General features: G+C 70.5%; 46 protein-coding genes (2 of these 46 cut by a window edge). 26 read left to right on the forward strand and 20 right to left on the reverse strand.

The window, feature by feature from the left end; all coding sequences use genetic code 11:
* Together AB0J90_RS25470 and AB0J90_RS25475 are read left to right on the forward strand one after the other, a co-directional pair.
* Positions 1-1,665, forward strand: partial view of a polysaccharide biosynthesis protein gene (locus tag AB0J90_RS25470; RefSeq protein WP_363599845.1) — the 3' portion only. The gene continues 240 nt to the left of window position 1, outside the view; the window shows 1,665 of its 1,905 coding nt (coding positions 241-1,905); its start codon lies beyond the left edge, outside the window; its stop codon occupies positions 1,663-1,665.
* A gap of 67 nt (positions 1,666-1,732) precedes the next feature.
* Positions 1,733-2,221 carry an NUDIX hydrolase gene (locus AB0J90_RS25475; protein ID WP_363599847.1) on the forward strand — a complete coding sequence of 163 codons (489 nt, stop codon included), beginning with the start codon at positions 1,733-1,735 and terminating at the stop codon, positions 2,219-2,221.
* An 8-nt stretch (positions 2,222-2,229) separates the two neighbouring features.
* Here the strand turns inward: AB0J90_RS25475 and AB0J90_RS25480 are convergent, their stop codons facing one another.
* The 5 genes from AB0J90_RS25480 to AB0J90_RS25500 all read right to left on the reverse strand — a co-directional run bounded on the left by AB0J90_RS25480 (position 2,230) and on the right by AB0J90_RS25500 (position 6,370).
* Positions 2,230-3,498, reverse strand: a complete 1,269-nt coding sequence (locus tag AB0J90_RS25480) for a cytochrome P450 (protein WP_363599849.1) — start codon at positions 3,496-3,498, stop codon at positions 2,230-2,232.
* 114 nt (positions 3,499-3,612) lie between these two features.
* Positions 3,613-4,338: a helix-turn-helix domain-containing protein gene (locus tag AB0J90_RS25485; RefSeq protein ID WP_363599851.1), complete on the reverse strand. Its 726-nt coding sequence runs from the start codon at positions 4,336-4,338 to the stop codon at positions 3,613-3,615.
* Positions 4,339-4,464: 126 nt separating this feature from the next.
* A complete protein-coding gene (locus AB0J90_RS25490) occupies positions 4,465-4,944 on the reverse strand; it encodes a hypothetical protein (RefSeq protein ID WP_363599853.1) in 480 nt (159 codons plus the stop codon).
* On the reverse strand, positions 4,941-6,164 hold the full coding sequence (locus AB0J90_RS25495; protein WP_363599855.1) for a helix-turn-helix domain-containing protein: 1,224 nt from the start codon (positions 6,162-6,164) through the stop codon (positions 4,941-4,943). The genes AB0J90_RS25490 and AB0J90_RS25495 overlap by 4 nt, the downstream gene beginning before the upstream one ends.
* Positions 6,164-6,370: a hypothetical protein gene (locus AB0J90_RS25500; RefSeq protein ID WP_363599857.1), complete on the reverse strand. Its 207-nt coding sequence runs from the start codon at positions 6,368-6,370 to the stop codon at positions 6,164-6,166. The genes AB0J90_RS25495 and AB0J90_RS25500 overlap by 1 nt, the downstream gene beginning before the upstream one ends.
* Before the next feature lie 200 nt (positions 6,371-6,570).
* Here AB0J90_RS25500 and AB0J90_RS25505 point away from each other — a divergent pair, with 200 nt between their 5' ends.
* Positions 6,571-6,702: a hypothetical protein gene (locus AB0J90_RS25505; RefSeq protein ID WP_363599859.1), complete on the forward strand. Its 132-nt coding sequence runs from the start codon at positions 6,571-6,573 to the stop codon at positions 6,700-6,702.
* Between the two features lie 42 nt (positions 6,703-6,744).
* Entirely contained in the window at positions 6,745-7,212 is a 468-nt protein-coding gene (locus AB0J90_RS25510) for a hypothetical protein (RefSeq protein ID WP_363599861.1), read from the forward strand.
* A 32-nt stretch (positions 7,213-7,244) separates the two neighbouring features.
* Here the strand turns inward: AB0J90_RS25510 and AB0J90_RS25515 are convergent, their stop codons facing one another.
* Positions 7,245-7,442: a hypothetical protein gene (locus tag AB0J90_RS25515; protein WP_363599863.1), complete on the reverse strand. Its 198-nt coding sequence runs from the start codon at positions 7,440-7,442 to the stop codon at positions 7,245-7,247.
* Positions 7,443-7,802: 360 nt separating this feature from the next.
* On the opposite strand from AB0J90_RS25515, the gene AB0J90_RS25520 reads away from it, so the two are divergent.
* The 3 genes from AB0J90_RS25520 to AB0J90_RS25530 all read left to right on the forward strand — a co-directional run bounded on the left by AB0J90_RS25520 (position 7,803) and on the right by AB0J90_RS25530 (position 12,751).
* Positions 7,803-11,036 carry an RHS repeat-associated core domain-containing protein gene (locus tag AB0J90_RS25520; protein ID WP_363599865.1) on the forward strand — a complete coding sequence of 1,078 codons (3,234 nt, stop codon included), beginning with the start codon at positions 7,803-7,805 and terminating at the stop codon, positions 11,034-11,036.
* A gap of 444 nt (positions 11,037-11,480) precedes the next feature.
* On the forward strand, positions 11,481-12,197 hold the full coding sequence (locus tag AB0J90_RS25525) for a GNAT family N-acetyltransferase (RefSeq protein ID WP_363599867.1): 717 nt from the start codon (positions 11,481-11,483) through the stop codon (positions 12,195-12,197).
* Between the two features lie 50 nt (positions 12,198-12,247).
* Positions 12,248-12,751, forward strand: a complete 504-nt coding sequence (locus tag AB0J90_RS25530; protein WP_363599869.1) for a GNAT family N-acetyltransferase — start codon at positions 12,248-12,250, stop codon at positions 12,749-12,751.
* Here AB0J90_RS25530 and AB0J90_RS25535 read toward each other — a convergent pair.
* The gene (locus AB0J90_RS25535) at positions 12,741-13,619 is read right to left on the reverse strand and encodes a LysR substrate-binding domain-containing protein (protein WP_363599871.1); all 879 of its coding nucleotides are present in this window, start codon (positions 13,617-13,619) and stop codon (positions 12,741-12,743) included. The genes AB0J90_RS25530 and AB0J90_RS25535 overlap by 11 nt on opposite strands.
* 99 nt (positions 13,620-13,718) lie before the next feature.
* Here AB0J90_RS25535 and AB0J90_RS25540 point away from each other — a divergent pair, with 99 nt between their 5' ends.
* Both AB0J90_RS25540 and AB0J90_RS25545 read left to right on the forward strand, forming a co-directional pair.
* On the forward strand, positions 13,719-14,084 hold the full coding sequence (locus tag AB0J90_RS25540; protein ID WP_363599873.1) for a nuclear transport factor 2 family protein: 366 nt from the start codon (positions 13,719-13,721) through the stop codon (positions 14,082-14,084).
* A gap of 41 nt (positions 14,085-14,125) precedes the next feature.
* Positions 14,126-15,655: an MFS transporter gene (locus AB0J90_RS25545; protein ID WP_363599875.1), complete on the forward strand. Its 1,530-nt coding sequence runs from the start codon at positions 14,126-14,128 to the stop codon at positions 15,653-15,655.
* A 67-nt stretch (positions 15,656-15,722) separates the two neighbouring features.
* On the opposite strand, the gene AB0J90_RS25550 is transcribed toward AB0J90_RS25545, so the two are convergent.
* A complete protein-coding gene (locus AB0J90_RS25550; protein ID WP_363599877.1) occupies positions 15,723-16,772 on the reverse strand; it encodes an aldo/keto reductase in 1,050 nt (349 codons plus the stop codon).
* Between the two features lie 56 nt (positions 16,773-16,828).
* Between AB0J90_RS25550 and AB0J90_RS25555 the strand changes: the two genes are divergently transcribed.
* The gene (locus AB0J90_RS25555) at positions 16,829-17,260 is read left to right on the forward strand and encodes a MerR family transcriptional regulator (protein WP_363599879.1); all 432 of its coding nucleotides are present in this window, start codon (positions 16,829-16,831) and stop codon (positions 17,258-17,260) included.
* Positions 17,261-17,280: 20 nt separating this feature from the next.
* Here the strand turns inward: AB0J90_RS25555 and AB0J90_RS25560 are convergent, their stop codons facing one another.
* Positions 17,281-19,749 carry a lantibiotic dehydratase gene (locus tag AB0J90_RS25560; RefSeq protein ID WP_363599881.1) on the reverse strand — a complete coding sequence of 823 codons (2,469 nt, stop codon included), beginning with the start codon at positions 19,747-19,749 and terminating at the stop codon, positions 17,281-17,283.
* Between the two features lie 188 nt (positions 19,750-19,937).
* Here AB0J90_RS25560 and AB0J90_RS25565 point away from each other — a divergent pair, with 188 nt between their 5' ends.
* Positions 19,938-23,060: a M14 family zinc carboxypeptidase gene (locus AB0J90_RS25565; RefSeq protein ID WP_363599883.1), complete on the forward strand. Its 3,123-nt coding sequence runs from the start codon at positions 19,938-19,940 to the stop codon at positions 23,058-23,060.
* A 100-nt stretch (positions 23,061-23,160) separates the two neighbouring features.
* Positions 23,161-24,000 carry an alpha/beta hydrolase gene (locus AB0J90_RS25570; protein ID WP_363599885.1) on the forward strand — a complete coding sequence of 280 codons (840 nt, stop codon included), beginning with the start codon at positions 23,161-23,163 and terminating at the stop codon, positions 23,998-24,000.
* 10 nt (positions 24,001-24,010) lie between these two features.
* On the opposite strand, the gene AB0J90_RS25575 is transcribed toward AB0J90_RS25570, so the two are convergent.
* The 5 genes from AB0J90_RS25575 to glgC all read right to left on the reverse strand — a co-directional run bounded on the left by AB0J90_RS25575 (position 24,011) and on the right by glgC (position 30,661).
* Entirely contained in the window at positions 24,011-24,859 is an 849-nt protein-coding gene (locus AB0J90_RS25575) for an ABC transporter permease (RefSeq protein ID WP_363599887.1), read from the reverse strand.
* A complete protein-coding gene (locus tag AB0J90_RS25580) occupies positions 24,856-25,842 on the reverse strand; it encodes an ATP-binding cassette domain-containing protein (protein WP_363599889.1) in 987 nt (328 codons plus the stop codon). Before AB0J90_RS25580 ends, AB0J90_RS25575 begins: the two co-directional genes overlap by 4 nt.
* Before the next feature lie 176 nt (positions 25,843-26,018).
* Positions 26,019-27,593, reverse strand: coding sequence for a GDSL-type esterase/lipase family protein (locus AB0J90_RS25585; protein ID WP_363599891.1), 1,575 nt, complete (start codon positions 27,591-27,593; stop codon positions 26,019-26,021).
* A 143-nt stretch (positions 27,594-27,736) separates the two neighbouring features.
* On the reverse strand, positions 27,737-29,383 hold the full coding sequence (gene pgm / locus AB0J90_RS25590) for a phosphoglucomutase (alpha-D-glucose-1,6-bisphosphate-dependent) (protein WP_363599893.1): 1,647 nt from the start codon (positions 29,381-29,383) through the stop codon (positions 27,737-27,739).
* 45 nt (positions 29,384-29,428) lie between these two features.
* Positions 29,429-30,661 (reverse strand): glucose-1-phosphate adenylyltransferase, encoded by a 1,233-nt coding sequence (glgC, locus tag AB0J90_RS25595; protein ID WP_363599895.1) that lies wholly within the window; start codon positions 30,659-30,661, stop codon positions 29,429-29,431.
* Positions 30,662-30,733: 72 nt separating this feature from the next.
* On the opposite strand from glgC, the gene glgA reads away from it, so the two are divergent.
* From glgA to glgB, 3 genes are all read left to right on the forward strand, one after another.
* A complete protein-coding gene (gene glgA, locus AB0J90_RS25600) occupies positions 30,734-31,966 on the forward strand; it encodes a glycogen synthase (protein ID WP_363599897.1) in 1,233 nt (410 codons plus the stop codon).
* Positions 31,967-32,052: 86 nt separating this feature from the next.
* Positions 32,053-34,068, forward strand: coding sequence for an alpha-1,4-glucan--maltose-1-phosphate maltosyltransferase (locus tag AB0J90_RS25605; protein ID WP_363599899.1), 2,016 nt, complete (start codon positions 32,053-32,055; stop codon positions 34,066-34,068).
* Positions 34,069-34,088: 20 nt separating this feature from the next.
* The gene (gene glgB, locus AB0J90_RS25610; protein ID WP_363600034.1) at positions 34,089-36,200 is read left to right on the forward strand and encodes a 1,4-alpha-glucan branching protein GlgB; all 2,112 of its coding nucleotides are present in this window, start codon (positions 34,089-34,091) and stop codon (positions 36,198-36,200) included.
* An 8-nt stretch (positions 36,201-36,208) separates the two neighbouring features.
* Here the strand turns inward: glgB and AB0J90_RS25615 are convergent, their stop codons facing one another.
* On the reverse strand, positions 36,209-37,087 hold the full coding sequence (locus AB0J90_RS25615) for an oxidoreductase (RefSeq protein WP_363599901.1): 879 nt from the start codon (positions 37,085-37,087) through the stop codon (positions 36,209-36,211).
* A gap of 187 nt (positions 37,088-37,274) precedes the next feature.
* Between AB0J90_RS25615 and AB0J90_RS25620 the strand changes: the two genes are divergently transcribed.
* The 7 genes from AB0J90_RS25620 (at position 37,275) to AB0J90_RS25650 (ending at position 47,351) form a co-directional block, all read left to right on the forward strand.
* Positions 37,275-37,856, forward strand: a complete 582-nt coding sequence (locus AB0J90_RS25620; protein WP_363599903.1) for a helix-turn-helix domain-containing protein — start codon at positions 37,275-37,277, stop codon at positions 37,854-37,856.
* A 9-nt stretch (positions 37,857-37,865) separates the two neighbouring features.
* On the forward strand, positions 37,866-38,537 hold the full coding sequence (locus AB0J90_RS25625) for an HAD family hydrolase (RefSeq protein WP_363599905.1): 672 nt from the start codon (positions 37,866-37,868) through the stop codon (positions 38,535-38,537).
* 125 nt (positions 38,538-38,662) lie between these two features.
* The gene (locus AB0J90_RS25630; protein WP_363599907.1) at positions 38,663-39,979 is read left to right on the forward strand and encodes a cation:proton antiporter; all 1,317 of its coding nucleotides are present in this window, start codon (positions 38,663-38,665) and stop codon (positions 39,977-39,979) included.
* A gap of 64 nt (positions 39,980-40,043) precedes the next feature.
* Positions 40,044-40,517 carry a ribonuclease HI gene (gene rnhA, locus AB0J90_RS25635; protein ID WP_363599909.1) on the forward strand — a complete coding sequence of 158 codons (474 nt, stop codon included), beginning with the start codon at positions 40,044-40,046 and terminating at the stop codon, positions 40,515-40,517.
* A 559-nt stretch (positions 40,518-41,076) separates the two neighbouring features.
* Positions 41,077-44,256: a BTAD domain-containing putative transcriptional regulator gene (locus AB0J90_RS25640; protein ID WP_363599911.1), complete on the forward strand. Its 3,180-nt coding sequence runs from the start codon at positions 41,077-41,079 to the stop codon at positions 44,254-44,256.
* A 112-nt stretch (positions 44,257-44,368) separates the two neighbouring features.
* Positions 44,369-46,993 (forward strand): FAD-dependent oxidoreductase, encoded by a 2,625-nt coding sequence (locus tag AB0J90_RS25645; protein WP_363599913.1) that lies wholly within the window; start codon positions 44,369-44,371, stop codon positions 46,991-46,993.
* 49 nt (positions 46,994-47,042) lie between these two features.
* Positions 47,043-47,351 carry a 2TM domain-containing protein gene (locus AB0J90_RS25650; RefSeq protein ID WP_363599915.1) on the forward strand — a complete coding sequence of 103 codons (309 nt, stop codon included), beginning with the start codon at positions 47,043-47,045 and terminating at the stop codon, positions 47,349-47,351.
* A gap of 35 nt (positions 47,352-47,386) precedes the next feature.
* Here AB0J90_RS25650 and AB0J90_RS25655 read toward each other — a convergent pair whose 3' ends face one another.
* Together AB0J90_RS25655 and AB0J90_RS25660 are read right to left on the reverse strand one after the other, a co-directional pair.
* Positions 47,387-47,905, reverse strand: a complete 519-nt coding sequence (locus AB0J90_RS25655) for a DUF4190 domain-containing protein (protein ID WP_363599917.1) — start codon at positions 47,903-47,905, stop codon at positions 47,387-47,389.
* A gap of 139 nt (positions 47,906-48,044) precedes the next feature.
* Positions 48,045-48,416 (reverse strand): VOC family protein, encoded by a 372-nt coding sequence (locus tag AB0J90_RS25660; RefSeq protein ID WP_363599919.1) that lies wholly within the window; start codon positions 48,414-48,416, stop codon positions 48,045-48,047.
* A gap of 255 nt (positions 48,417-48,671) precedes the next feature.
* On the opposite strand from AB0J90_RS25660, the gene AB0J90_RS25665 reads away from it, so the two are divergent.
* Both AB0J90_RS25665 and AB0J90_RS25670 read left to right on the forward strand, forming a co-directional pair.
* Positions 48,672-49,628 (forward strand): RICIN domain-containing protein, encoded by a 957-nt coding sequence (locus AB0J90_RS25665; protein WP_363599921.1) that lies wholly within the window; start codon positions 48,672-48,674, stop codon positions 49,626-49,628.
* 156 nt (positions 49,629-49,784) lie between these two features.
* Complete coding sequence (locus tag AB0J90_RS25670; RefSeq protein ID WP_363599922.1) at positions 49,785-50,012, forward strand: hypothetical protein; 228 nt, start codon at positions 49,785-49,787, stop codon at positions 50,010-50,012.
* A gap of 69 nt (positions 50,013-50,081) precedes the next feature.
* Here AB0J90_RS25670 and AB0J90_RS25675 read toward each other — a convergent pair whose 3' ends face one another.
* The 3 genes from AB0J90_RS25675 to AB0J90_RS25685 all read right to left on the reverse strand — a co-directional run bounded on the left by AB0J90_RS25675 (position 50,082) and on the right by AB0J90_RS25685 (position 52,698).
* Positions 50,082-50,891 (reverse strand): alpha/beta hydrolase, encoded by an 810-nt coding sequence (locus tag AB0J90_RS25675; protein WP_363599924.1) that lies wholly within the window; start codon positions 50,889-50,891, stop codon positions 50,082-50,084.
* 13 nt (positions 50,892-50,904) lie between these two features.
* Positions 50,905-51,729: an alpha/beta hydrolase gene (locus tag AB0J90_RS25680; protein ID WP_363599926.1), complete on the reverse strand. Its 825-nt coding sequence runs from the start codon at positions 51,727-51,729 to the stop codon at positions 50,905-50,907.
* Between the two features lie 114 nt (positions 51,730-51,843).
* Positions 51,844-52,698, reverse strand: a complete 855-nt coding sequence (locus tag AB0J90_RS25685) for an alpha/beta hydrolase (protein WP_363599928.1) — start codon at positions 52,696-52,698, stop codon at positions 51,844-51,846.
* Between the two features lie 275 nt (positions 52,699-52,973).
* Between AB0J90_RS25685 and AB0J90_RS25690 the strand changes: the two genes are divergently transcribed.
* Both AB0J90_RS25690 and AB0J90_RS25695 read left to right on the forward strand, forming a co-directional pair.
* A complete protein-coding gene (locus AB0J90_RS25690; protein WP_363599930.1) occupies positions 52,974-55,838 on the forward strand; it encodes a BTAD domain-containing putative transcriptional regulator in 2,865 nt (954 codons plus the stop codon).
* Positions 55,839-55,850: 12 nt separating this feature from the next.
* Positions 55,851-57,671 carry the 5' portion of a tetratricopeptide repeat protein gene (locus AB0J90_RS25695; protein WP_363599932.1) on the forward strand. 1,062 nt of this gene lie beyond the right edge of the window, so the window shows 1,821 of its 2,883 coding nt (coding positions 1-1,821); the start codon lies at positions 55,851-55,853; its stop codon lies beyond the right edge, outside the window.

A 57,671-nucleotide genomic window follows, 5' to 3' on the forward strand; every position in this document is an offset into this window, starting at 1 on the left:
CTGGGGCGACACCCGCTGGGCAGCCTGCTCGAGGCGCGTACGCTCACCGGCGCGGTCGCCGCCACCGCGGCCCTGATCGTGGCCAGCGTGTTGCCGCTTTCCACCCACCCGATCCCGGCCAGCACGCCCCCGGTCGGCGGGGCGATCGCCCTGCTGCTCATGCTCGCCCTGCGGTCCGTGCACCAGCACCGGCGCAGCCGCTCGCTGCGCCCGAGTACCGGCTCGGCCCGACCGGTGCTGCTGTTCGGTCTCGGCTCGGCCGGCCAGTCCCTGCTCAAGGCCATGGTCAGCGACCCGCGAGGCAAGTACCTGCCGGTCGGGCTGCTCGACGACGATCCGGAGAAGCGGCACCTGCGCCTGGACGGCGTACCGGTGCTCGGCGGACGCCCGGAAATCGCCTCCGCGATCAGCCTGACCAGGGCGAACACCCTGATCCTGGCGATCGCCAGCGCGGAACCCGAGCTGATCCGCCAGGTCCGCGCGACCACCCTGGAGGCCGGCGCCGAGTTCAAGGTGCTACCCCCGGTACGTGAACTCGTGGACCACCGGATCAGCGTCGCGGACGTACGCGACCTGAAGATCACCGACCTGTTGGGCCGCCCGCACGCCGTCGCCGACCTGGGCACCAGGGGCGCGGAGGTGGCCGGCCGGCGGGTGCTGGTGACCGGCGCGGGTGGCTCGATCGGCTCCGAACTCTGCCGTCAGCTCATGCGCGCCAACCCCGGCGAGCTGATGATGCTCGACCGGGACGAGTCGGCGCTGCACGCCCTGCAGCTCTCGCTGACCGGCCGGGCCCTGCTCGACGGCCCGGAACTGATCCTCGCCGACGTACGCGACGCCGAGGGGATCGCCCGGGTGGTCGCCGAACGCAAGCCGGACATCGTCTTCCACGCCGCCGCGCTCAAGCACCTCACGCTGCTGCAACGGCACCCCGGCGAGGCGATCAAGACCAACGTCTGGGGCACGCTCTCGGTGCTCAGCGCCTGCCGGGACGTGTCGAGGTTCGTCAACATCTCCACCGACAAGGCAGCGAACCCGATCAGCGTGCTCGGCTACTCCAAGCGGATCACCGAGCGGTTGACCGCGCACACCGCCGCCGCCACCGACGGCACCTTCCTCAGCGTGCGCTTCGGCAACGTACTGGCGAGTCGGGGGTCGGTGGTGGGTGCGTTCCAGGCCCAGATCGACGCCGGGCTGCCGATCACCGTCACCCACCCGGAGGTGACCCGCTACCTGATGACCGTGCAGGAGGCGGTGCAACTGGTGCTGCAGGCCTCCGCGATCGGCCGCGACGGCGAGGCGCTGGTGCTGGACATGGGCAGCCCCGTACGCATCGACGACATAGCCCGCCAGCTCGCCGCGCAGGCGCCCGGTGCCCCGCAGATCGTCTACACCGGCCTGCGTCCCGGCGAGAAACTGCACGAGGACCTGATCGGCACCGGCGAGGAGGACCTGCGTCCGCTGCACCCGCTGATCTCGCACGTGAGCGTCCCACCGCTCGACCCGATCGAGGCCAGCGCGCTGGACCCGTTCGACACCCCGGCCAAGGTGATCGAACGTCTCGCCTGGCTCTGCGAGCAGCCGGCGACCTTCGCTCCACCGGTCATGCACGTACCCAACACCCGCGCCACCCACCCCCCGATCACCATCCCCACCGAGAAGTGAGGACGGGCCCCTTGTCAGCGGGTTCTGCTGTACTGGGGGCCGGGTGTCGGGGCGGACGGGGGCGGTAGTGGCGGGCGTGTCCGGTGACGACTACATCGCCGCGCTGCCGCGCAAGCGGATGGGCTCGGGTGTGCTGATCCGACACCCGCGGGACGACCGGGTGCTGCTGGTCGAGCCGACCTACAAGGACGACTGGGAGATTCCCGGCGGTGCGGTCGAGGCCGACGAGTCGCCGTACACCGCCGCCGCCCGGGAGCTGACCGAGGAGTTGGGCCTGGTCGTGGCGCCCGGGCGGCTGCTGGTGGTCGACTGGGTCGCGCCCCGCGACGGCCGCACCGAGGGCGTCATGTTCGTCTACGACGGCGGCACGATCGATTCCGTACGGGCCGCCGAGATCGTGGTGCCGCCCGGTGAGCTGCACGGCTGGGCGTGGTCGACGCCGGAGCAGGCCGGACAGCGTCTCTCGCCGCTACTCGCCCGCCGGGTCGCCGCCGCCCAACTGGCGGTACGCGACGGCGTCACCGCGTACCTGGAGGACGGGCACCCGGTCGGCTGACCGGCGCCTCACAGCCGTACCGGCAGCGCGGCCAACCGCCACGCACCCGGCACCAGTTCGCGGACGAGTTCCTCCGGCGGTACGGCGAGCGTGAGGTCGGGGAACCGGCGCAGCAGTGCTCCGAACGCGACCTCGCCCTCCTGCCGGGCCAGGGGCGCGCCGAGGCAGTAGTGCAGGCCGTGGGCGAAGGCGACGTGTCGCTCCCCGCGCCCGTCCCGCTCGCGGGTGAGGTCGAGCCGATCCGGGTCGGCGAAGACGCGCGGGTCGTAGTTCGCCGCGACGAGGATGGGCATCACCGCCTCGCCCCTGCGCACGAGTACGTCGCCGATCCGCACGTCCTCGGTCGCGTACCGCATCCGGGTCGCCTGCGCCGGGCCGCACCAGCGCAGCAGTTCGTGGACGGCGCCGGGCATCAGCTCGGGGTCGTCGCGCAGCAGGGCGAGCTGGTCGGGATGGGTGAGCAGGGCGACCGTCCCGTTGCCGACCAGGTGCGCGGTGGTCTCGTGGCCGGCGATCAGCAGGGTGAGGATCATGGCGATCATCTCGGTGTCGCTGAGCCGGTCGCCGTCCTCGTCCTGCGCGCGGATCAGTCCGGAGATCAGGTCGTCCGCCGGTTCGGCCCGGCGCTGCTCGATCAGCTGCCGGGTGTGGTCGACCACATCGGCCAGGGCGTCGGCCAGACCCGCACCGGTCGGGTCGACAAGCGCCGCGCTGGCCGTACGCCACCGTGGACGGTCCTGTTCGGGTATGCCGACCAGCTCGCAGATCACGATGATCGGCAGCGGGTACGCGAAGTGGCGCAGCAGGTCGACCACCCCGTCCTCGGCCATGTCGGGGAGCCGGTCGAGCAGGTCCTCGGTGATCTCCTCGTTCCTCGGGCGCAGTTGGGCGACCCGACGTACGGTGAACGCGCGCGAAACCAGCCTGCGGAGTCGGGCGTGGTCGGCGCCGTCGAACTCGAGGATGTTGGCCAGCAGGTACCGGGCGTGCTCGTCGCTGACGCCACGGGCCTTGAGCACCATCTCGGCGATGTTCACCCCGGTGCTGCCCGGCACCCTGGCCGGGTTGGTGACGAAGCGCGGGTCTCCCAGGACCGCCTTGACGTCCTCGTGTCGGGTGACGACCCACGGTGGTTCGATCCCCGGGATCGTGGCTCGGGTGATCGGTGTCTGCTCCCGGATCCGGGAGTATCCGGTGAACGGGTCGCGCAGCAGCCGCTCGTCCATCAGGTCGAAGGTGCCGGTGCTCGCGGCGGCGTCCGGCTGGGTTGCGGTCATGGCTTGTCTCCCACGGCGTCTCTTTCACGGTGCTCGGTCATGGCGTCTCTCCCCCGGTGCTCGGTCATGACGTCTGTCCCCCGGTGCTCGGTCATGACGTCTGTCCCCCGGTGCTCAGAAGGCGAACTGCCGGCTCAACTGCTGGTGCAGACGGTCGAGCGTGCGGTGGAGCAGGGCGCGTACCTGCTCGGCCGCCGGGTCGGGTGCCGGGCGGGCGGTCGGGGGCTCGAAGGCCGCTGTGGCGATCCCGGCGACGAAGTCGGCTGTCGCGTCGGCCGCTGTCGCCCCGACCGGCGCGGCGTCCTCGGTGAGCAGGTAGCCGCTCAGCAGGGCGACGAATCCGTGGCGCTGCTGGCTGGCGTCGGCGTCCGTACGGGCGACGCCGTGCTCGCGCAGGATGTCGAAGTAGTCGGCGACGATCCGGTCCCGCTCGCCCGGGATGCCACCGACGTCGGTGCTGTGCGTCAGCGCGCCGAGGGTGTCGGTGTCGCCGGTGAACAGCGCTCGGCTGATCGGGTCGTCCCGCAGCCACCGGTAGCCGAACCGGGCGACCCGGCCGGGCAACACAGCCGCCGGGTCCTCGTCGATGTCACGCAGCAGCGCGTCGACCAGCACCACCGCGGACCGGGTCAGCACGGCCAGGAACAGCGCCTCCTTGGTGGGAAAGTGCAGGTAGACGGTGCCCTTGCCGATACCGGCCCGGCGGGCCACCTCGCCGATCGTGATCCGCTGGTAGCCCCACGACACCAGCAGGGCACCGGCGGCGTCCAGGATCCGATCGGCCCGCAGGCCGCGCTCGACGTCCACCTGGCCGGAGTTCTGTCGCTCGACCTGGTCCATCGAAATCTCCCCTCGTGACCACGTGACCAGATTTGACGATCTGGTCACGAGGCGACAGTAGGGCAGCACGGAGTACGACGCAAGCCGTTGCCGTACGGCGGTCCGTGCGAAGAAGGTCGTGGATCTCTACCGGGCGTAGACCTCGGGGATCGCCGCCCTGATCCGTTGCACGGTCTCGGCGACGTCGAGCTGGGTCGTGTCGATGCCCAGGTAGCGGTAGTCGGCGTCGGTCGCCTGCCGGAAGGTCAGGTCCTCCGGGACCAGGTCGACCATGTCCCGCCACTGCTGCGTGGTGCGCTTCGCGCGGGTGGTCCGCCGACGGTCGCGTACGTCCTTGACGACCAGCAACTCCACCAGGAACACCGCGCAGGGCCGGGTCAGCAACCGACGGAAGGCCAGGTAGTCCGGGTAGCCACGGAGGAAGCTGCCGGCGACGACGTTGACGTAGCCGGCCGCCCAGAAGTTCTCCACGAGGCCCGCGACGTTCCGTCGGAGCAGGCCGAAGAACCGGTCGTCCATCGGGCACGGATTGGTCTGTCCGATGTCCTCCGCGTCGATCCGGGCACCGTCGGGCGTGTACGGCAGCAGGGCGCGGACGATGGTCACACCCGTGCCCCCATCTGGGTGGCCAGGTCGGTGACCAGCGCGGGCGCCGTACCCTTTGTTCGCCGGAGGATGTCCGCCATCAGCTCGTGCGCGATCGGCCGGCCCCGGATCTCCCACGGCGCGACCCGGTCCGCCTCGACCAGCGCCTCCCCGGCACAGCCGGTCTCGCCGACCAGGAGGTAGCCACGGGCGAGGTCGAGCAGGTGGTGCGCCCGCCGCTCCGGCAGCAGCGCGGCGAGCGCCCGATGGTTGAGCTGGTGGGCGTGGATGGCGACCGCCTGCCGCCCCTCCCCCAGCTCGACCGCCGCCGCCGCGCGGTGCAGCTCCACGTTGGTCGGGCCGAAGCTGGTCCAGTATTCGTTCCGGTCCGCGCCGAGCATCTTCGCCGCCTCGTCGGCCCCCCGGAACAGTTCCCGCACGCCCGCGTTGTCGCCTAGCCGGGCGGCCGCCATCGCGGCCTGGAGCAGCAGTGACCCGTACACCGACAGGCGGGCCGGGTCGGCCGTGCCGAGATCGGCCGGGGCAAGCCGGTGGGCCATCACGATGTTCGCCTCGAACGCCGGGCGGGCCCGGCCCATCGCCAGCAGGGCGTTGGCCATCCTGCTGGTCGCCACCGCCGCGAGCAGTTCGTCCTCGGCCCGCCGCGCGGTCCCGATCGCCCGGTCGGCGGCCAGCCGGGCCAGGTCGCACTCGCCGAACTTCCGCAACGCCGAGGAGGCGATCTGGAGCACCTGCCCGAGCAGGCTCGCCGCCTGCCGGCCGGCGTCGCCACTGTGGTACGCCTCCGCCGCCTGGGCGTCGCGCAACAGCCCCGGCAACCCCCGGACCAGTACGCCGTACCGCGCGTACTGGTAGGTGAGCCAGGCGTGGTTGACCGACTGGGTCAGCTCGTGCAGCGGTGTGGCCGGGGCCCGGCCGAGCTGGGCGACCGGCGCGGAGCGCTCCAGCGCCTGCCGGAGATCGTCCAGCTCCCGTTGCTCGTAGCTGCCCGTCAGGCTCGACCCCCGTTCCGGGTCCCGGTTGAGCAGCATCGCCACGTCGATCTGGAGCACGACCGCGATCTGGTAGAGCATCGAGAACTTGTCCAGCCGGCGGTCTCCCCGCTCGACCTTGTCGACCCAGCTCTTCGACCTGCCGATCCGGTCGGCGAACACCTGCTGCGACATCTTCCGCTGGCCACGCCAGTAGGCGACCCGACGCCCGATTGGCAACTCGTCCATCAGACGCTCGGGTTGCGCCGGATCCGACCGGACACCCCAATCGAAAAGAATTCGTACGGTTCAGAGGCCGCCTTGGTGTTGAACCTCCCGCCGTTGCGGGTTGGCTTGCGATTTTCTGTCTCGGGAGTGGTGCCTGTCCCCGGTTCGGGGGGCACGGTGGTATCCGAACCGAGTGTTGTTTGCGATTCGCGTTCCTCGTTGGACATCGCGTTCTCCCTTTCGTCGTTGGAAGGGGCCACCCCGGACGCTGGCTGGGGAAGCCGGAGCGACCCCGCGGTCACGCCCGGTCGAGTTCGCTTGCCGACGAAGCCGAGCGTTTCCGCTAGTGACACTCTGCTGTGGAACCGCCTACTGTCGGTCGCGGTTACGCCTCGACGTGGTTTGGTACCGAATCGACAATCCGCGCGTGAGACAGGCGAGGGAGGATGTGGGATCCCTGCTGAAGCGGCTCGGCTCCCCGCCGTGGGTGCAGGAGTGGGAAGGCGCCGAACGCGAAGCCCTGACCTGGGCCGGTGGCCTCGTCCGATCCACACCGTGAACGCCGGGCGGGAGGGTGGCGGCCGGCTGTCACAGTCGGGCCGTGAGTGAGCCGACGCCCCCGCCGCGCAGGGACCGCTATGAACCCATCATGGTCGGCCCGAAGGCCCGCCCGGACATCGACACGTTCGGCGCTGTCGCCGTCTGCCTGATCGCCTTCATCGCGTTCGGCCTCACGGCCTACCCCATCTTGGTCGTGAACATCCTGCGCGATCAGGGCGAAACCCAGTACGCCCGGGTTTCGGAGTCGGCTGGCCGGAAGGTCACCGTGATGCTTCCGGCACCGGTCAGCCGGGAGGTCGACCTTGACACCTGGCAGGGCAGGCCGCAGGTCGGTACGACCATCCCGGTCCGCTACCACCCCGACCATCCGTGGATGGCGATGGAAGCCGGGGCTCCGACACCCTGGTCCGGATCCGTGCCGCCCTTCGTCTTCGGGCTCGCGGCCACGGCGGTCGCCTGGCACGTGTTCACCCGGCACGGGCGCAGGCTACGGCGAGGCGAAGGTTGATCGGCGCACCCCGGACCGCCTGACCGCTTCCGTCAAGCTCGTGGCCTGCGCCGGGTCCGTCCGGACATGCCGATCACGAAGCTCTTGTACGGCACCGACCCGCCGCCACCGCTGGTCGTGGAGCCCCGGGGCTCCGTCGCCTCGCCTACCTCGGATGTCGTCTTCGGCATGACGGTGGTCGGGGGCTTGGGCGTGGACGCCTTGGTCGACTCGGACTTTTCGGTGGGCATCAGGAGCTTCCTCTTGGTCGGGATGTGAATCTGGTACCCAACCGTAGGAGCCGACAATCTCCGCCCGTACGCGTCGAACCGGAACTTGATCAGAACTTGAGCCTCCGTGCCGTAGGGCGTGCGTTCGTCGGCACCCCCGTGAACGCGGAGGGGCGCTCTAGCCGATCACCGACCGACTGTCGAATCGAGGGCCATCGTTTCAGGAATGGTCGCAATAATTTTCGAGCGACATTGATACATCGATGATCGTCGCGAACGATCTCCCCTGTTGTCGCCACCAACACTCACGGGGAGGTACATGTGGCTCCGCGTAGCCATGCGTCCAATCGAATTCTCGCGGCGTCGTCCGCCATTGTGATCATGGGATCGCTGCTGGTCGCGCCAGCGAACCCCGCCACCGCGGCCGAGCAGCCGTCACCCACCGGGAACGCCTCGGTCAGGCCTCGACAGGCTGGCTCGCCCGGTTCCAGCGGGAAGGTCGCACTGGGTCCGTCGACCGCGGCGGTGACGATGCTGGCCGGGCCGATCTCGGTGCCACTCGGGACCGGGCCGGTACGCAACGGCTCGTTCACCACGTTCGCCCTCACCGACCGCGTGTCGCTCGAGGTCAACACCGGCTCGGGAAACCTGCTCGTCCGTAGCACCGACCTGGTGCTGCCCGGCATCGCGCAGAACCTGACGCTGGGGTCGGTGTACAACAGCCTGTTCACGGGCAGCGACCTGGCGACCGGCTCACTCGGATACGGCTGGCGTACCCGCTCCGGGGTGGACGTCAAACTGGTCAAGGCAGACGACAACTCGGTCACCTACGTCGCCTCGGACGGTGTCGTCGGGCGGTTCACGCCCAGCGGCTCGGGCTACACCACCCCGAGCGAGTTCAAGGCGACCCTGGTCACGGACGGCTCGGGCTGGAAGCTCACCGAGCACGAGGGCGGGCGGAGGCTCTACTTCACCTCCACCGGCCTGCTCGACCGCACACTCGACCGCAACGACAACGTCACCGACTACAGCTACGACGCCAACGGCCGGTTGACGTCCGTCAAGTCGGATCGCGGCACGAGCGGGGCCCGGCTCGCCACCGTCCACTACGCCGCCAACGGCTACATCTCGAAGATCGACCAGACCGCTGGCGGCATCTACCGCCGCGTCGAGTACGCGTACGACGCGAACGGCAACCTGACCGAGATCTGCTCGCTCAACCAGGACGACGTCCGCTTCCAGTACGACGCGCAGCACCGGATCACGAAGATCACCAGCGGGATCGACACCACCGACCCGGGCGCCGTCACCACGATCACGTACGACAGCTCCCATCGCGTCACGTCCGTACGCCGGATCATCGACGAGCAGGTCGACCCGAACGCCGCGTCGGTCACCCGCTGGGCCTACCCGTCGTCGACCCAGACGCTGATCGCCGACGCCAACACCAACCAGTCCCAGCCGGTCACCTCGGTGCCCCGGACGACCTACACGATCAACAGCAACAAGCGGGTCACCGACGCCGTCGACCCGGAGGGCAAGACCCGTAGCACCTCGTACACGCCGTTCCAGGATGTCGCCAGTGCGACGAACGGCACCAACGGGATGACCACCAACACGTACAACGCCAACGGCGGCCAGTCGCGTACCGGGTCGGCGTCGCCGACCGGTGCGAGCGTCGCCTACGCCTACGCCAACGCGGCCACACCGTCGAACCCGACCGCGAACTTCCAGCCGTCGTCATCGACGGACAGTCAGAGCAACGTCAGCACCTACACGTACAACGGCGCGGGCAACAGTTTGACGACCACGGACGCTCTGGCCGCCGAGGCCAAGGTCGACTACAACACCGACGGCACGGTGAAGTCCTCCACCGACCCAGGCAACGGCACCAACAAGACCAGCTACGAGTACAACTCCGACAAGCAGCTCGTCAAGATCACACCGCCTACCGGCACGTCCCTGGGTGTACGTACCTTCACCTACGACGAGTTCGGCCGCCTCCACGAAGCCGGCGACGGTGCTGGTCGTACCACCCACTACGACTACGACCTCGAGGACCGGGTCACCAAGATCACCTATTCCGACGGTACGCCCGCCGTCGAGTACCGCTACACCGCCGCCGGCAACCTGCTGTGGCGCGACGACGGCCAGGGCACCCAGTCGTACAACTTCGACCGGCTCAACCGCATGGTCGTCCGCCAGGGCTCACTGATCTACACCTATGACCCCGTCGGCAATCTGAAGACGCTCACCGACCAGCGCGGCACCTCCTCCTACACCTACAACGCCCGCAACCTACTCACCCAACTGGTCGCCGCGAACGGCACCTACGCCTTCACGTACGACGACGAGGGTCGACGTACCTCCACCACCTTGAAGATCGCGGGCGCCACGATCGCGCAGACCGCCAACACGTTCGACAATTCGGGACGTCTGACCCGCACCACCAGCAAGCGCTGGCAGGGCGGAACCGCCTCCATCGTGTTCGACGTGTCCTACTGCTACGCCAAGCGGGTCGGCACGAGTCCGTGCTCCACGGACCCCACCGCCGACACCGGCCTACGGCAGTGGCAGACCGACCACCACCGGGCCGACGCGGTCAGTGTCTACACCTACGACGGCGGCAACCGGCTGACGAAGGCCACCAACATCGACGGCCAGACCTACGAATACGAGTACGACGCCAACGGCAACCGCAAGAACGTGAAGCTCAACGGCTCCACCACACAGAGCCTCGCCTTCAACGCCGCGAACCAGATAACCAGCTCCGGTTATGCCTACGACGGCGCCGGCAACCAGACCGCCGGTTCCGCGACCCGGGCACCGATCTACAACGAGGCCGGCCAGATGACGAGCGGCAAGGACACCGCGCTCAACACCGTCGCCTACAAGTACAACGGCCCCAACCAGATCGAGCTCACCCACCGCACCACACCGTCGTTCCAGGGCCGCTACTTCTACGGCCTCAACGACCAGAACGGCATGCCGATCCTGCAGTACTACACGGTGCCGAGTTCGTACACCAAGCACTACATCGAACGCGATCAGCAGGGCAACCCGCTCGGTTTCCGGGCCGACACCAACGGCACCGTCCACCACTACTTCTATGTACTGGACGGACTGGGCTCCGTCGTCGCCCTCGTCAAGTACGACGGAAGTGTCGCCGGGGCCTACACGTACAACCCCTACGGCAAGACCGTCACCACCACCGGCGCCGGCGACGAGATCCGCGACAACGCCCTGGGCTTCGCGGCCGGGCTCCGCTCCGACGACATGGTCAAGTTCGGCAGCCGCTGGTACGACCCCAACACCGGGCGCTTCACCCAGCAGGACAACCTCAACCGGGTCGGCAACCCCAGGCACGGCAACCGGTACGCCTATGCCGCGTGCAATCCGACGAACAACATCGACCCGACCGGAATGTTGACCGACTGCCAACGTGCGGCCATGCTGCTGGGCGTCAGTACGGTCGCACTCGGTCTCGCGTTCGCCAGCCTCACCACGATCACCGCGGCCACGGTGACCTGGCAGATCGTGGCGAATGTGCTCGGATTCGAACTGGCGGTGTTCTCGTTCCCGTTCGCCATCGACGACGTGATCGATGATTGCTAGTTCCCGTGATGAGGAGGGTTACGTGTCGAAGAGTCCCCAGGTGCCCGCACTGTGGTTGACGGGATCGAGCGCGCTACTGGTCTCGATCGTGATACTGGCACCACTGGCTACCGGTGAGGGTCCGTCGTCGAGTGAGGTGACCATCAGGGTTGTCGGTGGAGCGGTGGCCGCAATTCTGGGATTGTTCCTGATCCTCCGCGCGGTCGCCACGCGCCGCCCGCGCTGACCCACCCTCCATCGACGACGATCCGGACGGCTCAACACCCGAACCTGGCGCCAGTCATTCGGGGTCGGTAATCAGCCGGCCCCGAATGACTGGTGCCGGGCCGGTCGACAACACCCGGCTGTGCCCGAGATCTCTCCGATATCCCGTACGTCCAGGTCACCCGACTCGGATAGCCTTGCGCGTTGGATGAGGCCCTCCGACCGGGAAAAGTGGCAGTGATGAGCAATCCAAACGACAAACACGACATCTCGGCTAACCCGGTCTGGTCCTCCCTAGTCGACCGGCACGCCCGGTTCGCCGCCTCGCACGGTCGGGCCATCCGTTTCCAGCCGGACATCTCACCGTTCTCCGCCGTGACCGACTGGCACGACGAGGGAGCCTGGGCCGACCTGGCGGAACTGGCCGGGCCCGGCGCGACGGTTGCCGTCGCGGGCGTCGGACTCGTACTGCCGGCCGGGTGGGACGTGGTCTGGCACGGGGAAGGACTGCAGTTGGTCGACGTCGCGGTGGAGGCGGCCGACGATCCGGAGGCGGTCACGCTGACCAGCGACGACGTACCGGAGATGCTCGACCTGGTGGCGCGTACCGAGCCGGGGCCGTTCGCCCCGCGCACGATCGAGCTGGGCACGTACCTGGGGATCCGCCGGGGCGGTGCGCTCGTCGCGATGGCGGGCGAGCGGCTGCGGGTGCCGGGCCTGACCGAGATCAGCGCGGTCTGCACCGATCCCGGGCATCGGGGCCAGGGGCTGGCCAGCCGGCTGATCAAGGCGGTGGCGGCGGGCATCCGTCGCCGGGGCGACACACCGTTCCTGCACGTCGCCGGCAACAACATCAACGCGATCCGGCTCTACGAGTCGATGGGCTTCAAGGTGCGTACGGAGATCACCTTCGCCGCCATCCGTACGCCGTCGGTCGAACCGAGCGGGGTCGCCTGAACCGAGCGGGCCGGCTTTCGGATTGATCGCGGCGGAGGCACCATGCCCACATGCGTGAACTGACCCCCGTCGAACCGCTCATCCGGCCCGCGATGCCGGCCGATGTCGACGTACTGCACCGCTTCGTGGTCGAGCTGGCCGAGGCCGTGCAGCTCACGGAAGCCGTCACCGCCCAACCTCGGGACCTCGCCGAGGCGCTGTTCGGTCCGCGCCCGCTCGTCGAGGCCGTGGTGGCCACCGTGGACGGGCAACCGGCCGGGTTCGCGCTGTTCTACCCCACCTACAGCACGATCCTCGGTCGGCCCGGTCTGCACCTCGAAGACCTCTACGTCAGTCCGGAACATCGGGGCGGCGGCCTGGGCCGGGCGCTGCTCGTACACCTCGCCGACCTGGCCGTACGGCGTGGTTGTGCCCGGCTCGAATGGTGGGTGACGCGGACAAACGAGTCGGCGCAGCGTTTCTACGACAGTCTGCACGCGCGCGGCCTGGACGAGATCGAGGTCCGGCGTCTCGACGGCGACCTGCTGCGGGACCTGTCCGGAGTCACCCGCTGAGCGCCCGCCGGCTGTGCACGAGCAACTCGCGCACGGCGGGGCCGTGCGCGTTCTTCCAGACCAGGGCGAGCAGGGCCGGCGTCTCCAGGTCGTCGACGGTGCGGGCGACGAGCCGGTCGGTGTAGCGCGTGGCCATCGAGGCGCTCAGGATCCCGACGGCGAGTCCCCGGGCGGCCAGGTCCGCGATGGCGTCCGCGGCGCTGGCCTGTAGCGCGATCGCCGGCCGCAGGCCCCGCGCGGCGCAGGCCTGGTCGAACACCGTGCGCAGGCCGGTGCCGACGGGCATGCAGACGATCGGGTACGCGTCCAGGTCGCGCAGGGCGACCCGCCGCTTCTTCGCCAGAGGATGATCGGCCGGGACCGTCACGACCAGCCGCTCGCTGATGATCGTCAGCGCCTCCAGCCCGTCCGGGGTGGCGGTCGCGCAACCGATCAGGGCGAGGTCGATGCTGCCGCCGCGCACACCCTCGACGAGCCGGTCGGAGTTGTCCTCCAGTAGTGCGACCTCCACACCGGAGTGGGCGCGATGGAAGGAGGCGAGGGCATCGAACAGCGGCGTGACGGTGCACCCGATGACCATCCCGACGGTGAGCCGCCCCCGGATCAGGTCGGTCACCTCACCCACCGCCTGTCCGACCGCCCCGGCGGCGGCGAGCGCGACGCGGGCGTGTTCGAGTGCTGCCTTCCCGGCGACGGTGAGCGTGGCGGTACGCGCGGAGCGGTCGAACAGGTCGGCACCCACCTCGCGTTCGAGCTGGCGGATCTGGGCGCTGACCCCGGATTGGCTGATGTGCACCCGCTCGGCGGCCCGGGTGAAGCTCTGCTCCTCGGCCACCGCGACGAAGTATTCGAGCTGCCTCAATTCCATAACCAGCGATTCTAGCTCCTAGCAGATCCATCTGTTGGACTTCTGCTCGCCGGACGACCACGCTGGAGTGCGACCAAGCCCCACGTGCCAGGAGGAACCATGCCGGAATACGAGAAGGCCACCCGCCCCGAGGACATCACCCGGTTGTTCGTCGAACGCTCCAACGCCGGTGACGCGGCCGGGGTCGCCGCCCTCTACGAGGAGGACGCGGTGCTGGCGTACCCGCCGGGCAGCCTGACGGTGGGCCGTGAGGCGATCCACGCCCTCTGGGCGAAGGTGCTGGCCAACCGGCCCCGCTTCGAGCCGGAGGAGCCGCTGCCGACGCTGGTGAGCGGCGACATCGCGCTCACCTCGACCCCGCCGAGGGACGGAAGCGGCGCCCGCGCCCAGGTCGTCCGGCGGCAAGCCGACGGAAGCTGGCTGCGCCTGCTCGACCAGCCCGAGTTCGCCCCGCCGAAGCGCTGACCACTCCGCCCCCGTCCGCCGCGAGGAACACAGGTATCAACATGCGCAAGTGGCTGCCGCTGATGACGGTCTGCCTCGGTACGTTCATGCTCCTGATCGACGTCACCATCGTGGTCGTCGCCCTGCCCGACATGGTCGGTGATCTGGACGCCTCCTTCGGCGCCCTGCAATGGGTGATCAACGCTTACGCCCTGGCACTGGGCGCTCTGGTGCTCGGGGCGGGTTCGATCGCCGACCTCGTCGGGCACCGCCGGGCGTACGTCGTCGGGCTCGCGATCTTCGCCGCCTCGTCCCTGCTCTGCGGCCTCGCCCCCAACACCGGAGTGCTGATCACCGCCCGCACGGTCCAGGGCGTCGGTGCGGCGGCCATGTTCGCCACCACGTTCGCCCTGCTCAACAGCGCGTACGCCGGACGCGACCGGGGCACCGCGTACGGGATCTGGGGTGCCGTGTCGGGCGCCTCCGCGGCGGTGGGCCCGATCCTCGGCGGGCTGCTCACCGAGGGCCTGTCGTGGCGCTGGATCTTCTTCGTCAACCTGCCGGTCAGCGCCGTCGCCATCGTGCTGTGCCTGACCACGCTCGCCACCGTCCACGCACCGGGTCGGGGCGGGGTGGACATCGGTGGCATGGCCAGCTTCACCGCTGCCGCGGCCTGCGCCACGTACGCGCTCATCCGGGCGAACGAGGACGGCTGGTCCGATACGGGGGTATGGGCGCTGCTCGTACTGGCGGTGGCGCTGCTGGCCGGGTTCGTCGCGTTCGAGTCGCGCTCCCCGTACGCGATGTTCGACCTCGCCCTGCTACGCAACCGCTCGTTCGTCGCGGTGCTGCTCGCCGGCCTGCTGCTGACGTTCGCCGCCTTCGCCACGTTCACCTACACCTCGATCTGGCTCCAGTCGGTGCTTGGCATGAGTGCGATCGGGGCCGGGCTCACCGGGCTGCCGATGTCGATCACGGCATTCGCCGTCTCGGCGGTGCTGGGGCGGATCCTGCACGGGCGGCGGCCCGATCTGGTGATCGGTGGAGGGCTCCTGCTCGTCGGTCTCGGGAGCCTGCTCACCGCCGTGCTCGTGCACGGTTCGGCCGGCTGGCCGGCGCTGGTTCCCGGTCTCGCCGTGGTCGGGATCGGGGTCGGGCTGGTGACGCCGATCCTCGGCTCGGTCTCCATGTCGCTGGTGCCGCCACAACGCGGCGGCATGGCCGCCGGTGCGGTCAACACCGCCCGCCAGCTCGGCTTCGCCTTCGGCATCGCCGTGCTGGGCAGCGTCTTCGCCGCCCGCGCGCAGGCCATCCTGTCCGGACGTGATGTGCCGGACCCGGGTCGGGTGGCCCATGGCATCGCCGGGGGTCAGACGCCCGGCCTGCTGCACGCGGCCCCGCCGGACGGGCGGGAGCTGCTCGACAGCGCGGCGCACGCGGCGGCGGTCACCGGCGTCCAGGGGACCTTCGCCGTGGCCGGAGCGGTCGGCATCGTCGCCGGCCTGGTCGTGGTCTTCCTCATGCGCCCCGCCCCGGCCCGGACGAGGCAGGAGCACGAGCGCTCGCCGCTCCCCCAACCGACGCCGCGCTGACACCTGCTCGCCCCGCCGACTCCCGCCGCCCGGGAACATGCCCCCGCCCGAGCCGTACCACCGGGGGTCAGGCCGCCGGGCGGTCGGACAGTGGGCGTCGGCGGCGGGCCGGGTCGGTCAGGGACGCGGGAGACCAGGCGCCATCGGGCTGGTAGACGTTGGTGCCGGGCGGGACGATCTCGTCGATCCGGTCGAGGGTGGCGTCGTCCAACACCAGTGAGGCGCCCTTGAGCGACGCGTCCAGGTGCTCCATCGTGCGCGGCCCGATGATCGCCGAGGTGACACCGGGGTGGGCCACGGCGAAGGCCACGGCAAGCTCGGGCAGCGTGCAGCCGATGCCGTCGGCAACCTCGACGAGCTGTTCGACGATCTCCAGCTTGGTCACGTTGACCGGCAGCGAGGGATCGAAGCGGGCCGGGTTGAGCCGGGGGCGGCCGACCGAGAGGTCGACGGACTCGCCGCGGCGGTAGCGACCGGACAGGAAACCGGAGGCGAGCGGGCTCCAGACCAGCACGCCCATGCCGTACCGCTGGGCCACCGGGAGCACCGACGTCTCGATCCCCCGGGCCAGGATCGAGTACGGCGGCTGTTCGGTCCGGAACCGCCCGAGGGCGCGACGCTCGGCGACGTGGTGCGCCTCGACGATCTCCTCCGGCGGGAAGGTCGAACAGCCGAACGTACGGATCTTGCCCTGGCGTACGAGGTCGTCCAGGACCGACAGGGTTTCCTCAATGTCGGTGGTGGGGTCGGGGCGGTGGATCTGGTAGAGGTCGATCCAGTCGGTCTGCAACCGCTTCAGGCTCTCCTCGACCTCCTTGAGGATCCAGCGCCGGGAGTTGCCACCCCGGTTGCGACCCTCGCCCATGTGGAAGTGGACCTTGGTGGCGAGCACCACGTCGTCCCGCCGGCCCTTCAGGGCCTTGCCGACGATCTCCTCGGACTCCCCCAGGGAGTACATGTCCGCGGTGTCGACGAAGTTGATCCCCTGGTCGAGGGCGGCGTGGATGATCCGGATGCTGTCGTCGTGGTCGGGGTTGCCGACGGAGCCGAACATCATCGTGCCGAGGCAGTGGATGCTGACTTCGATGCCGGTGCCGCCGAGAATTCGATAACGCATGGACGGCAACGTACGACCTAGAGTCGACTCTAGGTCAAGCTCGTATCCTTGGCGGCATGGAAAGTGTCCGTACCGAAAGCCCCGGTTTGAGCATCGGACAGGTCGCCGAACGCACCGGCCTCAGCGTCCACGCCCTGCGCTTCTACGAACGCGAGGGCATCATCGAACAGGCCGTACGGCGCGACGGCGGTGGCCGCCGCGTCTACACCGAGTACGACGTGGCCTGGCTGCGCGTCTGCATCATCCTGCGCGCCTCCGGCATGCCGCTGCCGACGATCCGGCGCTACACCGAGATGGTCCGGCAGGGCACCGGCAACGAAACCGAACGCCTCGCCCTCATGCTCGAACACCGCGACCGGGTCAACGCCCAGATCGCCCAGCTCACCCAGTCCCTCGACCTGATCAACCACAAGGTCGGCGTGTACGAGGACATCCTCGCCGCGAACCCCGCCGACCCGTCCGACTCCTGCGTCATCCCGGCCGGCTGACCGGGGCGGAGACGCGAAGCTCAACGGGTGGTCGTCCGGTCCACGGCGACGAAACGGAACTCGGCGCAGTAGCGGCGGCCGGCGGTGTCGGCGAGCCAGAGCTGGTCCGGACCGGGCAGCATCTCGGTGACGGTCACCCGGGCACCGGCCGGGTCGAGCCGGGTCGCCCGGCGGACCGCCCGCGCGAGCACGTCCACCGAGGCGAGACTCGTCAGGTCCAGGTGAATCGGCTTGCGCTCTCCGGTGACCCGGACGAAGACGTACCGGGGCAGGCCGTGCCGGCCGACCCAGCGACGTACGGAGAGGAACCGGTCGGCCTCGTCCGGCTCGGCGAACAGCGTCAGGTCCGCGGGGCCGAAGGTCCACGACTCGCGGTGGATCACCAGCCGGTCGAGCTGCACCCTGGGCGTGTGCGGGGCGGTCGGCAGCAGCCGGAACTGCTGCACCAGCCCGGCCGAGACCAGGTCCGCGACGACCTCCAGCAGCTCGTACTCAGGGCCGCCGCGACGTCGACGGACCACCAGCCGACCACCGGAATCGGACAGCTCGCAGGCACCGACCACCAGGTCCCGGTCCGGGTCGTAACCGCAGGTGTCGGGGGCGAAGACCAGGCGCACGTCGCCCGGCCCGGCCAGCTCCGGCGCGGTACGCACCGGGGTGCCGCCCTGCGCCTCGGTCGCCCCCATCAGCACCACGCCCGGCGCCAGGTCGGCGGCCACCGCCGCGCGCATCCGCTCCGGCTCCGGGTGGTACGCGAACCAGCTCGCGTACCGCATGGTGTTCGCGCCGGGGTGCAGCTCGCCGAGGACCCACTCGAAGTCGCCGGCCTCGACCGCGGCCGGGTCAGCGGCGGCGAGCATCAGGTCCGGGCTGTGCTGCACCGCGCCGGTCCAGCCCGGTCGGGTGGCCGGGAACGCCGCCCGGACCGCCGCCCGCAGCGCCTCGCTGTCCCGGTGTACCCGGCGTGCCTCCGGAACGTCGCTCCCGTCCGCGCCGACGCCGCGCGTCCCGACCCCGACACCGCGCGCACCGACACCGGGAGCGTCGGCGGCGGGCAGCGAGAGCACCTTCGCCCAGCGGGTCTGCAACGCCCGGGTCAGCGGTCGGACCAGCGATTCCGGAGGCTGGACCAGCAGGTCGTGGGCGAGCAGCCAGAACTCGGCGAACGGCACCGGACTGGCACCGGACGGGCCGGCGAGTTGCCGGTACAGGTCGCGGAACGCCCGGCGGTAGAGCGCCGCGCCGGCCGAGGTGAACCAGCGGGCGCTGTCGAGCACCAGCCCGAGCGGGGCCCGCAGCGGCTCCAGCAGCGCCGGGCCCAGGGTCACCTCGTCGGCCCGCCGGCACTCCTCGAACACCAGCGTCCGGCCCGCGTACGCCTGGCCCTCGTCGCGGCGGGCGGCCCGCTCGGTGAGCCGGGTGAAGGTGGCGTCGAGCCGGTCGAGGGCCGGCAGCAGCGCCCGGTCGTCGCCGCGCGCCGCCGCGACCGCGTCCCGGGCTGAGGTCAGCTCGGCCAGCGCGGCGACCGCCGGGGTACGCAGCACCGGGTCCTCCACCCGGTCCAGGATCCGCCGGACGGTGATCTCCGACCGCAGGTCGTCGGCCGGCGCCTCCAGGTCCCAGGTGATCCAGCGGGCGGCGTGCAGGCGGGCGAGCGTGGCGAACACCTCGGCCGGGTCGGTGGTACCGGCGGTCGGGTCGGCCAGCACCTCGGCCACGATCCGATCCGGCAGCCGTACGCCGTCACAGGCGCGCAGTACGGCCGCCGCGGCCGGGTCCAACGGCACCGGGTCGGCCAGCGGCACCCGCAACGCACCGTCGACCACGTCGAGCAGCGGCATCCGCCGGGGTGCCAGCCACCGCCGCAGGGCCGGGGCGTGTGCCGCGGCGACCGCCGCCACCGCCCAGTGCTCGAAGTAGAGCGTCCGGGCGGCGACCGGTTCCGCCGTCCGGAGGTGCCGCAGGGGCATGACCTGTTCGGGGACGACTTCGGCCCAGCCGACCGGGCCGAAGAAGCCGATGGTGTCGTTCTTCGCGCAGTACCGGTGCAGGTAGTTGGTGACCAGCGCCTCGTACCGGCGGTGCCGGCCGGTGCGTACGACGGTTTCCGGGTCGCGGCGCAGCAGGGTGTCCAGTCCGGTGCGTACGGCGTGCGGGTTCTGCCAGGTGACCGCCTCCCGGAAGCGCGGCTCGGCGGCGACCCGGTGCAACGCCACCGCCAGTCCCCGACCGGCCACCCGGAACCGTTCCCGGTACGCCGCGGTCGCCTCCGCCGGCACCGCAGCCGCCCCGCCGGACCTGATCAACTGGTCGGCGCTGGCCGCGAGTGCCGGGCTGGCCAACTCGTCGAGCAGGTCGAACGGGAAACCCGTGCCCCGCAGGCAGACCGACCGCCAGAGCGCCCACTCGCCGTCGACCAGCGGTGTCAGGTGCGGCGCGGCCTCGGTGAGCCGTTCCCCGGCCGGTGCTTCGTCGAGGTCGGCCGGCACGGGTTCCTCCACAGGAGACGGTGGATCGGGCCGCGCAACGGTAACGCGAACGGGTGCCTACAGGACATGGCAGAACAGTGGGTTACCACCCGGTCACCGATCGCCGTAGAGCAACCGATCGAATCATTGACACGTCTGAGCCGGCACAGAATGCTCGCGCGTAGAGATCCTTCGAACGAGGGGGCGCAATGCGCAAAACACGGCTGGCGATCGCCGGCGTGTTCACTTTGGTCGGCGTTCTGGTGCTGACCACACCGGTCAGTGCGAAGCCACCGGCCACGCCGGATGGCGGCAACAGCAACCTGGAGGTGTACGTCGGCTCGGCCGATGCGAAGCAGATCGACGTACTCCGAGATAGCGGGGTCGACGTCGGCCACGCGGTCGGCAGCGTCGACAAGGCCGGCAACTCCGCCGTACAGGTGGTGCTCACCAAGGAGCAGGCCGCCCGGCTGGCCACCAAGGGCGTCAAGCTGGCGGTGAAGAAGGTACGCGGCAAGGAGGCCTCCCGGGCGCTGCGCGAGCAGTCCGCCAACGGCTGGTCGGCGTTCCGGTCGTACAGCGAGCCCGGCGGCATCCGGGACGAGATCACCTCGACCGCGGCCCGGTTCCCGAAGCTGACCAAGGTCGAGACAATCGGCAAGACCACCCAGGGCAAGCCGATCCTCGCCATCAAGGTCACCAAGAACGCCAAGAACGTCGAGGACGGCAAGCGCCCGGCCGTGCTCTACGGCGCCACCCAGCACGCCCGTGAGTGGATCACCCCGGAGATGACCCGCCGGCTGCTGCACCACGTGCTCGACAGTTACGGCACCGACCCGGAGATCACCCGGCTGGTCGACACCACCGAGCTGTGGTTCCTGCCGGTGTCGAACCCGGACGGGTACGACTTCACCTTCACCGAGGGCAACCGGCTGTGGCGCAAGAACCTGCGCGACAACAACGGCGACGGTCAGATCACCAGCGGCGACGGGGTGGACCTGAACCGGAACTTCTCCTACAAGTGGGGCTACGACAACGAGGGCTCCTCGTCGGACCCGTCGAGCGAGACCTACCGCGGTCCCGGCCCGAACTCCGAGCCGGAGACGAAGGCGCTCGACGGTCTGTTCCGGCGGGTGGGCTTCGAGTTCTACATCAACTACCACTCGGCCGCCGAACTGCTGCTCTACGGCGTCGGCTGGCAGGTCGACACCCCCACCCCGGACGACGTGATCTACAAGGCGATGGCCGGTGACGACGCCAACCCGGCGATCCCCGGCTACGACCCGGACATCTCGGCCGAGCTGTACACCACCAACGGCGACACCGACACGCACGCCACGGTCCGCTACGGCACGCTCGGCTTCACCCCCGAGATGACCACCTGCGAGACCGCGTCGAACTCGGACCCGAACGACGAGTGGCTGGCCGAGGACTGCGCCAGCGGCTTCAACTTCCCCGACGACGAGGACCTGATCGCCGCCGAGGTGGCGAAGAACCTCCCGTTCGCGCTCGCCGTGGCGAAGTCCGCCGCGACCCCGGACAACCCGGTGTCGGTGGTCGGCCGCAGCACGCCGGACTTCGAGGTCGACAAGTTCGACACCTCGTACGGCAGCCGTCAGCCGGTGGCGACGATCGCCCGGCGTTCGCTGAAGAACGTACAGATGCACTACGTGATCAACGGCGGTCGGCCGAAGTCGGTCGAGGTCAAGGAATGGCGTGGTGGCGAGCGGTACGGCGAAACCCACGACGACTACTACGCCGAGGTACGCGGCACGGTGACCGGCGCCAAGGCCGGTGACCGGGTGGAGGTCTGGTTCACCGGCACCAAACCCAAGGGCGGCGGACCCACCGCCAGTGAGCACTTCACGTACCAGGTCAGCACCGACATCGGTGGCGACGTACTGGTGCTGGCCGTCGAGGACGTGACCGGGCCCAGCCCGGTGCAGACCGGCACCAGCGCCAAGTACGCCGACGAGGTGGCCGCCGCGCTCACCGCCGCCGGCAAGACCAGCGACGTCTACGACTTCGACACCCGTGGTCGCAAGGCGCCGCACCCGCTCGGTGTGCTCTCGCACTACGACGCGGTGGTCTGGGAGACCGGCGACGACGTGATCCTGCGGGCGCCCGGCCAGGTGGCCGGCACCACGGCGAAGGCCGCGATCGAAACCGAGTTCGCCGTCCGGGACTACCTCAACGAGGGTGGCAAGCTCCTGGTCAGCGGCAAGAACGCGCTCTTCGCGCAGTCCGCCGACGGTGCGTACTACTACGCGCCGGACGCACCGCCGGAGTGTCCCGCGCCGGGCGGCGCCTGCCTGCCGATCCTCAACGATTTCCAGCAGTACTACCTGGGCGCGCACACGTACGTCAGTGGCGGCGGCCAGGACGGGGACGGCAACCCGTACCCGGTGGTCGGCAACAACGGTCCGTTCGCCGGCTTCAACGGCATCCTCAACGCGCCGGGCTCGGCGGCCAACCAGGACCACACGGCGTCGTTCCTGACCACGTCGAGTTTCCTGCCGCCGGACCAGTTCCCGCAGTTCACCAGCACCGCACCGGTCGGCTGGGGCCGTCCGGGCGGCGCGCCGTTCGACCCGCACACGGGTGAGTGGTACCTGTTCAGCGGCCAGGCGGACGTGTCGTACAAGCGGCTCACCCGGACGGTCGACCTGACCGGGGCGACCAGCGGTGCGTTGAACTTCTTCATCTCGCACGACATCGAGGCGGACTGGGACTTCCTGTTCGTCGAGGCGCACGAGGTGGGCACCGACAACTGGACCACGCTGCCGGACGCCAACGGCCACACCGGCACCGGCACCGGCGAGAGCTGCGCGTCCGGTTGGGTGGCCGAACTGCACCCGCAGCTCGCCCACTACATCGGCGAGGACTGCTCGCCGACCGGCACCACCGGCACGTGGAACGCGGCCACCGGTGCCTCCGGCGGTTGGCAGGAGTGGTCGGTGGACCTGTCGGCGTACGCCGGCAAGCAGGTCGAACTCTCCATCTCGTACGCGTCGGACTGGTCCACCCAGGGCCTCGGTGCCTTCGTCGACGACACCAAGGTGATCAAGGACGGTGTCACCGTCGCGGAGACCTCGTTCGAGACCGACCTGGGTGGTTGGACGGTGGCCGGTCCGCCGGCCGGTTCCGCCCCCGGTTCGAACGACTGGTCGCGCAGCCAGACGGCGTTCGAGGAGGGTTCCGTGGTGACCACCCCGGACACCGTCTACCTGGGCTTCGGTCTGGAGGGGCTAGCCCCGGCGGCCCGTGACGACCTGGTGGCCAAGTCGCTGACGCACCTGCTCGGCAGTGGCGCCAAGAAGCCGCTGTCGTAACGGAACCACGCACCACGGCGGGGCGGTCGGCGCGAGCCGGCCGCCCCGTCGGCGTCAAAACCCTTTGCGGTACGGGTGACGGCGCTGACAGGATCATCGGGTGCCCACCCTCACCAGTGCCGACGGGACCTTGCTCGCGTACCACGTCACGGGAACGGGTGAGCCGCTGCTCGTGCTGCCCGGCGGGCCGATGCGCGACTCGGCGTACCTCGGTGACCTGGGCGGGCTCAGCGCCTTCCGGACCCTCTACCGGCTGGACCTGCGGGGCACCGGTGACTCGGGCATCCCGACCGACCCGGAGACGTACCGGGCCGACCGTCAGGTGGCCGACGTCGAGGCGTTGCGCGAGCACCTGGGCCTGGACCGGATCGACCTGCTCGCCCACTCGGCCGGTGGCGACCTCGCCCTGCTGTACGCGGCCCGCCACCCCGACCGGATCAGCCGGCTGTTGCTGATCACACCGGCCATGTTCACGCTGGGCATCCCGTTCGCCGCCGAGCAGCGGCAGGAGGGGGTCGCGCTGCGCGCGGGTGAGCCGTGGTACCCGGACGCGGTGGCCGCGTTCGGCAACATCGCCGCCGGCAACCCGACCGACGACGACTGGCAGGGGATCATCCCGTTCACCTACGGCCGGTGGGATGCCGCCGCACAGGCGCACGCCGCAGCCGGGGCCGGGCAGCGGCACCCCGAGGCGGCCGAGCGGTACTACGCCGTGGAGGCGGCCGACCCGGCCGGCATCCGATCGGCGATCGCGACGCTCGACGCCCCGGTACTGATCCTCGCCGGAGATCTGGACACCGGTCCGAGGCCGGAGACCGCTGGGGAAGGGGCCGCGCTCTTCCCCAAGGGTGTGAGCGTCGTCCAGCCGGGCGCTGCGCACTACCCCTGGCTGGACGACGCCGAGACCTTCACCCGCCTGGTGGCGGGTTTCCTGCGCTGATCCGCGGGCGCTACCGCTTGTTGCGGTAGAGGTACATGGTGACCGGGCCGAAGATCCCGACCAGCACCGCGCAGGTCAGCAGCACCGCGCCCAGTTGACCGGCGGTGACCGTACCGGCCATCAGGCCGCGTACGGCGGTGGAGGTGTGGCTGATCGGGTTGGCCCGGACCACCGCCTCCAGCCACCCCGGCATGGTGCCCGGGTCGACGAAGATGTTGCTGCCGAAGGTCAGTGGGAAGAGCACCAGCATGCTCACCCCCATCACCGAGTTCTGGGTGCGCAGCAGCAGGCCGAACATCGTCCACACCCAGGTCAGGCTGAACGAGAAGAGCAGCACCAGAAGCACCCCGAGCAGTACGCCGAACACGCCGCCGCCCGGCCGGAAACCCAGGGCCAGTCCCAGTCCGAGCACCACGGCCGAGGCGAGCGCATAGCGGACGGCGTCGCCGAGCAGTGCGCCGACGATCGCCGACGGCCGCCAGATCGGCAGCGTACGGAAACGGTCGAAAATGCCCTTGGAAATGTCATTGTTCAACGTCATGCCGGTGTACATGGTGATCATGACAACGGTTTGGAGCAGGATGCCCGGCAGCAGATACTGCAGATATTCGCGGGGCGAGCCGGCGAGTGCGCCGCCGAGCAGATAAGTGAAGATCAGCGTCAGCATCACCGGGAAAATGGTGACGTCGAAAAGCTGTTCCGGCACATGCCGGATCTTGCGCATCGCCCGCCAGCCGAAGGTCACCGACGCCGACAACGCACTGGGTCGGGGCGGCCGGTCCCGGGTGGCGAGCACCGTACGCAGCGCGTCGGAGTCGACCGGTCGGGTCGGGGTGGTGGTCGTCGTGGTGGCGGTCATGCGGGCACCTCCGTCTTGGTCTCGTCCGCGCTCTCCTGGGCCGGGTGGCCGGTCAGGGCCAGGAAGACCTCGTCCAGGCTGGGCTGGCCGAGCGAGAACTCGGTGACCGCGAGGCCGGCCCGGGTCAGCTCGACCAGCGCGCCCGCCACCCGCTCCGGGTCGTTCACCCGCGCCGAGAGCGCCAACGGGTCGGACTCCAGGACCACCGGCACACCGAGTGCCCCGGTCAGTACGAGTTCGGCCGCCGGACGCTGCTCGGCCTCGCCCAGCCGGACGCGTACGGCACCGGCGCCGACCGACGACTTGAGTTCGCCGCTGGTCCCCTCGGCGATCACCCGCCCGTGGTCGATCACCGCGATCCGGTCGGCGAGTTGGTCCGCCTCGTCCAGGTATTGCGTGGTGAGCAGCACCGTGGTGCCCGAGGCGACCAGCGCCCGCACGATGTCCCAGACCTGGTTACGGCTGCGCGGGTCGAGCCCGGTGGTCGGCTCGTCCAGGAACAGCAGGTCCGGCGTGACCACGATGCTGGCCGCGATGTCGAGCCGGCGGCGCATCCCGCCCGAGTAGGTCTTCACCAACTTCGTGGCGGCCTCGGTCAGGCCGAACGCGGCGAGCAGTTCGTCGGCCCGCCGACCGGCGGTCGCCCAGCGGAAACCGAGCAGCCGGGCGAGCATGAGCAGGTTCTCCCGGCCGGTCAGCTCGTCGTCGACCGAGGCGTACTGGCCGGTCAGGCCGACCCTGGCGCGTACCGCGTCGGCCTGCCGGACGATGTCGTGGCCGAACACCCGCCCGGTGCCGCCGTCGGGGCGCAGCAGGGTGGCGAGCATCCGGATGGTGGTGGTCTTGCCGGCACCGTTGGGTCCGAGGAAGCCGTAGACCGTCCCGGCGGGTACGGCGAGATCCACCCCGTCGACCGCCCGATTGTCGCCGAAGATCTTCACCAACCCCGACGTCTCGATGGCGAGATCCGTATGTGAACTCAAGGAACCGTCCTCCAGTGGATAAGCATCACCGGGACCCGATTCTCCGTCGCCGCGTCCCCGGTCGCAGTTGCCCGACGTTATAACAGCGCGGTACGACATTCAGGCAAATAAAACCGAACAGGGGTCGCTTTGTCGTCGACCAGCGACGACAAAGCGACCCCTGTTGCGATTTCGGATCAGCCCACTACGGTGCCGGAACTCCAGATCGGACGACCCGCGGAATAGATCACCAGGTTGCCGTCGCCCTGGACGTAGAAGACGGTGTCCGGTTGGCCGGCGGTGGCCGTACGCCAGATCGTCTCGCCGGTGGAACCGGTCAGGGTGAGGTCGCCGTCGGACCGCAGCGCCGCCTGGGCGACCGCGCGACCGGCCGTGCCGGTGGACCAGAGGGCGGCGGTGCCCTGGTAGAGCACCAGGTTGCCGTCGCCCTGCAGGCGCAACTGGAATCGACCGTCGCACGAGGCCAGGGTCTGGCCGGTGGTCAGGCCCTGGCTGGGCAGCAGCCGGCCGCAGGCGGTGGGTGCACCGATCGGCGTGGTCGGCGGCGGCGTGCCGCCACCGGTGAACAGGTTGGGGTTGACCGCGTTCGCGATCGCCTGCAACCCCGCCTCGTTCGGGTGCAGGTGGTCGCCGGTGTCGTACGCGGGCAGGAACCACGTCGGCCGGGCCGGGTCGTGGGTGGCGTTGTCCTGGTCGACCACGCCGTCACAACCGCTGCCGGCGCTGCGGACGAAGTTGTTGATCGCCGCACGCGACTGCTCGCCCTCGGCGGACCAGCCACCGGAGCCCTGGAACGGGGTGAGGGTCGAGCAGAGGAACTTGACCCCGCGCTGGTGTGCCCGGTCGATGAGCTGCCGGAGCCCGGCGATGAGCTGGTCGGCCCCCGGCCGGCCACTGCCCGCGCCGAGGTCGTTGATCGGGTCGTCGGAGAAGATCACCCAACGTACGCCCGGCTGGTTGAGCACGTCCCGGTCGAACCGCTTCAGCGCGCTCTGCCCGGCCCCGTCCTGGAGCAGCTTGTTACCGCTGATCCCCTGGTTCAGTACGCCGATCGTGCGCCCGGCGAAGGCCAGGTTGCGGGCCAGGTGGTTGGGCCAGCGGCGGTTGACGTCGAACCCGGAGCCGATCCCGTCGGTGATGGAGGCGCCGAGCGTGACCACCGCGCCCTCGGCGGCCGGGTTCTGCACGTCGAGGTTGGCCAGGAAGTAGTAGCTGCCGTTCGTCTGCGCCCCGGTCAGGTTCGCGCTGCCGCTCTGGTTACCGGCGGCCACGTAGTTGTTCTGCAACCCGCTCTGGTGGTAGGTCGCGGGCCCGGTCGGCTGGGGCAGGTAGAGGCTGACCACCACGTCGGCGCCGGCCGGCACGGTGAACGCCACCGCGTCGCTGGCCGCCAGCGCGCCGACCGGGATGGTCACCCCCGGCTGTCCGCCGAAGGTGACCCGCCGGTCGGTGCCGGGGTCGATCGAGGAGCCGGAGGTACGCCGGGCGACGTGCACCTCGCTCACCACCAGCGGCCGGTCGCCGAAGGCGTTCGAGAGCTGGATCCGGGCGGCGGAACCACCGATGCTGGTCCGGACGATCTGCCGGATCGTCTGCTGGTTGAAGCTGGTGCCGCCGCTCTGCGGCGACGCGGCCCAGGTGCCGGTCCAGGTGTCCGCAGCGGCGGCGGCGCGCGCGTGCCCGGGTTGGGTGAAGGTGAGCGCGAGCATCGTCACCGCCCCCAGTGCGGCGCCCCAACGGGTGACTCTCATCCTGACTTTTCCTTCCTCTCCGACCGGTACGGGCGCGTCACGTACCGGTCGGGTGATCTCGGACCAACCGGGTGGGTTTACCCACCAGCGGTACGAAGATCACAAAAGGAAAGATCACATTTGGGCAACAGGTGTGAGCCGGGTCACGCCTTGGCCAGCACCTCGGTCACCAGGGCCCGCGCCTCCTCCTGGATCTGGGTCAGGTGCTCCTGGCCCCGGAACGACTCCGCGTAGATCTTGTAGACGTCCTCGGTGCCGGACGGGCGGGCGGCGAACCAGCCCGACTCGGTGGTGACCTTCAGCCCGCCGATCGCCGCGCCGTTGCCCGGCGCGCTGGTCAGCGTGGCCGTAATCGGCTCACCGGCCAACTCGGTCGCGGTCACCTGCTCCGGCGAGAGCTTGCCCAGCGCCGCCTTCTCCGCCCGGCTGGCCGGCGCGTCGATCCGCGCGTACGCCGGGTCGCCGAAGCGGGCGACCAGATCGGCGTAGTGCTGGCTCGGCGAACTACCGGTGCTCGCCTGGATCTCCGCGGCGAGCAGGCAGAGCACGATGCCGTCCTTGTCCGTGGTCCAGACCGAGCCGTCCCGGCGCAGGAAGGAGGCGCCCGCGCTCTCCTCGCCGCCGAAGCCGACCGAGCCGTCCAGCAGCCCCGGCACGAACCACTTGAAGCCCACCGGCACCTCGATCAACGTACGTCCGAGGTCGGCCGCGACCCGGTCGATCATCGAGGAGGAGACCAGGGTCTTGCCGATCGCCGCCTGCGGCGACCAGTCCGTCCGGGTCCGGAACAGGTGCCCGATCGCCACCGCCAGGTAGTGGTTCGGGTTCATCAGACCGCCGTCCGGCGTGACGATGCCGTGCCGGTCGGCGTCGGCGTCGTTCCCGGTGGCGACCTGGTAGTCGGCGCGGGCGGCGATCAACGACGCCATCGCGTACGGAGACGAGCAGTCCATCCGGATCTTGCCGTCCCAGTCCAGGGTCATGAACCGCCAGGTCGGGTCGACACCCGGGTTGACCACGGTCAGGTCCAGCCCGTGCCGGTCGGCGATCTCGCCCCAGTAGCCGACACTCGCCCCGCCCAGCGGGTCGGCGCCGATGCGTACCCCGGCGGCCCGGATCGCCGCGATGTCGACCACCGAGGGCAGGTCGTCGACGTACGCGCCGAGGAAGTCGTACCGGTCGGTGGTGCCCGCCGTCCGGGCCCGCGCGTACGGGATCCGCCGGACCCCGGCGAGCCCGTCCGCCAGCAGCCGGTTGGCCCGGTCCTGGATCCACTTCGTGGCGTCGGTGTCCGCCGGCCCCCCGTTGGTGGGGTTGTACTTGAACCCGCCGTCCGACGGCGGGTTGTGCGACGGGGTGACCACGATGCCGTCGGCCAGACCGCTGCTACGCCCCCGGTTGTGGGTGAGGATCGCGTGCGACAGCGCCGGAGTCGGGGTGTAGCCGTCCCTGCTGTCGATCAGCACGGTCACCTCGTTGGCGGCCAGCACCTCCAGCGCGGTGACCAGCGCCGGCTCGGAGAGCGCGTGCGTGTCCCGGGCCAGGAACAACGGGCCGTCGACCCCCTGGTCCCGCCGGTACTCGCAGGTCGCCTGCGTGATCGCGGCGATGTGGTCGTCGTTGAACGCGGTGTTCAGGCTCGACCCGCGGTGTCCGGAGGTGCCGAACGCGACCTGCTGGCCGGGGTCGGCCGGGTCGGGATGCTCGGCGTAGTACGCGGTGACGAGGTGCGCTACGTCGATCAGGTCGGCGGGGTCGGCGGGCTGGCCGGCACGGGCGTGGACCGACATCGGCGATTCTCCTCCTGGCTGTGGCACGGGCTGTACAAGCTGACCTTACGGCTCGACCCGTTGGCCCTTGCCGATGACGACGATCCCGCCGTCGGAGACGGTGTAGCGGGTCCGGTCGAGTTCCAGGTCCACGCCGATCTCGGCCCCCTCGGGGACCACCACGAACTTGTCCAGGATGGCGTTGCGTACCACCGCGTGCCGGCCGATGTCGACGCCCTCCATCAGCACCGAGCCCTCGACGTGCGCCCAGGAGTTGACCCGTACGTTCGGGGCGACCACGGAGTTCTCCACCAGCGCACCGGAGACGATCACACCGGGCGAGATCATCGATCCGATCGCGCGGCCGACACGCTCCTGCCAGCCGTGCACGAACTTGGCCGGCGGCCACGGCGGGTGGTCGGTGTAGATCGGCCAGGCCGAGTTGTAGAGGTTGAAGATCGGGTGGATGGCGATCAGGTCCATGTGCGCCTCGTAGAACGAGTCCAGCGTCCCGACGTCGCGCCAGTAGCCCTGGTCCCGTTCGGTGCTGCCGGGGACCTGGTTGTCGCGGAAGTCGTAGACGTTCGCCTCGCCCCGCTCGACCAGCATCGGGATGATGCTGCCGCCCATGTCGTGCCGGCTGGTCTTGTCGGCCGCGTCGCGCTCGACCGCCTCGCAGAGCACCTCGGTGGTGAAGACGTAGTTGCCCATCGAGGCGTAGATCTCCCCCGGCGCGTCCGGTAGGCCCCGGGCGTCGGTGGGCTTCTCCCGGAACGCCTGGATCCGGCGCCCGTCCGCGGCCACCTCGATCACCCCGAACTGGTCCGCCTGGCTCAGCGGCTGCCGGATCCCGGCCACGGTGACCCCGGCGCCGGAGGCGATGTGGTCCTCCACCATCTGCCGGGGGTCCATCCGGTAGATGTGGTCCGCGCCGAAGACGATCACGTAGTCGGGCTTCTCGTCGTTGATCAGGTTGAAGCTCTGGTAGATGGCGTCCGCCGAGCCGGCGAACCACCAGGGGCCTCGGCGCTGCTGGGCGGGGACCGGGGCGACGTAGTTGCCGAGCAGGTTCGACATCCGCCAGGTCTTGGTCACGTGCCGGTCCAGCGAGTGCGACTTGTACTGGGTCAGTACGACGATCTTGAGATAGCCGCCGTTGGCCAGGTTGGACAGCACAAAATCAATCATGCGGTACATACCGCCGAACGGCACGGCCGGTTTGGCACGATCGGCGGTCAACGGCATCAGGCGCTTGCCCTCGCCGCCGGCCAGGACGATGGCGAGGACCTTGGGCGACATGCACCGACGCTAACCACACCCGGCCGTTCGCACCAGTCGTACCGGGCAACATGCTGGACTAGTGTGCGGAACGTGGCCGAAACCGCTCCGTACGACGGACGACTCCGGATCGATCTGCTCACCCGCGAGTACCCACCCGAGGTGTACGGCGGGGCCGGGGTGCACGTCGAGTACCTCGCGCGGGAACTGCGCCGGCTGGCCGACCTGCGGGTGCACTGCTTCGGCGCGCCGCGTACCGGGCCGGACGACCCGCCGGGGGTGACCGCGTACCCGGAACCGGTGGAGCTGGCCGGCACCAACGCCGCGCTCCGGACCATGGGCGTCGACCTGGCCATGGCCGCCGGAACCGCCGGCACCGACCTGGTGCACAGCCACACCTGGTACGCCAACCTCGCCGGCCACGTGGCGAAGCTGCTGCACGGGGTGCCGCACGTGGTGACCGTACACAGCCTGGAGCCGCTGCGGCCGTGGAAGGCCGAGCAACTCGGCGGCGGCTACGCGCTCTCCTCCTGGTGCGAGCGGACCGCGCTGGCCGCCGCCGACGCGGTGATCGCGGTCTCCGCCGGGATGCGAAGGGACCTGCTCGGCGCCTATCCGGAGGTGGCGCCGGAACGGGTCCGGGTGGTGCACAACGGCATCGACACCCGCCAGTACGCCCCGGACCCGGCCACCGACGTGCTGCGCCGGCTCGGGGTGGACCCGGACCGGCCGAGCGTGTCCTACGTCGGCCGGGTGACCCGGCAGAAGGGCCTGCCGTACCTGCTCCGGGCGGCCAGGTCGCTGCCGCCGCAGACGCAGCTCGTCCTGCTCGCCGGTGCCCCGGACACGGCCGAGATCGCCGCCGAGGTGGAATCCCTGGTGGCCGAGCTGCGGGCCAGCCGCTCCGGGGTGTTCTGGGTGGCCGAGATGCTGCCCAAGCACGAGGTGGTGCAGGTGCTCAGCCACAGCACGGTTTTCGTCTGCCCGTCGATCTACGAGCCGATGGGCATCGTGAACCTGGAGGCGATGGCCTGCGAGACGGCGGTGGTGGCCACCGCCACCGGCGGCATCCCGGAGGTGGTCGCCGACGGGGTGACCGGCCTGCTGGTCCCGATCGAGCAGGCCGCCGACGGCACCGGCACCCCGCTGGCGCCCGAGGTGTTCGTCGAGGACCTGGCTGCGGCGATCAACAAGCTGCTGGCCGACCCCGCCCGTACGGCGGAACTTGGCCGAGCGGGGCGGCGCCGGGCGGTCGAGCATTTCTCCTGGGACGCGATCGCGGAGCGGACGATGGGCGTCTACCGCTCGGTGCTGCCCACCCTCTGAGCGGAAACAGCGTCCGGCCTGCGGTGGCGGGGAATGATCGGATTTCGACCGGGCGTCGGGACTGCCGGGGCAGTAGGTTGGGCACCGTGACGGGACGGTTTCCGATCGAGAAGATCACGCCCTCGGTGGCCTGCGGTCGCTACCCGGCCAAGGCGGTGGTCGGTGAGCTGGTGCCGGTCTCCGCGCAGGCCTACCGGGAGGGGCACAGGGCGCTGGGCTGCAACGTGGTCTGGTCCGGCCCCGACGGCGAGACGCGCCCGTTCACCCGGATGCGCCCCGGCTGGGACGACCACTGGCACGCGACCATCTCCCCGGACGCGGTCGGCGACTGGACCTTCGCCGTGGAGGCGTTCGACGACCCGTACCTGACCTGGCGGGACGCGGTCACCAAGAAGTCCGCCGCCGGGCAGGACGCGACCGAACTCGGCAACGACCTGGCCGAGGGCGCAGCGCTGATGGACGCGGCGTCCGCGCTGGTCCCGGCCGAGTTCCAAGCCGGCGTACGGGCGGCAGCCGTGGCGTTGCGCGATCCGGGGTTGCCGCTGGAGCAGCGCCTCGCCCCGGCGCTGGACCTGGCCGAGCTGCTGTGGGCGTACCCGGTGCGCCGGCTGGTCACCCGAAGCGACGACTATCCACTCTGGACCGACCGGCCGCGTGCCCTCTTCTCCGCCTGGTACGAGTTCTTCCCCCGCTCCGAGGGCATCGCCCCGCCGGGCGAGGGCAAACCGGCCGAGCACGGCACCTTCGCCACCGCCGCCGCCCGGCTCCCCGGTGTCGCCGCGATGGGCTTCGACGTGCTCTACCTGCCGCCGATCCACCCGATCGGCCGGGTCAACCGCAAGGGCCCGAACAACTCCCTGGCCGCCGGCCCGGACGACCCCGGTTCGCCGTGGGCGATCGGCGCGGCCGAGGGCGGCCACGACGCCATCCACCCGGATCTCGGTACGGCAGAGGACTTCCGCCGGTTCGTCGCCTCGGCCGCCGAGGTCGGCCTGGAGGTCGCGATGGACCTGGCGCTGCAGGCCGCACCCGACCACCCCTGGGTGAACGAGCACCCGGAATGGTTCACCACCCTGGCCGACGGGTCGATCGCCTACGCCGAGAACCCGCCGAAGAAGTACCAGGACATCTACCCGCTGGACTTCGACCGCGACCCCGACGGCATCCGGGCCGAGGTGCTGCGGGTGGTGACGCACTGGATCGACCAGGGCGTACGGATCTTCCGGGTGGACAACCCGCACACCAAGCCGTTCGACTTCTGGCAGTGGCTGATCCACGAGGTCAAGCAACGCGACCCGGAGGTGCTCTTCCTGGCCGAGGCGTTCACCCGACCCGCGGTCATGCACGGCCTCGGCAAGATCGGCTTCACCCAGTCGTACACCTACTTCAGCTGGCGGTACAGCGCCGACGAGCTGCGCGAATACTGCACCGAGCTGATCGACGCGGCCGACTACATGCGCCCCAACTTCTGGCCGAACACGCCCGACATCCTGCCCGAGCCGCTGAAGCTCGGCGTACCGTCGATCTTCAAGATCCGGGCGCTGCTGGCCTCGCTGCTCTCCCCCTCCTGGGGCATCTACGCCGGCTTCGAACTCTTCGAACACGAGGCACTGCCCGGTGCCGAGGAGTACGCCGACAGCGAGAAGTTCCAGCTCCGTCCCCGGGACTGGACCGCGGCCGAGGCGCAGGGACTGTCGCTCGCGCCGTACATCGCCCGGCTCAACGCCGTACGGCGGAAGAACCCGGCGCTGCACTGGCTGCGCAACCTGCGGTTCCACCACAGCGACAACCCGGCCCTGTTCTGCTGGTCGAAGCGGGACGAGCGGACCGGCAACACCGTCCTGGTGGTCTGCTCGCTCGACCCCTTCCAGACCCAGTGGGGCAACCTCAGCCTCGACCTGCCGGCACTCGGCCTGGACTGGCCCGACCGGTTCACCGTCTACGACGAGCTGAGCGGCGCCCGGTACGACTGGGGCCAGCACAACGTCGTCGGGCTCGACCCGAACCAGCCGGCGCACGTGTTCACCGTGCACCACGACAACACGCCACCGCCGCCGACCGCCGCCCCGACCATGCCCGCCACCACCGAGACCGCGAAGTGAGCCCGCTGATGGACGTTGACCTGGACGCGCTCGTCGCCGGGGTGGCCTACGACCCGCACGCCCTGCTCGGGGCCCATCCGCGCGGCGGGCAGACGCTGGTCCGCACCTGGCGGCGCGGTGCCCGGGAGGTCTCGGTGCTGGTTGCCGGAGACCGGTACCCGATGCGCCGGGTGCACAACGAGGGCGTGTTCGAGGCGACGGTGCCCGGCACGGTGCTGGACTACCGGATCGAGGTCGACGGCGAGCCGCGCGACGACCCGTACCGCTATCCGCCGAGCCTGGGCGAGGTGGACCTACACCTGATCGGCGAGGGCCGGCACGAACGGCTCTGGTCCGCCCTCGGTGCCCGTCCCCGCGCGGGCGGCGGCGTCGCCTTCGCGGTCTGGGCGCCGAACGCCCGGGGCGTACGCGTGGTCGGCGACTTCACTGGTTGGGGCGCGCACGAGGGCTGGCCGATGCGCTCGCTCGGCGGCAGCGGGGTGTGGGAAATCTTCGCCCCCGAGGCGCTGCCCGGCCAGCGCTACAAGTACCGGATCCTCGGCCAGGACGGGATCTGGCGGGACAAGGCCGACCCGATGGCCGCGCACACCGAGGTTCCGCCCCGGACCGCCTCGGTGATCTACCAGTCGTCGTACGAGTGGAACGACGCCGAGTGGCTCGCCGACCGCGCGCAGCGCCACCCGCACCGGGAGGCGATGAGCGTCTACGAGGTGCATCTCGGCTCGTGGCGGCCCGGTCTCGGCTACCGGGAACTGGCCGAGCAGCTCACCGCGTACGTGGTCGACCTGGGCTTCACCCACGTGGAGTTCATGCCCGTGGCCGAGCACCCGTTCGGCGGCTCCTGGGGGTACCAGGTCACCGGCTATTACGCCCCGACCTCACGGTTCGGTACCCCGGACGACTTCCGTTACCTGGTGGACCGGTTGCACGCCGCCGGGATCGGGGTGCTGCTGGACTGGGTGCCGGCACACTTTCCCCGCGACGAGTGGGCGCTGGCCCGGTTCGACGGCACCGCCCTGTACGAGCACGCCGACCCGCGTCGCGGCGAGCACCCCGACTGGGGCACGTACGTCTTCGACTTCGGCCGCCGCGAGGTACGCAACTTCCTGGTCGCCAACGCGCTCTACTGGTGCGCCGAGTTCCACGTCGACGGGCTGCGGGTGGACGCGGTCGCCTCGATGCTCTACCTGGACTACTCCCGCGAGGACGGCAAGTGGCTGCCGAACCAGCACGGCGGCCGGGAAAACCTGGAGGCGATCGGCTTCCTCCAGGAGACGAACGCGACCGTCTACCGGGAGCATCCCGGCGTGGTGATGATCGCCGAGGAGTCGACCGCCTGGCCGGGGGTGACCCAACCGACCCACGCCAACGGGCTCGGCTTCGGCTTCAAGTGGAACATGGGCTGGATGCACGACACCCTGACCTACCTGAGCAAGGAGCCGGTCCACCGCCAGTGGCACCACAACGAACTGACCTTCTCCCTGGTGTACGCCTGGAGCGAGAACTACCTGCTGCCGATCAGCCACGACGAGGTGGTGCACGGCAAGGGTTCGCTGGCCGGCAAGATGCCCGGCGACACCTGGCAGCGGCTGGCGAACGTCCGCGCGCTGCTGGCGTACATGTGGGCGCATCCGGGCAAGCAGCTGCTCTTCATGGGCAGTGAACTCGCCGACGACCGGGAGTGGAGCGAGGACCGGGGCCTGGACTGGAACCTGCTCTACGACCCGGTGCGGGCCGGGGTGCAGCGGCTGGTCCGGGACCTGAACCGGGCCTACCGGGCCGCGCCCGCGCTGTACTCGCAGGACACCAACCCGGACGGGTTCCGCTGGATCGTCGGCAACGACTCGGCCAACAACACGGTCGCGTTCATCCGGATCGCCGCCGACGGGTCCCCGCTGGTCTGCGTGGCGAACTTCTCCGCCGTACCGCACGAGGACTACCGGCTGGGCATGCCGGTGGCCGGCGTGTGGCAGGAGACCCTGAACACGGACGCGGAGAGCTACGGCGGCTCCGGCGTGGGCAACCTCGGCACCGTACGGGCCGAGCCGATGCCGTGGCACGGCCAGCCGGCCTCGGTCACGCTCCGGATCCCCCCGCTCGGTGTCCTCTGGCTCCGCCCGGCGCCCCGCTGACGGCTCGCTCAGCGGGGCAGCAGGGCGGCGAGGTACGACTGGCTGAGGTCGTGCTGTCCGTCGAAGTCGGTGGAGCGGCTGACCTCGGCCCACCGGGAGGTCTCCTGGGTCCGCGCCACCGACGCCTGTTCGGCCATCTGGAGGGCGTCGGAGCCGAGCAGGAGGCGCAGCGGCGGGTCGGGCAGCGCGACGACGCCGACGATCACCTGGGCGGCCCGACCCGGGTCGCCGGGCTGTTTGCCGTCCGCCTCCCGGCGGTAGGCGTGGATCCGTCCCACCGTCTCCTCGTAGGCCGCGCCCACCTCGGCGATCCGCATGGACGAGCCACCCCAGTCCGTACGGAAGGCGCCCGGCTCGACGATGGTGACCTTGATCCCGAACGGCTTGACCTCGTTGTTCAGCACCTCGGAGAAGCCCTCCACGCCGAACTTCGCGGTCTGGTACGCGGCCAGCCCCGGCGTGCCGCCGACCCGGCCGCCGATCGAGGAGAACTGGAGGAAGTGGCCGGAACGCTGGCGGCGCAGGATCGGCAGGGCCGCCTTGGTGACGTTGACGACGCCGAACAGGTTCGTCTCGATCTGGTGGCGGAAGTCCTCGTCCGAGGTTTCCTCGATCGGCGCGCTGTCGGCGTATCCGGCGTTGTTCGCCACCACGTCGAGCCCGCCGAACACGTCCACCGCGACCTGGACCGCGGTGTGCGCGGCGGTCGGATCGGTCACGTCGAGGGCGACCGCGCGGACCCGGTCGCCGTACGCGTCGACGAGTTCGGCGAGTTGTTCGGGTCGGCGGGCGGTGGCGACGAGGTTGTCGCCGCCGGCCAGGACGGCGCGGCTCAGTTCCCACCCCAGACCGCGAGAGCTACCGGTGACGAGCCAGGTCTTGGCCATGGTCGAAAATCCCCTCTTGATCCTGCCCGCTGCCTGCGGTTATCTCAGACCGAGCTTCGCAGGAGGCTCGTCCGCTCGCGGGTCGCCTGTTAAAGTGGAGGCGCACCTCCAGATTAACGGAGGGGTGCCTCCGGTACAAGTCGGGTCGATCACAGCCCGTCGGATCGGTCAGAGCCCGGGAGGAACGGTGGCGGAGCAGACGTCCGGAACACCCCGGGTCGCGGTGCGCCGGCCGAACCGGGCCGACGCCCGCCGTAACTTCGACGCGCTGCTCGGCGCCGCCCGCGAGGTCTTCGCCGAGAGCGGCACGTCGGCCTCGCTGGAGGAGATCGCCCGCCGGGCCGGAGTCGGCATCGGCACCCTCTACCGGAACTTCCCCACCCGCCAGGACCTGTTCGACACCGTCTACCTCGGCGAGGTCGAGGAGCTGTGCCAGGCCGCCGACGAGGTCGCCGACCTGCCACCCTGGGACGGCTTCGTGGTGTGGCTGCGGCGGTTCGTCGACTACGTCGCCACCAAGCGGGCCATCTACGAGTCGCTCAACCGGGACTCGGAGACGTTCCGCTCCTGCCGCGTCGCCATGTACGGAGCCGGCGAGCCCCTGTTCGACCGCGCCCAGGCAGCCGGCGAAGCGCGTACGGACGTCAGCTTCGACGACGTACTGCGGATGATCAGCGGGCTCACCGCGACCGGGTTCACCGACGAGGCGCAACGCGACCGGGTGCTCGGCATCGCCCTCGACGGCGTACGGAGACGACCCGCGGGGTAAGCGGGTGGCATGGAGAACCCGAGGGGTGTGCTCTTCGACATCGACGGCACCCTGATCGACACCACGTACCTGCACACGGTCTGCTGGTGGGAGGCGCTGCGGCAGGCCGAACACGACGTACCCATGGCCTCGATCCACCGCTCGGTGGGTATGGGCGCGGACAAGCTGCTGGAGCACGTACTCGGGCCGGAGCACGACCGCGACGGCGACCAGCGGATCCGCGACGCGCACGACAGTCTCTACGCCGAGTACTGGCCCCGGCTGCGCCCGCTGCCCGGCGCCGTCGCCCTGCTGCGCGCCTGCGCCGGCCTGGGACTGCGGGTGGTGCTGGCCAGCTCCGCAGCCGAACACGAGGCGTCCGCGCTGCGCGCGGTGCTGAACGCCGACGACGTCATCGCCGCCGTGACCACGTCGGCGGACGCCCGGGAGAGCAAACCCGCCCCGGACATCGTGGCCGCCGCGCTGGAGCAGTCCGGCCTGGAAGCCTCGCGGGTGGTGTTCGTCGGCGACTCGATCTGGGACGTCGCCGCCTCCGGCCAACTCGACATCGCCTGCATCGGCCTGACCTGCGGCGGAACCAGCCGGGGCGAGCTGGCCGGTGCGGGCGCGGTGGCCGTCTACCACGACCCCGCCGACCTGCTCGCCGCGTTGTCCGAGTCCCCGATCGCCGCCCTGTCCTGAGTCCGGTCCGGTCCCCGGGCGCGGTGACCGGCCTGAGTCACCGACCACTGCAGGAGTGAGCGGAGCCGCGCCGGGGAAAGGCTAGGCACCACCTGCCCGTCGGGCAGATCGGGAGGGGTGGTGGCGTGGAGCCGGTCGACGTGGCGTTCGCTCTGGTCGGGGTCGGTGCACTACTGGCCGGCATCCTGCCCCGGATGGTGGAACACCGGCCGCTCTCCATGCCGATAGCGTTCCTCGGGCTCGGCATGCTGGTCTTCCTGCTGCCGACCGGGCTACCCAGCCCCGATCCGCTCGCCCACCCGCAACTGACCACCCACCTCACCGAGATCGGGGTGATCGTCGCCCTGATGGGCGCCGGCCTGAAGATCGACCGCCGGGCCGGGTGGCGACGCTGGTCGTCGACCTGGCGACTGCTGGCCATCGGCATGCCGCTCTGCATCCTCTGCGTCGCCCTGCTCGGCTGGTGGTGGGCGGGCCTGGTGCCGGCCGCCGCGCTGCTGCTCGCCGCCGCCCTCGCGCCGACCGACCCGGTGCTCGCCGCCGATGTGCAGGTGGGCGAGCCGACCGACGTCGAAGACAACGAGGACGAGGTCCGGTTCGCGCTGACCTCGGAAGCCGGGCTCAACGACGGGCTCGCGTTTCCCTTCGTGTACGCCGCCATCGCGATCGCCGCCACCAGCCTCGCTCCGGCCGACTGGCTCGGCCAGTGGCTCGCCGTGGACGTCCTCTACAAGATCGCCGTCGGGGTGGGCGGTGGGCTGCTCGTCGGCTGGCTGCTCGGCAAGCTCTTCTTCCGGGCCCCGTCGCAGTTGCGGCTGGCCCGCCACGCCGAGGGCTTCGTCGCCATCGCCGCCACCTTCCTCGCGTACGGGCTGATCGAGGTGGTCGGCGGCTACGGCTTCCTCGCCGTCTTCTTCGCCGCACGGGCAATCCGGGCCTCGGAGCGTACGCACGAGTTCCACGGCGTGCTGCACGACTTCGCCGAGCAGATCGAGCGGCTGCTGACCGTACTGCTGCTGCTGTTCCTCGGCGGGGCCGTGGTCGACGGCCTGCTGGCGCCGCTGACCTGGCCCGCCGCCCTGTCCGGGCTCGCGCTGCTGTTCGTCATCCGCCCGCTGGTCGCCTGGCTCTCACTGCGCGGGGCACCGGGGCGGCCGGCCGAGCACTGGGTGATCGCGTTCTTCGGCATCCGCGGCGTCGGCTCGATCTACTACGTCGCGTACGCGGCCAGCCACGCGGAGATCCCGCAGTTGGAGCTGGTGTGGGCGACGGTCGGCCTGGTGGTGATCGTCTCCGTGGTACTGCACGGGATCGCGGCCACGCCGGTCATGCGCCTGCTCGACCGCACCGGCGAACGGACCGGGGACGAAACCGAGCGGCAGCCCGCCCCCGGTGCTCCGCTGGCCGAGCGGACCCCGGTCGACGTCCCCCGTCCCGGCTAGCCTCCACGGGCGCCGGGTGTGGCGTGCGACCGGCGGGACCGGGCGGGACCGGTAGATTGCCGGCATGACGGACCAGGCGGCCGAGAAGGTCGTGGAGATCTACACCGACGGCGCGTGCAGCGGAAACCCCGGTCCGGGCGGCTGGGGTGCGGTGCTGCGCTACGGCGAGCACGAGCGCGAACTGTACGGCGGCGAGTCGGCGCCCACCACGAACAACCGGATGGAGCTGATGGCCGCCATCCAGGCACTGGAGAGCCTGAACCGGCCGGTGACCGTACGCCTGCACACCGACAGCACGTACGTCCGCAACGGCATCACGAGCTGGGTGGCGAGTTGGAAGCGCAACGGCTGGCAGACGTCGGCGAAGCAGCCGGTCAAGAACGCCGACCTGTGGCAGCGCCTGGAGTTGGCGGTCAAGTCACACCGGGTCGAGTGGCTCTGGGTGAAGGGACACAACGGCGACCCCGGCAACGAACGCGCCGACGCGCTGGCCAACCGCGGCGTGACGGACGCCCGGAGCGCCTTGTCGGGTCGGTGAACCGGCAGCTCGGAGCCCCTGGTCGCGCGATGCCGGCCGAGCAGCCCGAGTAGCTGCTCCTGCTGTTCACCGCGCGCCTGACGCAGGCTCGCGGTGAACACCGACCGCGGTACGAGCAACCGCTTGACGGGCGTACTCGCACTCCACCGCGGGCGAGACCCATCTCTTCGCTCCGTTCCGAACGCTTCCCGCCGAACTCGAGATCGCCCCTTTGGGCCGCGGCAGACATCGGCTGACCGCCCTGTCCCACGGCCTCACCGTGCCGAGTCGCCATGGACGATCCCGGATTCAGTGTTCGTACACAGCGTGTCCAGTGCTCCGCCCTATCTTCACTAGCGTCAGGCCTCTGGCCAGTCCATCCAGGAGCGGAGCCAGCTGTGAGGACCAGCCACATCACGCCGCTGCAGGTGCCGGGAGACGAACCGGGTAGATCAGCCCAAGGTCGAACTTGAGGGATAATCCCGCGGGCCGCCGCTTGCAGACTCCGACCGCGCAGAGTGCCCGTGAACGGAAGTTCACCCGACAGACGAACCGTCTGCGGTCCGGGGGTGGAACAGGCGTGGTGGCGTCTTCGCCTCCTGGCAGTGGCGGCGGATCGCTGCGTCTGCAGATCCTCGGGCCGCTGCGAATCTGGCGCGACGGCGTCGAGTTGGACGCGGGCCCCCGGCAACAGGCCTATCTGCTGGCGTTGTTGCTCGCTCGCGCGGGCCGGCCGATCAGCACGAGCGAGCTGGTCGATCTCATCTGGGACGACGACGCTCCGGCCACCGCCATCAACATCATCCACAAGTACGTCGGTACGCTGCGGCGGTTGCTGGAGCCCGGGCGGCCGGCCCGCGGGACCGGCTCGTACCTCCAACGGAGCGGCAACGGTTACCTGTTCGCGGCTGGCTCCGGCGTGTTGGACGTCGTCATCTTCCGGGAACTGGTCGAAGCGGCTCGGGCCTGCCTCGCGGATCAGCGCCACGACGTCGCACTCGACTGCTACTCCGAAGCGTTGAGCCTCTGGCACGGGCCCGCGGGAGACTCGCTCGCCCACAATTCGACGGCGATGCCGATCTTCACGGCGCTCAACGACGAGTTCTTCAACGCGTGCGTGGCAGCCGCCGAGGTCGCAATAGCCGGGGGTCAGCCGGATCGGATGCTCCAGCCGCTGCAGTTGGCCGCCCGGATGGCGCCGTTGCACGAGAACGTGCAGGCGAGCCTCGTCTCGATCCTGGCCGGCGCCGGGCAGCAGGCACAAGCTCTGTCGGTGTATCGGACGGTACGCGAACAGCTCGCCGAGGAACTCGGCATCGATCCCGGTCCGGCGCTGCGAGCCGCACACCGGCGGGTGTTGCGGCAGACCTTGCCGGCGCAGGACGGCGGACTCGCGCCGGAATGCGCGACGCCTCCCGTCGCCGGCCTGGTCGGCCGGCGCGAGGAGTCCTCGGTGCTGCGGAAGGCGGTCGAGTCTGCTCTCGCCGGTGGTACGGGGATCGTCGTCGTCGAGGGAGAACCCGGTGTCGGCAAGACCCGTCTGTTGGAGGAGGTCGTCGGCGAAGCGGAACGGCGAGGTGCGCTCGTCGTCTGGGGCCGCTGCCTCGAGGGTGATGGGACACCTTCGATGTGGCCGTGGGTGCAAGCGGTCGGCGCTGTCCTCGAGGGCCTGCCCGTCGCACTCCAGGAGGGGTGGCGCGCTGGCGAACTGGGCCGCCTCCTGGAGCCGCGCGGCGGCGTGCCGGGTACGCCGGTGCTACCGGACAGCGGCGCCCGCTTCCGGTTGTTCGAGCGGGTCGCCGGCGTCGTCGCTCAGGTGGCGATGCTGCGGCCGGTGGTGCTGGTGGTGGACGACCTCCAGTGGGCCGACGTCGCTTCGCTGCAGATGTTCGGTCACCTGGCGGGCCGACTGCCGGCCCGAGCCCTGGTCGTCGGCGCGCTCCGCGACCGCGCGCCCGCGACCGGTTCGGAACTGGCGCGGATGCTGGCCGCGGCGAGCCGGGTACCGGGCCACCGCCGCATCCGGCTCGGCCCGCTCGGCTCGGCGGACGTGGCCGAACTCGTCCGACGCGAGACCGGGCAGATTCCAAGCGCCGGCGCTGTGCGTAGCATCCACGCCCGTACCGCGGGCAATCCGTACTTCGTCCGGGAACTGTCCCGGCTGCTCGCCGACGGTGGCGTGCTCACCGAGGAGGCCGCAGCGCGAACCGGGGTACCGTCCACCGTGCGCGACGTCGTACGCGACCGGATGGCCACCCTCGACGACGACGCTCGCAGCCTGCTCCAACTCGCCGCGCTGATCGGCCGGGACGTCGATCTCGGCCTGTTGGCCCGCGCCGCCGGCCTCGACGTCCAGACCTGCCTCGACCGGCTCGAACCCCTGGAGGCGCTCGGCCTGTTCGAACCCACACCCGGCGACCCGTTCTCCTTCCGCTTCCCGCACGACCTGGTACGCGAGTCGGTCGCTCGAACGACGCAGCCGCGGTGGGCGACCCGGCTGAATCTGCGCGTCGCGGACGCCCTGGAGCACACCGACCCGGTTGGCGAGTCCGTCGCCGAACGTCTCGCCCACCACCTGTGGGCCGCCGGCCCGCTCGCCGACCCGGCCCGGACCGCGGGCGCGCTGGTGAGCGCCGGTCGCCGCGCGACGGCCAAGTCCGCGTTCGAGGCCGCCGAGCGGCAGCTGCACTCGGCCGCGCACCTGGCGCGGACCGCCGGCCTCACCGAACTGGAGCTGTCCGCCCTTTCGGAGCTCACCGCGGTCGTCGGGATGCGGTCGGGGTACGTAGATTCGGCGCTCGACCTGCTGGAGCGGGCCGAGAACCTGGCCCGGCGCCTCGGCCGGGAGCGCGCGGCGACCGATTTCCTGTTCTCCCGCTGGGCCGCGCATTCGCAGGGCCTCCAGCTCGACCGAGCCGGCCGGCTGGCACGCCTGCTGCGCGACCAGGGCGAGGCATCCGACGACCCGATCATCCGTGCGTACGGCCTGCACTCCTGGGGCATCCACCTGTTGGACATCGGCAACATCGGTGAGGCGTTCCGTTACCTGAGCCAGTTCAGCCGGAGCCTGCTCGACGACCTCGCCCGCCGCGCGGAGCACCCGCTGCGGCACGACCTTCAGTTGCTCTCCCCGGTCATGCTCGCACTGATGACAGCGCTGCACGGCGACGTCGACGGGGCACGAGAGCTGCTCGACACGCTGGAAGCCACCGCTGGCGACGACCCGTACGCGATCACCATTTGGGCAGCGTTCGACGTCACGGTGGCGGCGTTCTCCGGCGACCCGGTCAGGGCGCGGCGGACGGCGGAGCGGGGGATCGCCGTCGATAAGGGGCGCTCCTTCCTGTTCCTCGGCAGTTACCCGCGGCTGGCCCGGTGCTGGGCGCGGGCGGTGACCGGCGACGATCCGGCCGGGGCGGCGGCGGAGGCTCAGGAGATCATCGCCGAGGCGCTGCTCGACCCGCCGCGCTCCGGCCTGGTCACCTGGTATGTGTTGCTCGCCGAGATGATGCTGGCGGCCGGGACGCCGACCGAAGCCGCCGCGGCGCTGGCCAAGGCCGAGTGGTGCGTCGAGACGTACGGCCAGCGCTATGCCGAGGGCCTGCTCCTGCTGCTGCGGGCGCGGCTGCTACAGGCGCACGGCGAGCCCGTCGCCGCCGTCCGGGCCGCTGCCGAGCGGGCCAGGACACTGTCGGCCGAGCGCGAGGTCTTCCTGTTCGCCCGCCGTGCCGAGGAGCTACTGGAACAGCTGTCGACGTGACGGCACGATTCAGAGATCCTCCAGTCGCTGTCAACTAGGGCTACCTATCTTCGGACGCAACGGGATCCCGGCTTTCCTACCGGGGCACCGGATCATCCACCGAGAAGCTGGGGTGACCTTGACCGCGCAGGAAGAAGCCGATGCTGTCGTGGTCGGATCGGGCATGGGCGGTCTGGCGGCGGCCCGCATGCTCGCGCAGTTCGGCCGGAAACGGGTCCTCGTCCTGGAACAGCACTACACCCTCGGAGGGATGACGCACGAGTTCTCCCGCGAAGGGCGGTACAAGTTCGGGACCGGACTGCACTACATGAGCGTGAACGCCGGTCCGTTTCTCGATTTCATGACCGACGGGCGGGTGCAGCTCTGGCCGCTCCCGGACGACTACGACGTGCTGCACTTTCCCGGATTCGATTTCGCGGTACCCGCCACCCGAGAACAGTTCCGGGCCCGGCTCAAGGACCGGTTCCCTGCCGAGGCCGAGGCCATCGATCGCTATTTCCGTACGGTGCGGTGGGCGATGGCCGGCCTCGCCGGGCGCAATGTTCTCTCGTCGATGCCCGCGCCGGTGCGCAGACTCGGGTTCCCGATCGTCGAGCGGCTGTTCCCGGCGACGTACCGGTCGTCGCGGGACCAGCTGGCCCGCAGTTTCCGGGACCCGAAGCTTCGGGCGATCCTGGCCGCGCGGTGGGGGCTCTACGGGACGCCGCCCGGGTCGAGCGCCTTCGGCTACCACGCCGCGGTGCCGACCACGTTCTTCATGGCGGGCACCGCGCATCCCGTGGGCGGCCCGAAGGCGCTCAACCGGATCGTTCTCGAGATCCTCGAGCGATACGGTGTCGAGCTGCGGACCCGCCAACAGGTTCAGCGGATCGTCCTGGAGCGGGGCCGGGTGGCCGGGGTCGAGGTGGAGGACCTCGCCACCGGACGCAACTATCGGGTACGGACCCCGTCCGTCGTCTCGGCGGCGGGCGTCCGCAACACGTACGCCTTGCTGGGGTCGGCGGCCGAGCCGCAGTGGAAACGCGAAGTCGCGAACCTGCCGGCGGAACCGTCCGCCATCATGCTGTTCCTGGGCCTGGACCGGTCACCGGCCGCGTTCGGCTTGCACGGCGAGAACCACTGGTTCATGCCCGACCTCGACGGTCATGACGGTTTCCACCGGCAGCTCGGTGACGGCACGCTCTACGTCTCCTTCGCCTCACTCAACAACCCGGCCGCTCGCCACCACACCGTCGAGCTGCTGGAACTCGTCGATCCGGCGGCGTTCGACCGGTGGCAGGGGACCCTCGACGACAAACGGCCGGACGACTACCACAGGCTCAAGGACGAACTGACCCGGCGACTGATCGACCGCCTGGACGAACGGTGGCCCGGCATCCGGGAGACCATCGCCTTCGCCGAACTCGCCACACCGCTGTCGTTCGAGACCTACCAGCACAGCGTCCGCGGTTCCTTCTACGGCCTCGCGGCGACCCCGGAACGGCTGCGCTCGCCACTGGCAGGGGCGCGCACGCCAGTGCGGGGCCTGGTCGTGGCCGGACAGGATGCCTGGGGTTCCGGGGTGGTCGGGGCGCTGGCCGGAGGACTCGTCGCGGCCGGTGCCGTGCTGCGGCCGAGGCAGACCGGGGCGATGTGGAGATCCATCTTCGCCCGCAACCCGGTACGCGAGCCGACCAACACCTGGCAGGGCTACCTGCGCGTCGCCGAGATCGAGGCGTCGACACCGACGATCCGGAAAATCCGGCTGGTAGCGATGGACGGCGGCCCGGTGCCGTTCTCCTTCGCCGCGGGCCAATACCTCAAGATCGACCTGCCGGTGGCGGTCGAGCCGATCGAGCGGTCCTACTCGATCTCCAGCGGTCCGGGCGCGAAGGACCATGTCGAGATCGGGGTGAAGCGGGATCCGATCGGCCTCGGCTCCACCTTCCTGCACGAAGACCTGGAGATCGGGCAGGCTCTGCGGGTGAGCGGGCCGTTCGGTGAGTTCACCTGGGACCCCCAGCGCGACACCGGTCGCGGCACGCTGCTGCTGATCGCCGGCGGCGTCGGGATCACCCCCCTGATCAGCGTCCTGGCCGTGGCGGCGGACGCCGGTTATGACGGCCGCATCGTCCTGCTGGCCGGCTGCCGGACCGAGGACGAAATCCCGTACCGGCAGGAGCTGAGGCAGCTTCAGGCCCGGCTGCCCGGGCTCGAGGTGGCCGTCTTCCTCACCCAGCCGGGTCCCGGGTGGCAGGGCCGGCGCGGCCGGATCGACCTCGAGGCGCTCCGCCCCTACGTCGCCGACGTCGCGCGCGTACACCTCTGCGGTCCGGCGCCGATGATGCAGGACGTGCTCGGTCTGCTGACCGGACTCGACGTGCCCCGCGACACCGTCCACACCGAGGCCTTCGTGTCGGGCCGTAGCAAACAGACCCGCCGGGAAAGGGCCCACGCCATCGCCGTCGCCGCCGAACGGGCCGGCGTCACGGGCTACACGATCACCGAGCGGGACCAGAGCAGCACGTTCGCCTGCCCGCCCGGGCAGACGGTTCTCGATGCTGCCAACGCCGCCCACATCCCGTTCCCGCAATCGTGCGGCGAGGGCGCCTGCGGCACCTGCAGAGTCCTGATCCTGTCTGGCAGCTACGAGACAGACACCCGAGGGATGTTCTCCACCGAGGAGATCGACCAGGGCTGGCGACTCGCCTGCCAGACGCTGCCCACCGAAGACCTGGTGATCACCCGCAGGGCGTGACCACAGGAACCATTTTCCGCCGAACAATTCGAGATGCGAGGACACCGAAATGAAAACCCAACATTCCACGAACCCTGCCGATTCAGACCCGGTACGGGCACGCGCCATCCGCCGGCTGCACCAGAAAATGGGCGTGCAGGCCCACGTGCTGGTCTACCTGTTGGCCAATCTCACCCAGGTCATCGTGTGGTGGGCCTACACGCCGGACCAGTTCTTCTGGCCGCTGTGGTCGATCCTCGGCTGGGGCATCGGGTTGATCTTCCACGTCTGGGCGGTGTATGCGGGGTCGGGCCTCGACGAGGCTCGTATCGCCCAGGAGATGGGCCGGATCGAGCGCACCGGACCGGCTCAGGATTGAGCGTTTCGTCCACCGTCCTCACCGTCCGGCAGCCATCAGCGGGACATTGTCCGAGGGCGGTACGGATTGGTCCGCAGGCCCGAATGGTAACTCGATGAGCAGGTGACCTTGATCCGGTAGCCGGCGCTGTCGCTCGACTTGTTGGTGACCGTGTACGCCACCGTCGCGGTCCCGTCGGAGACGAGACATGAGGACACCGCCGCTGCCGGAGCAGGCTCGGCCCGCTCGACACTCCCGATCAGCGCTCCGAGTCCGCCCATCATGGTGAGGACGATCGCCGGGGCTACGACGAGGTAGCCGAGCACCAGTCCGGCTATGGCCAGTCCCCTGCCACCGACTCTTCCGTCTCGCATTCCGTACAGCGCGAAGTGCCCGAAGATCACCGCGAGAATGCAGGGAATGCCGAGCAGACACCAGCCTCCCAGCACACCGAAGATGCCGAGCACCAGCGAGGTGACGGCGAGGCCCGAGGTCGGTGGTCGCACCGTGACGACCAAGGGCATGACCGGCACGTACATCTGCTGCGGTAACGGCCGGGGCTGGTTCGGGTGCATCCGGTCATCGTCGTATCCGCGGGTGTGAACCACATCACCCGTGCGGTCCCGACGCCTCAACCGACTGGCATCTCCGGCCGGTACACGCGACGGACGGGGAACAACGCCGGTACCCGATCCGTATCTACAAGCACCGTCTCTATTCCTCCGGACGCTCGGCCGCGCTGCGCAGCATGCAGAACTCGTTGCCCTCCGGGTCGGCCAACACCGCCCACCCCGTCCCGTCCGGCCGGCGGCGGTCGTCGACCATCGTCGCGCCCAGACCGAGCACCCGTTCCACCTCCCCGTCCCGGAGCCGGTCCGGTTCGAGGCAGACGTGCAGCCGGTTCTTGACCGTCTTGGGCTCGGGCACCTCGGCGAAGTACAGCGTCGGCCCCTCCGACATCTCGACCACAACTTCCTCGTCACCGGGCTTGTCGTCGTCGCCGAGCGGTCGACCGACCACGGCACTCCAGAACGAGCCCAGCTCGTACGCGTTACGGCAGTCGAAGACGATGTTCTGCAGTCGCATGCCGGAACGTTATCGCCCTCCGACCAGCGCCGCACCCACCGAGGCCGCCACCACGCCAGCCAGCGGCGATGCTCCCGGGCCGCCCGTACACACAGGACTCGGCGGCCCTGTGGCATCCTTTACTGGACGGTCGTCCGGTCAATGGAATGGGACGAGCCGTCGACCCCTGCGACCAACCGACCCGCGTACGGGTGGCGACCTGACGAGCCGCCATCCGGCGATGTCCCACGCCCAGATGGAGGAACAGTGTCGTCTTTGTTCAGACGGCTCCTGGTCGGCGGCCTGCTCGCCGTCGCCGCGCTCGTGGTGCTCCCACCCGCCACCGCGCTCGCCAGCCAACCGGTCACCACGATCGTCAACCAGGCGCAGCAACGCTGCATGCGCAACAACTTCGAAGAGGTCGAGCCGGTGCTCTGCGGCGACGACCTGTGGCTGGACGACTGGCGGTTCGACCCGGTGCCGGGTGCCCCCGCCGACCGGAAGTTCCTCCGGCCGGAGGCCGGCGCCGGCGGGTCGTGTCTGGACACCAACGGCGACCGGCTCTACGTGATCGCCTGCAACGGCGGCGCGTACCAGCAGTGGTCGGTCACCGCGTTCGAGGCGCCGAACTCGATGCCCCCGTTCGGCTCTCGAGGCGTGCGGATCAGGAACGTGGCCACGGGCGTCTGTCTGGACAACCCGAACAAGAACTTCGGCGGCTCCAAGATCGCCACGAACCGTACCTGCAACAACGGCCCGTACCAACAGTGGAACATCAGCTTCGAGGCGTTCAACGCGCTGGCCAACACCACGCCGGTCCCCGGCCGCAACGCCATGACCTGGGCAAACCTGGAGCAGCGTACGTCCGACCTGGTGCACGTCGGCTCGAACAGCATCACCAACCCGTACCTCGGGGACCTCCCGTCCACGGCCTCGGTGCCGATGCTCTGCCTGCGGCGGGACGGGCGGGCGGCACCAGCCGGCGTTCCGGTGACCGGGATGCACGCCTGGGCGTACGGCGAGGTGCGGCTGACCCCGGCGCTGCCTGGCAGCACGCTCACCAGCCGGGCGACGGCGGACGGGATCTGCGCTCGATACTTCGGCGCCGGTTTCCGGATGGCCGAGTTCCACGACGGTGGCGGCTGGTCGTTCTGGGCCAACGGTTCCCTGCCTGCCGGGGGCCGCTTCTGGGTCGCCATCGACGACATGGCCTCGAACCCCTGGGGCGGCTGACGGGTCGCGAACCCGGCGAGTCGTAGGAGCGGGCACCTGCCCTCGATCGTTGAACCGGCAGGTGCCCGGTGATCCCGCGACCGCGCGGACCGTGGCGGCATGGATGCGGCGGTTTCGGGTACGAGGCATCGTCCGACCGGAGGGAGTGCGGCGCTGATGACGCTCGTCGACATGCGGTTCGTCGGCGGTCCCGCCGACGGCGAGATCCACCAGCTCCCGGTCGACCCGGACGGGGTGCCACCGGCGCGATGGGTGCTGAGCCATCGAGGTGACGGCGACCCACCCACCCCCGAGATGGATCATCTCTACCAGCGTCAGCCCGTCGGCGACAGCGGCTGGGAGATGAGCTTCGTCCGATCCGACCCGATGGGCATGACCGAATAGCGTGAACGACCCGGTGGGGGTGAGCCCTGTTCGGGCGCACCCCCACCGGTATCTCCCCGTGATGAAAGATCAGTCGGACGTACGGGCGTGGCGTACCGCCCAGTCCAGGGCGTAGTCGGCGACCTCTTCCCAGCCGGGCTGGGCGGGAAGCAGGTGGCAGCGGCCGGCGTAGTCCTTGACCTCGGTGATGGTGTTCGAGGTGTAGTGCTTGGCGTTGGAGTGCTGGACCGCCGGCGGCATCAGGTGGTCCTCGCCACCGGCGACGAACAACAGCGGCGCCCGGTCGTCGTTGGCGTAGTCCACCCACGCCGCCTGGTGGCCGGGCTGGAAGTTCGCCAGTACGCCGGCCCACACGATCTGCCCGGGGCCCGGGATGGCGTAGCGCGCGTAGAGCTGCCGGGACTCCTCCTCGCTGAAGGTGTTGGTGAAGGCGTAGTGCCACTGCTCGTGGGTGAAGGCGACCGCCCGGTGCCGGTTCGCCGGGTTCTTCAGCACCGGGAACGTCGACTTCACCTGCGAGGCCGGCAGCACGGTGACGCCCTCGGTCGGTGCCGAGTTGAGCGCCACGCCGACCGCGCCGACCCCGTGGTCGAGCAGGATCTGGGTGAAGACGCCACCGGCGGAGTGGCCCATCAGGATCGGCGGGCGGTCCAGCTCGGCGATCACCGACTTCAGGTGGCTGACGATGCCCGGAATGGTCACCGCCTCGATCGGCGACGGGTCGGCGTTCAGCGCCTCGACCTCGACCTCGAAACCGGGGTACGCCGGAGCGATTACCCTGTAGCCCTTTTTCTCGTAGTGCTCGATCCAGTGTTCCCAGCTCCGCGGCGTCACCCAGAGGCCATGGATCAGGACGATCGTGTCAGGTGCGGTACTCATGGGTCGTCGTCCTTTAGCTGTTGAGGAAGGCGAGCAGGTCGGCACCGAGCTGTTCCTTGTGGGTGTCGGTGATGCCGTGCGGGGCGCCCGGGTAGACCTTCAGGACCGCGCCCTTGACCCGCTCCGCCGATGCCTTGCCGCCGACCTCGAACGGCACCACCTGGTCGTCGTCGCCGTGGATGACCAGCGTCGGTACGTCGAACGCGTCGAGGTCGGCGCGGAAGTCGGTGGCGGAGAACGCGGCGACGCACTCCAGGGCGTTGCGGTGTCCGGCCTGCATGCTCTGCAGCCAGAACGCGTCCCGGATGCCCTGCGACACGTTCGCGCCGGGTCGGTTGTTGCCGAAGAACGGGCCGTCGGCGAGGTCCTTGTAGAGCTGGGACCGGTCGGCCAGCGAACCGGCGCGGATTCCGTCGAAGACCTCGATCGGCACCCCACCGGGGTTGTCGTCGGTCTTGAGCATGTACGGCGGCACCGCCGAGACCAGCACGATCTTCTCCACCCGGCCGGTGCCGTACCGGCCGACGTAGCGGGCGACCTCGCCACCACCGGTGGAGAAGCCGACCAGGGTCGCCTCACGCAGGTCGAGGGTGTCGATCAGGGTGGCGAGGTCGTCGGCGTACGTGTCCATCTCGTTGCCGTGCCAGGTCTGGGTGGAGCGGCCGTGTCCCCGACGGTCATGGGCAATCACCCGGTAACCGTTCGCGGCGAGGAACAGCGCCTGCGCCTCCCAACTGTCCGAGTTCAACGGCCAGCCGTGGGAGAGGACAACCGGCTTACCGCTCCCCCAGTCCTTGTAGAAGATCTGCGTGCCGTCCGGGGTGGTGACAAAGCCCATCGTGGGCCTCCCTGTGCTGTCGGTTCGGATGACCGCCCGTCGAAACGACGGCGGGACGTGCGTCGGGTGGGACCGGCCGGCCGAGTGGCGTACGACCGGCCGGTCCCCGCCGGATCAGCGGACGGTGGTCCGGGCGGCGTCGGTGACGAGGTCGACGACCGAGGTCGGCTTCGACATCATCGCCACGTGCGAGGCGTTGACCTCGACCTTGTGGGCGTTCGCCCGACCGGCCATGAAGCGCTGCGCGGCGGCCGGGATCAGGTTGTCGTTGCGGGCGACCAGGTACCAGGACGGAATGGTCTTCCACGCCGGTGCCCCGGCCGGTTCCTGCAGCGTGTGCCCGTCGCCGGGACGCTGGGTGGCGGCCATGACGGCGGTGGTGGCGGCCGGCAGGTCACCGGCGAAGATCTCGCGGAACAGGGCCGGCTTGACGTAGCCGTCCACGCTCGGGCTGCCGTCCGGCAGCAGGTACGGACGGAAGTCGAGGGCCGCCGGGCTGAGCTTGCTGCCCGGGAACTTCGTCTGCAGCCCCTCGACGGTGTCACCGGCATCGGGAGCGAACGCGGCCACGTACACCAGGGCCTTGACGTTGGGGTTGCCGTTCGCGGCGGCGGTGATCACCATGCCGCCGTACGAGTGTCCGACCAGGACGATCGGGCCGGTCAGCGTCGCCAGGATGCTGGCCACGTACGCCGAGTCGGCGGCGACCCCGCGCAGCGGGTTGGCCGGTGCGATCACCGGGTAGCCCTGCCGCTGGAGCTGGCGTACCACCTCGTTCCAGCCGGAGGCGTCGGCAAAGGCGCCGTGCACCAGCACCACGGTCGGCTTGGTCCGGTTCGCGGTGGCGGCGGACGCGACCGGGGTCGCGGCGAGCCCTCCGGCGCCGAGCAGCAGCGCGAGGGCGACGAGCATGCTGATGATGAGCGGACGGCGCCGCCGGGTGGAATCGGTAATCGGAACTGGGCTCATGCGCTCTCCCTAGATGGCCGGTCTGTGCACGCCGGGGCGTGGCACGACCGGTCGGGACTGACGGACGATGCAGGGGTGCGGTCGTCGGACACCACTGCCCGGCACATTCCAGAGCGGGCCGGTGGGGTATTGCGCCCGACCGCCGCGATAATGGGCAGGTGACCTGCCCACCGGTGTGTGCCGGAGTCGACCGTAGGCCGGGCGACACAGGGAAAAACTGAAGAAGAAGTGAGGGCCCGCCACCCGGGCCGTCCGTAACGGGGACGCGGGAGTCAGTGACAGAGGAAAAGACCGATCCGGTACGCCTGACCGTGCTCGGCCCGGTGCGTCTGTGGCGGGACGGCACCGAGGTGCAACTCGGCGCCCCCCAGGTACGCGCACTGCTCGCCGTACTGCTCGCGCAGGTCGGCACGCCGGTCAGCCTCGCCGAGATCGTGGACGTGTTGTGGGGGCAGGACCCGCCGGCCACCGCGACGAACGCCGTACACGGGCATGTCGGTTCCCTGCGCCGAATCCTGGAACCCGCCCTCGGCGCCCGGGAACACGGCCGGTGGCTGAGTCGCTCCGCCGGGGGCTACCAGCTCGCCGGGGACCCGGAGAGCATCGACCTGCTCGACTTCCGCCGCCTGCTCGGGCTGGCCAGATCCGCCGTCGCCGCTGGTCGGGACGGCGAGGCGGTGCCACACTTCGTCGCCGCGTTGCGGCTGTCGCAGGCGCCCTGCGCCAGCAACGTCAGCGCGGCCGTCCGGTCGCATCCGATCTTCGGTGGACTCGAACGGGAGTGCCTCGACGGCGTACGGGACGCGGCCGACTGCGCGTTGCGGTCGGGGCGGGCGGCCGATCTCGTCGCCGGCATCCAGCGGATAGCCGAACGTGCCCCGCTGGACGAACCCCTGCAGGCCCGGCTGATCCTGCTGCTCGGGGCGAGCGGCCAGCAGGCGCAGGCGCTCGCCCTGTTCGTGCGGGTGCGTACCGCCCTCGCCGACGACCTGGGCATCGACCCGGGCGCTGAGCTGCGGGCGGCGTACGAGGCGGTGCTGCGCCAACAGCACGGCACCGGCACGGCCTCCGACGGCGAGCGGCGACCGGACAAGACTCCGATGGGTGCCGCCGGATCGCCACGTCTGGTTCGCCCGGCCCAGCTTCCGCCCGACCTGTCGACCTTCGTCGGGCGCAAGGGTGAACTCGCCCGAGCGCTGTCGCTGATGCCCGAGGAGGACACCGAGCCACCGACCGTCGTGATCAGCGCGATCAGCGGGATGGCCGGTGCGGGGAAGACGACGCTCGCGGTGCGCTGGGCGCACCGGGTGATCGCGAGCTATCCCGACGGCCAGCTCTACCTGAACCTGCACGGTTTCGGTCCGAGCGGCGCGGTGGTGAGCCCGGACGACGCACTCCGGGAGATCTTCGAAACGCTGGGGGTGGCACCCGACCGGATACCGGAGAGCCTCGACGGTCGGACCGCGCTGTACCGCAGCCTGCTCGCCGGCAGGCGGATGCTGGTGGTGCTCGACAACGCCCGCGACGCCGACCAGGTACGCCCGCTGCTGCCCGGCAGCCCCGGTTGCCTGGCGATCGTCACCAGCCGCAACCAGCTTCCCGGACTGGTCGCCGTGGACGGGGCGTACCCGCTGGTGCTCGACACCCTGCCGGTGCGGGACGCCCGCGAGTTGCTGGCGCTGCGGATCGGTCAGGACCGGCTCGACGACGAACCCGAGGCCACCGCCGCCATCCTGCGCCGCTGCGGCGGGCTGCCGTTGGCGCTCGCCATCGTCGGTGCCCGTGCGGCAACCTATCCCGCGCTCTCCCTGGCGAGCATCAACGCCGAACTGGACGACGAGGAGGGTCTGCTGGACGTGTTCGCCGACGCGGACAGCGCCGTCGACCCACGTGCGGTCTTCTCGTGGTCGTACCACGCCCTCAGTCCCGGGGCGGCCCGGCTGTTCCGGCTGCTCGGCGGTGCCCGCACCGGCCACGACATCAGCCTGCCGGCCGCGGCGAGCCTGGCCGGCGTGCCGGTACGGGTGGTCCGCCCGCTGCTCGCCGAGCTGACCAGGGCGAGTCTGGTGCTCCAGGGCGACGGCTCCCGGTACGCCATGCACGACCTGCTCGGCGCGTACGCGGACGAGTTGGCCCGGCAGCACGACAGCGAAGCCGAGCGCCGGCAGGGCTGGCACCGGTTGCTGGACCACTACCTGCACACGGCGTACGCCGCCGAGCGGCTGTTCTCCCCGTTGCGGGCGACGGTGCCGCTCGGGCCGGCACCGTCCACGGTCACCGTGGCACCGATCGGCTCCGCGGGCGAGGCGCTGACCTGGTTCGTCGCGGAACGCCACACCCTGGTCGCCTCGATCGCGCGGGCCGCCGCCGACGGGCTCGCCGGACCTGCCTGGCAGCTCGCCTGGGCGTTGGAACCGTTCCTCGTCCTGCGCGGACACTGGGAGGGCTGGCTGCCGACGATGGTGAGCGTGCTGGCCGCGACCGAACGTGACGACGACCGGACCGGGCAGGCGTACCTGACCCGGGTCGTCGGTTCGATCCTGGTCAGGCACGCCCGCTACGAGGAGGCGAGCGTCCAGCTCGCCCGTTCGCTGCGGCTGTTCACCGAGTTGGGGGACAGGGTGGGCCAGGCGGTGAGTCACCGCTATCTCAACGACATCCGGGAACGGCAGAACCGCAAGCAGGAGGCGCTCGGACACGCCCAGCAGGCGCTCGCGCTCTACACCTCGGTCGGCGACCGGAACGGGCAGGCGTACGCGCTGAACGCGATCGGCTGGACGTACGCCCAGACCGGCGAGTACGAACCGGCGGCCGACCACTGCAAGCGCGCGCTCGTGATCTTCGAGGAGGTCGGCAACCCGCGCGGTCTGGCGGCCACCTGGGACAGTCTGGGTTTCGTCCACCACCGCCTGGCCGAGTACACGCAGGCCACACAGTGCTACGACGAGGCGATCCGGATTCGCGGCGAGATCGGCGACCTGACCTACGAGGCGGCGAGTCTCGACCGGCTCGGCGACACCCTGCTTGCCCGGGGTGAGCTGGACGGGGCCCTCTCGGCCTGGCACCGGGCGCTGGTGATCATGGCTGAGGTCGGCCATCCCCGGATCGACCAGGTGCTGGCCAAGCTGTCCGGCCACTGAACGATGACCACAATGGACAACCATCGAAGCGGAGCACCGGTACGCCTCGCCGTGCTCGGGCCGGTGCGGCTCTGGCGGGGCGACGACGAGGTCCAACTCGGCGCACCGCAGGTACGCGCGCTGCTTGCCGTACTGCTCGCCCGGGTCGGGACGCCGGTCAGCCTGACCGAGATCGTCGACGTGCTCTGGGGCCAGGACCCGCCGCCCACCGCGGTCAACGCCGTACACGGACACATCGGGACACTGCGCCGGTTGCTGGAACCCGCGCTCGGCCCTCGGGAACACGGCCGCTGGGTGGGCCGGTCAGCCGGGGGTTACCAGCTCAGTGGTGACGCCGGCAGCGTCGACCTGCTCGACTTCCGCCGCCGGATCACCGAGGCGCGTACGGAGGTGGGCCGGGGGCGTACGGCGGCGGCGGTGCCGCACTTCGCCGCCGCGCTGCGGCTGTGGCAGGGGCCGTGTGCCGGCAACGTCAACCCGGCCGTCCGTACGCACCCGGTCTTCGGCGAACTCGACCGGGAGTACTTCGACGCCGCTCGGGAGGCGGCCGACTGCGCGCTCGGGTGCGGGCAGGCGGACGAACTCGTCACCGACATCGCGCGTGCGGCGCAGCGGGCGGTGCTGGACGAACCGCTACAGGCCCGGCTGATCCTGCTGCTGGTGGCGTCCGGACAGCAGGCGCAGGCGCTGGCCGTCCACGCCCGGGTCCGGGCCGCGCTCGCCGACGAACTCGGCATCGACCCCGGCACCGAGCTGCGTTCCGCGTACGAGACGCTGCTCGAACAGCAGCGGGGCAACTCCACGCCGGAGGCCGATCGGCCGACCCCGCACGGGCCGGTGGTACGCCCGGCGCAGCTCCCGCCCGACCTGTCGAGTTTCGTCGGACGCCGGGGAGAGCTGCGCCGGGCCCTGGCGCTCACCCCCGAGCAAAGTGCCGCGTCGACGGCCATGGTGGTCAGCATGATCAGCGGCATGGCCGGTACGGGCAAGACCACGATCGCGGTGCACTGGGCCCACCAGGTCGCGCCCAGCTATCCCGACGGGCAGCTCTACGTGAACCTGCGCGGCTTCGACCCGACGGGTTCGGTGATGAGCCCGGCCGAGGCGCTGCGCGGGATGCTCGACGCGCTCGGGGTGGCCGCGGAACAGTCACCGCGCACCGTCGAGGGGCAGACCGCGCTCTACCGCAGCCTGCTCGCCGGGCGCCGGGTCCTGGTGCTGCTCGACAACGCCCGCGACGCCGAGCAGGTACGTCCCCTGCTGCCCGGCGGCCCGGGCTGCCTGGCGATCGTGACCAGCCGCAACCAGCTCTCCGGGCTGGTCGCCGCCGACGGCGCGCATCCGCTGGTGCTCGACATCCTGCCGGCGACCGACGCGTGGGAACTGCTGGCCCGCCGGGTCGGCGCCCGCCGGCTGGACGCCGAACCCGAGGCGGCCGCGGCGATCCTGCACCGCTGCGGCGGACTGCCGCTCGCGCTGGCGATCGTGGCCGCCCGCGTCGCCACCGCACCGGCGCTGTCGCTGTCGAGCATCGTCGCCGAGTTGCACGACGAGGAGGGCGGGCTGGAGGGGTTCGCCGATCCGGACGACGCGGTCGACGCGCGGGCGGTCTTCTCCTGGTCGTACCACGCGCTGAGTGCCGACTCGGCCCGGCTGTTCCGGCTGCTCGGCGGGACCAGGACCGGGCCGGAGATCGGTCTGCCGGCCGCCGCGAGCCTGGCCGGCGTGCCGATCCGGCAGGCCCGCGCCCTGCTCGCCGAACTCGTCCGGGCCAACCTGGTTGTCCAGCCCGTGCCCGGCCGCTACACGATGCACGACCTGCTGGCCGCGTAC

The sequence above is a fragment of the Micromonospora sp. NPDC049523 genome (assembly GCF_040676775.1).
Taxonomy (GTDB): Bacteria; Actinomycetota; Actinomycetes; order Mycobacteriales; family Micromonosporaceae; genus Micromonospora_G.

Excerpts from the sequence above, each read along its gene's own strand:
- AB0J90_RS25480 (WP_363599849.1), bottom strand. The coding sequence starts at position 3,498 with ATGACCGCAACCCAGCCGGACGCCGCCGCGAGCACCGGCACCTTCGAC.
- AB0J90_RS25485 (WP_363599851.1), bottom strand. The coding sequence starts at position 4,338 with ATGGACCAGGTCGAGCGACAGAACTCCGGCCAGGTGGACGTCGAGCGC.
- AB0J90_RS25495 (WP_363599855.1), bottom strand. The coding sequence starts at position 6,164 with ATGGACGAGTTGCCAATCGGGCGTCGGGTCGCCTACTGGCGTGGCCAG.
- AB0J90_RS25500 (WP_363599857.1), bottom strand. The coding sequence starts at position 6,370 with ATGTCCAACGAGGAACGCGAATCGCAAACAACACTCGGTTCGGATACC.
- AB0J90_RS25515 (WP_363599863.1), bottom strand. The coding sequence starts at position 7,442 with ATGCCCACCGAAAAGTCCGAGTCGACCAAGGCGTCCACGCCCAAGCCC.
- AB0J90_RS25520 (WP_363599865.1), top strand. The coding sequence starts at position 7,803 with ATGGGATCGCTGCTGGTCGCGCCAGCGAACCCCGCCACCGCGGCCGAG.
- AB0J90_RS25525 (WP_363599867.1), top strand. The coding sequence starts at position 11,481 with ATGAGCAATCCAAACGACAAACACGACATCTCGGCTAACCCGGTCTGG.
- AB0J90_RS25530 (WP_363599869.1), top strand. The coding sequence starts at position 12,248 with ATGCGTGAACTGACCCCCGTCGAACCGCTCATCCGGCCCGCGATGCCG.
- AB0J90_RS25535 (WP_363599871.1), bottom strand. The coding sequence starts at position 13,619 with ATGGAATTGAGGCAGCTCGAATACTTCGTCGCGGTGGCCGAGGAGCAG.
- AB0J90_RS25540 (WP_363599873.1), top strand. The coding sequence starts at position 13,719 with ATGCCGGAATACGAGAAGGCCACCCGCCCCGAGGACATCACCCGGTTG.
- AB0J90_RS25545 (WP_363599875.1), top strand. The coding sequence starts at position 14,126 with ATGCGCAAGTGGCTGCCGCTGATGACGGTCTGCCTCGGTACGTTCATG.
- AB0J90_RS25550 (WP_363599877.1), bottom strand. The coding sequence starts at position 16,772 with ATGCGTTATCGAATTCTCGGCGGCACCGGCATCGAAGTCAGCATCCAC.
- AB0J90_RS25555 (WP_363599879.1), top strand. The coding sequence starts at position 16,829 with ATGGAAAGTGTCCGTACCGAAAGCCCCGGTTTGAGCATCGGACAGGTC.
- AB0J90_RS25565 (WP_363599883.1), top strand. The coding sequence starts at position 19,938 with ATGCGCAAAACACGGCTGGCGATCGCCGGCGTGTTCACTTTGGTCGGC.
- AB0J90_RS25575 (WP_363599887.1), bottom strand. The coding sequence starts at position 24,859 with ATGACCGCCACCACGACGACCACCACCCCGACCCGACCGGTCGACTCC.
- AB0J90_RS25585 (WP_363599891.1), bottom strand. The coding sequence starts at position 27,593 with ATGAGAGTCACCCGTTGGGGCGCCGCACTGGGGGCGGTGACGATGCTC.
- pgm (WP_363599893.1), bottom strand. The coding sequence starts at position 29,383 with ATGTCGGTCCACGCCCGTGCCGGCCAGCCCGCCGACCCCGCCGACCTG.
- glgC (WP_363599895.1), bottom strand. The coding sequence starts at position 30,661 with ATGTCGCCCAAGGTCCTCGCCATCGTCCTGGCCGGCGGCGAGGGCAAG.
- AB0J90_RS25615 (WP_363599901.1), bottom strand. The coding sequence starts at position 37,087 with ATGGCCAAGACCTGGCTCGTCACCGGTAGCTCTCGCGGTCTGGGGTGG.
- AB0J90_RS25625 (WP_363599905.1), top strand. The coding sequence starts at position 37,866 with ATGGAGAACCCGAGGGGTGTGCTCTTCGACATCGACGGCACCCTGATC.
- rnhA (WP_363599909.1), top strand. The coding sequence starts at position 40,044 with ATGACGGACCAGGCGGCCGAGAAGGTCGTGGAGATCTACACCGACGGC.
- AB0J90_RS25650 (WP_363599915.1), top strand. The coding sequence starts at position 47,043 with ATGAAAACCCAACATTCCACGAACCCTGCCGATTCAGACCCGGTACGG.
- AB0J90_RS25655 (WP_363599917.1), bottom strand. The coding sequence starts at position 47,905 with ATGCACCCGAACCAGCCCCGGCCGTTACCGCAGCAGATGTACGTGCCG.
- AB0J90_RS25660 (WP_363599919.1), bottom strand. The coding sequence starts at position 48,416 with ATGCGACTGCAGAACATCGTCTTCGACTGCCGTAACGCGTACGAGCTG.
- AB0J90_RS25670 (WP_363599922.1), top strand. The coding sequence starts at position 49,785 with ATGACGCTCGTCGACATGCGGTTCGTCGGCGGTCCCGCCGACGGCGAG.
- AB0J90_RS25675 (WP_363599924.1), bottom strand. The coding sequence starts at position 50,891 with ATGAGTACCGCACCTGACACGATCGTCCTGATCCATGGCCTCTGGGTG.
- AB0J90_RS25680 (WP_363599926.1), bottom strand. The coding sequence starts at position 51,729 with ATGGGCTTTGTCACCACCCCGGACGGCACGCAGATCTTCTACAAGGAC.
- AB0J90_RS25685 (WP_363599928.1), bottom strand. The coding sequence starts at position 52,698 with ATGAGCCCAGTTCCGATTACCGATTCCACCCGGCGGCGCCGTCCGCTC.